Origin of the sequence: Qipengyuania sp. MTN3-11, from assembly GCF_042851825.1 — a bacterium.
GTDB lineage: Bacteria > Pseudomonadota > Alphaproteobacteria > Sphingomonadales > Sphingomonadaceae > Qipengyuania.
Window position 1 is genome coordinate 1 of the sequence record NZ_BTGM01000005.1, and the last position, 57039, is coordinate 57039.

At 61.6% G+C, this 57039-nt stretch carries 54 protein-coding genes and 1 pseudogene (1 of these 55 only partly in view); 26 read left to right on the forward strand and 29 right to left on the reverse strand.

Annotated elements, in window-relative coordinates; translation table 11 throughout:
- Positions 1 to 339: 339 nt before the first annotated feature.
- The gene (locus ACGHN1_RS14455; RefSeq protein ID WP_390551580.1) at positions 340 to 873 is read right to left on the reverse strand and encodes an MSMEG_1061 family FMN-dependent PPOX-type flavoprotein; all 534 of its coding nucleotides are present in this window, start codon (positions 871 to 873) and stop codon (positions 340 to 342) included.
- A gap of 489 nt (positions 874 to 1362) precedes the next feature.
- Between ACGHN1_RS14455 and ACGHN1_RS14460 the strand changes: the two genes are divergently transcribed.
- Positions 1363 to 3597, forward strand: a complete 2235-nt coding sequence (locus ACGHN1_RS14460; protein WP_390551581.1) for an ATP-binding protein — start codon at positions 1363 to 1365, stop codon at positions 3595 to 3597.
- 524 nt (positions 3598 to 4121) lie between these two features.
- On the opposite strand, the gene ACGHN1_RS14465 is transcribed toward ACGHN1_RS14460, so the two are convergent.
- Entirely contained in the window at positions 4122 to 8150 is a 4029-nt protein-coding gene (locus ACGHN1_RS14465; RefSeq protein ID WP_390551582.1) for a hypothetical protein, read from the reverse strand.
- A 93-nt stretch (positions 8151 to 8243) separates the two neighbouring features.
- On the opposite strand from ACGHN1_RS14465, the gene ACGHN1_RS14470 reads away from it, so the two are divergent.
- Positions 8244 to 9011: a hypothetical protein gene (locus ACGHN1_RS14470; protein WP_390551583.1), complete on the forward strand. Its 768-nt coding sequence runs from the start codon at positions 8244 to 8246 to the stop codon at positions 9009 to 9011.
- 235 nt (positions 9012 to 9246) lie between these two features.
- Entirely contained in the window at positions 9247 to 10224 is a 978-nt protein-coding gene (locus ACGHN1_RS14475) for a hypothetical protein (RefSeq protein WP_390551584.1), read from the forward strand.
- 154 nt (positions 10225 to 10378) lie between these two features.
- Here ACGHN1_RS14475 and ACGHN1_RS14480 read toward each other — a convergent pair whose 3' ends face one another.
- From ACGHN1_RS14480 to ACGHN1_RS14500, 5 genes are all read right to left on the reverse strand, one after another.
- Entirely contained in the window at positions 10379 to 11137 is a 759-nt protein-coding gene (locus ACGHN1_RS14480) for a hypothetical protein (RefSeq protein ID WP_390551585.1), read from the reverse strand.
- A 33-nt stretch (positions 11138 to 11170) separates the two neighbouring features.
- The gene (locus tag ACGHN1_RS14485) at positions 11171 to 11902 is read right to left on the reverse strand and encodes a class I SAM-dependent methyltransferase (protein ID WP_390551586.1); all 732 of its coding nucleotides are present in this window, start codon (positions 11900 to 11902) and stop codon (positions 11171 to 11173) included.
- Complete coding sequence (locus ACGHN1_RS14490) at positions 11899 to 12543, reverse strand: DUF998 domain-containing protein (protein WP_390551587.1); 645 nt, start codon at positions 12541 to 12543, stop codon at positions 11899 to 11901. The genes ACGHN1_RS14485 and ACGHN1_RS14490 overlap by 4 nt, the downstream gene beginning before the upstream one ends.
- A 72-nt stretch (positions 12544 to 12615) precedes the next feature.
- Positions 12616 to 13338 carry an ABC transporter permease gene (locus ACGHN1_RS14495; protein ID WP_390551588.1) on the reverse strand — a complete coding sequence of 241 codons (723 nt, stop codon included), beginning with the start codon at positions 13336 to 13338 and terminating at the stop codon, positions 12616 to 12618.
- Positions 13335 to 14279, reverse strand: a complete 945-nt coding sequence (locus ACGHN1_RS14500) for an ABC transporter ATP-binding protein (RefSeq protein ID WP_390551589.1) — start codon at positions 14277 to 14279, stop codon at positions 13335 to 13337. The genes ACGHN1_RS14495 and ACGHN1_RS14500 overlap by 4 nt, the downstream gene beginning before the upstream one ends.
- A 142-nt stretch (positions 14280 to 14421) precedes the next feature.
- Here ACGHN1_RS14500 and ACGHN1_RS14505 point away from each other — a divergent pair, with 142 nt between their 5' ends.
- Positions 14422 to 14835 carry a DUF2975 domain-containing protein gene (locus tag ACGHN1_RS14505; protein WP_390551590.1) on the forward strand — a complete coding sequence of 138 codons (414 nt, stop codon included), beginning with the start codon at positions 14422 to 14424 and terminating at the stop codon, positions 14833 to 14835.
- Positions 14835 to 15071 (forward strand): helix-turn-helix domain-containing protein, encoded by a 237-nt coding sequence (locus ACGHN1_RS14510; RefSeq protein ID WP_390551591.1) that lies wholly within the window; start codon positions 14835 to 14837, stop codon positions 15069 to 15071. The genes ACGHN1_RS14505 and ACGHN1_RS14510 overlap by 1 nt, the downstream gene beginning before the upstream one ends.
- A 98-nt stretch (positions 15072 to 15169) precedes the next feature.
- On the opposite strand, the gene ACGHN1_RS14515 is transcribed toward ACGHN1_RS14510, so the two are convergent.
- Together ACGHN1_RS14515 and ACGHN1_RS14520 are read right to left on the reverse strand one after the other, a co-directional pair.
- A complete protein-coding gene (locus ACGHN1_RS14515; protein ID WP_390551592.1) occupies positions 15170 to 15394 on the reverse strand; it encodes a helix-turn-helix domain-containing protein in 225 nt (74 codons plus the stop codon).
- The gene (locus tag ACGHN1_RS14520) at positions 15394 to 16023 is read right to left on the reverse strand and encodes a hypothetical protein (RefSeq protein ID WP_390551593.1); all 630 of its coding nucleotides are present in this window, start codon (positions 16021 to 16023) and stop codon (positions 15394 to 15396) included. Before ACGHN1_RS14520 ends, ACGHN1_RS14515 begins: the two co-directional genes overlap by 1 nt.
- 88 nt (positions 16024 to 16111) lie before the next feature.
- Between ACGHN1_RS14520 and ACGHN1_RS14525 the strand changes: the two genes are divergently transcribed.
- Complete coding sequence (locus ACGHN1_RS14525; RefSeq protein ID WP_390551594.1) at positions 16112 to 16708, forward strand: outer membrane protein; 597 nt, start codon at positions 16112 to 16114, stop codon at positions 16706 to 16708.
- Positions 16709 to 16718: 10 nt separating this feature from the next.
- A complete protein-coding gene (locus ACGHN1_RS14530; RefSeq protein ID WP_390551595.1) occupies positions 16719 to 17096 on the forward strand; it encodes a hypothetical protein in 378 nt (125 codons plus the stop codon).
- Between the two features lie 292 nt (positions 17097 to 17388).
- On the opposite strand, the gene ACGHN1_RS14535 is transcribed toward ACGHN1_RS14530, so the two are convergent.
- The 9 genes from ACGHN1_RS14535 to ACGHN1_RS14575 form a co-directional block, all read right to left on the reverse strand.
- Positions 17389 to 18222: a hypothetical protein gene (locus ACGHN1_RS14535; protein WP_390551596.1), complete on the reverse strand. Its 834-nt coding sequence runs from the start codon at positions 18220 to 18222 to the stop codon at positions 17389 to 17391.
- Positions 18219 to 19043 carry an META domain-containing protein gene (locus tag ACGHN1_RS14540; RefSeq protein ID WP_390551597.1) on the reverse strand — a complete coding sequence of 275 codons (825 nt, stop codon included), beginning with the start codon at positions 19041 to 19043 and terminating at the stop codon, positions 18219 to 18221. The genes ACGHN1_RS14535 and ACGHN1_RS14540 overlap by 4 nt, the downstream gene beginning before the upstream one ends.
- Positions 19040 to 20965: a hypothetical protein gene (locus ACGHN1_RS14545; RefSeq protein WP_390551598.1), complete on the reverse strand. Its 1926-nt coding sequence runs from the start codon at positions 20963 to 20965 to the stop codon at positions 19040 to 19042. The genes ACGHN1_RS14540 and ACGHN1_RS14545 overlap by 4 nt, the downstream gene beginning before the upstream one ends.
- A 1-nt stretch (position 20966) precedes the next feature.
- A complete protein-coding gene (locus ACGHN1_RS14550; protein WP_390551599.1) occupies positions 20967 to 21677 on the reverse strand; it encodes a hypothetical protein in 711 nt (236 codons plus the stop codon).
- The gene (locus ACGHN1_RS14555) at positions 21662 to 23164 is read right to left on the reverse strand and encodes a hypothetical protein (protein WP_390551600.1); all 1503 of its coding nucleotides are present in this window, start codon (positions 23162 to 23164) and stop codon (positions 21662 to 21664) included. The genes ACGHN1_RS14550 and ACGHN1_RS14555 overlap by 16 nt, the downstream gene beginning before the upstream one ends.
- Positions 23164 to 25533, reverse strand: coding sequence for a hypothetical protein (locus tag ACGHN1_RS14560; protein ID WP_390551601.1), 2370 nt, complete (start codon positions 25531 to 25533; stop codon positions 23164 to 23166). The genes ACGHN1_RS14555 and ACGHN1_RS14560 overlap by 1 nt, the downstream gene beginning before the upstream one ends.
- Positions 25530 to 26294 (reverse strand): hypothetical protein, encoded by a 765-nt coding sequence (locus ACGHN1_RS14565; RefSeq protein WP_390551602.1) that lies wholly within the window; start codon positions 26292 to 26294, stop codon positions 25530 to 25532. The genes ACGHN1_RS14560 and ACGHN1_RS14565 overlap by 4 nt, the downstream gene beginning before the upstream one ends.
- A gap of 90 nt (positions 26295 to 26384) precedes the next feature.
- A complete protein-coding gene (locus ACGHN1_RS14570) occupies positions 26385 to 26762 on the reverse strand; it encodes a hypothetical protein (RefSeq protein WP_390551603.1) in 378 nt (125 codons plus the stop codon).
- Positions 26763 to 26978: 216 nt separating this feature from the next.
- A complete protein-coding gene (locus ACGHN1_RS14575; RefSeq protein WP_390551604.1) occupies positions 26979 to 27554 on the reverse strand; it encodes a hypothetical protein in 576 nt (191 codons plus the stop codon).
- Positions 27555 to 27929: 375 nt separating this feature from the next.
- On the opposite strand from ACGHN1_RS14575, the gene ACGHN1_RS14580 reads away from it, so the two are divergent.
- The 6 genes from ACGHN1_RS14580 (at position 27930) to ACGHN1_RS14605 (ending at position 32432) form a co-directional block, all read left to right on the forward strand.
- Positions 27930 to 28193, forward strand: coding sequence for a LysR family transcriptional regulator (locus tag ACGHN1_RS14580; protein WP_390551605.1), 264 nt, complete (start codon positions 27930 to 27932; stop codon positions 28191 to 28193).
- 7 nt (positions 28194 to 28200) lie between these two features.
- A complete protein-coding gene (locus ACGHN1_RS14585) occupies positions 28201 to 28422 on the forward strand; it encodes a hypothetical protein (RefSeq protein WP_390551606.1) in 222 nt (73 codons plus the stop codon).
- An 839-nt stretch (positions 28423 to 29261) separates the two neighbouring features.
- Entirely contained in the window at positions 29262 to 30140 is an 879-nt protein-coding gene (locus tag ACGHN1_RS14590; protein ID WP_390551607.1) for a LysR family transcriptional regulator, read from the forward strand.
- An 11-nt stretch (positions 30141 to 30151) separates the two neighbouring features.
- The gene (locus tag ACGHN1_RS14595; RefSeq protein WP_390551608.1) at positions 30152 to 30805 is read left to right on the forward strand and encodes an HAD-IA family hydrolase; all 654 of its coding nucleotides are present in this window, start codon (positions 30152 to 30154) and stop codon (positions 30803 to 30805) included.
- A gap of 421 nt (positions 30806 to 31226) precedes the next feature.
- Entirely contained in the window at positions 31227 to 31622 is a 396-nt protein-coding gene (locus ACGHN1_RS14600; RefSeq protein ID WP_390551609.1) for a hypothetical protein, read from the forward strand.
- A gap of 57 nt (positions 31623 to 31679) precedes the next feature.
- On the forward strand, positions 31680 to 32432 hold the full coding sequence (locus tag ACGHN1_RS14605; protein WP_390551610.1) for an aldo/keto reductase: 753 nt from the start codon (positions 31680 to 31682) through the stop codon (positions 32430 to 32432).
- 105 nt (positions 32433 to 32537) lie between these two features.
- Here ACGHN1_RS14605 and ACGHN1_RS14610 read toward each other — a convergent pair whose 3' ends face one another.
- The 3 genes from ACGHN1_RS14610 to bla all read right to left on the reverse strand — a co-directional run bounded on the left by ACGHN1_RS14610 (position 32538) and on the right by bla (position 35115).
- Positions 32538 to 32741: a hypothetical protein gene (locus ACGHN1_RS14610; RefSeq protein ID WP_390551611.1), complete on the reverse strand. Its 204-nt coding sequence runs from the start codon at positions 32739 to 32741 to the stop codon at positions 32538 to 32540.
- A gap of 321 nt (positions 32742 to 33062) precedes the next feature.
- Complete coding sequence (locus tag ACGHN1_RS14615; RefSeq protein WP_390551612.1) at positions 33063 to 33959, reverse strand: FAD-dependent oxidoreductase; 897 nt, start codon at positions 33957 to 33959, stop codon at positions 33063 to 33065.
- Between the two features lie 190 nt (positions 33960 to 34149).
- Positions 34150 to 35115 (reverse strand): class A beta-lactamase, encoded by a 966-nt coding sequence (gene bla / locus ACGHN1_RS14620; RefSeq protein ID WP_390551613.1) that lies wholly within the window; start codon positions 35113 to 35115, stop codon positions 34150 to 34152.
- Between the two features lie 671 nt (positions 35116 to 35786).
- Here bla and ACGHN1_RS14625 point away from each other — a divergent pair.
- Positions 35787 to 36791: a hypothetical protein gene (locus ACGHN1_RS14625; protein ID WP_390551614.1), complete on the forward strand. Its 1005-nt coding sequence runs from the start codon at positions 35787 to 35789 to the stop codon at positions 36789 to 36791.
- Here the strand turns inward: ACGHN1_RS14625 and ACGHN1_RS14630 are convergent.
- Positions 36788 to 37882 carry a hypothetical protein gene (locus tag ACGHN1_RS14630; RefSeq protein ID WP_390551615.1) on the reverse strand — a complete coding sequence of 365 codons (1095 nt, stop codon included), beginning with the start codon at positions 37880 to 37882 and terminating at the stop codon, positions 36788 to 36790. The genes ACGHN1_RS14625 and ACGHN1_RS14630 overlap by 4 nt on opposite strands.
- Before the next feature lie 292 nt (positions 37883 to 38174).
- On the opposite strand from ACGHN1_RS14630, the gene ACGHN1_RS14635 reads away from it, so the two are divergent.
- Together ACGHN1_RS14635 and ACGHN1_RS14640 are read left to right on the forward strand one after the other, a co-directional pair.
- Complete coding sequence (locus tag ACGHN1_RS14635) at positions 38175 to 39917, forward strand: hypothetical protein (RefSeq protein ID WP_390551616.1); 1743 nt, start codon at positions 38175 to 38177, stop codon at positions 39915 to 39917.
- Positions 39918 to 40183: 266 nt separating this feature from the next.
- Positions 40184 to 40735, forward strand: a pseudogene (locus ACGHN1_RS14640) (DDE-type integrase/transposase/recombinase); the annotation flags it as partial.
- Positions 40736 to 41084: 349 nt separating this feature from the next.
- Here ACGHN1_RS14640 and panC read toward each other — a convergent pair.
- The gene (gene panC, locus ACGHN1_RS14645) at positions 41085 to 41933 is read right to left on the reverse strand and encodes a pantoate--beta-alanine ligase (protein WP_390551617.1); all 849 of its coding nucleotides are present in this window, start codon (positions 41931 to 41933) and stop codon (positions 41085 to 41087) included.
- Positions 41934 to 42016: 83 nt separating this feature from the next.
- Between panC and ACGHN1_RS14650 the strand changes: the two genes are divergently transcribed.
- Genes ACGHN1_RS14650 through ACGHN1_RS14670 form a run of 5 tightly spaced genes read left to right on the forward strand, consistent with a single transcriptional unit; the run spans position 42017 to position 47900 of the window.
- Positions 42017 to 42823 carry a division plane positioning ATPase MipZ gene (locus ACGHN1_RS14650; protein ID WP_390551618.1) on the forward strand — a complete coding sequence of 269 codons (807 nt, stop codon included), beginning with the start codon at positions 42017 to 42019 and terminating at the stop codon, positions 42821 to 42823.
- Positions 42820 to 43128, forward strand: a complete 309-nt coding sequence (locus tag ACGHN1_RS14655; RefSeq protein ID WP_390551619.1) for a J domain-containing protein — start codon at positions 42820 to 42822, stop codon at positions 43126 to 43128. The genes ACGHN1_RS14650 and ACGHN1_RS14655 overlap by 4 nt, the downstream gene beginning before the upstream one ends.
- Complete coding sequence (pgmG, locus tag ACGHN1_RS14660; RefSeq protein WP_390551620.1) at positions 43115 to 44521, forward strand: phosphoglucomutase/phosphomannomutase PgmG; 1407 nt, start codon at positions 43115 to 43117, stop codon at positions 44519 to 44521. Before ACGHN1_RS14655 ends, pgmG begins: the two co-directional genes overlap by 14 nt.
- A gap of 22 nt (positions 44522 to 44543) precedes the next feature.
- Positions 44544 to 45392 carry a hypothetical protein gene (locus ACGHN1_RS14665; protein WP_390551621.1) on the forward strand — a complete coding sequence of 283 codons (849 nt, stop codon included), beginning with the start codon at positions 44544 to 44546 and terminating at the stop codon, positions 45390 to 45392.
- Positions 45393 to 45437: 45 nt separating this feature from the next.
- Complete coding sequence (locus ACGHN1_RS14670; protein WP_390551622.1) at positions 45438 to 47900, forward strand: ligase-associated DNA damage response DEXH box helicase; 2463 nt, start codon at positions 45438 to 45440, stop codon at positions 47898 to 47900.
- 63 nt (positions 47901 to 47963) lie between these two features.
- On the opposite strand, the gene ACGHN1_RS14675 is transcribed toward ACGHN1_RS14670, so the two are convergent.
- The 4 genes from ACGHN1_RS14675 to ACGHN1_RS14690 all read right to left on the reverse strand — a co-directional run bounded on the left by ACGHN1_RS14675 (position 47964) and on the right by ACGHN1_RS14690 (position 50617).
- Positions 47964 to 48398, reverse strand: coding sequence for an ExbD/TolR family protein (locus ACGHN1_RS14675; RefSeq protein ID WP_390551623.1), 435 nt, complete (start codon positions 48396 to 48398; stop codon positions 47964 to 47966).
- 49 nt (positions 48399 to 48447) lie between these two features.
- Positions 48448 to 48978, reverse strand: coding sequence for an ExbD/TolR family protein (locus ACGHN1_RS14680; RefSeq protein WP_390551624.1), 531 nt, complete (start codon positions 48976 to 48978; stop codon positions 48448 to 48450).
- A 71-nt stretch (positions 48979 to 49049) separates the two neighbouring features.
- The gene (locus tag ACGHN1_RS14685; protein WP_390551625.1) at positions 49050 to 49883 is read right to left on the reverse strand and encodes a MotA/TolQ/ExbB proton channel family protein; all 834 of its coding nucleotides are present in this window, start codon (positions 49881 to 49883) and stop codon (positions 49050 to 49052) included.
- 50 nt (positions 49884 to 49933) lie between these two features.
- Positions 49934 to 50617, reverse strand: a complete 684-nt coding sequence (locus ACGHN1_RS14690; RefSeq protein WP_390551626.1) for an energy transducer TonB — start codon at positions 50615 to 50617, stop codon at positions 49934 to 49936.
- Between the two features lie 379 nt (positions 50618 to 50996).
- On the opposite strand from ACGHN1_RS14690, the gene ACGHN1_RS14695 reads away from it, so the two are divergent.
- Genes ACGHN1_RS14695 through ACGHN1_RS14705 form a run of 3 tightly spaced genes read left to right on the forward strand, consistent with a single transcriptional unit; the run spans position 50997 to position 53580 of the window.
- Positions 50997 to 51800 carry a hypothetical protein gene (locus ACGHN1_RS14695; RefSeq protein ID WP_390551627.1) on the forward strand — a complete coding sequence of 268 codons (804 nt, stop codon included), beginning with the start codon at positions 50997 to 50999 and terminating at the stop codon, positions 51798 to 51800.
- 51 nt (positions 51801 to 51851) lie between these two features.
- Complete coding sequence (locus ACGHN1_RS14700; protein WP_390551628.1) at positions 51852 to 52280, forward strand: acyl-CoA thioesterase; 429 nt, start codon at positions 51852 to 51854, stop codon at positions 52278 to 52280.
- Positions 52273 to 53580, forward strand: coding sequence for a homoserine dehydrogenase (locus ACGHN1_RS14705; RefSeq protein ID WP_390551629.1), 1308 nt, complete (start codon positions 52273 to 52275; stop codon positions 53578 to 53580). Before ACGHN1_RS14700 ends, ACGHN1_RS14705 begins: the two co-directional genes overlap by 8 nt.
- On the opposite strand, the gene ACGHN1_RS14710 is transcribed toward ACGHN1_RS14705, so the two are convergent.
- The gene (locus tag ACGHN1_RS14710) at positions 53540 to 54151 is read right to left on the reverse strand and encodes a hypothetical protein (protein ID WP_390551630.1); all 612 of its coding nucleotides are present in this window, start codon (positions 54149 to 54151) and stop codon (positions 53540 to 53542) included. The genes ACGHN1_RS14705 and ACGHN1_RS14710 overlap by 41 nt on opposite strands.
- An 82-nt stretch (positions 54152 to 54233) precedes the next feature.
- Here ACGHN1_RS14710 and glpX point away from each other — a divergent pair, with 82 nt between their 5' ends.
- Positions 54234 to 55223: a class II fructose-bisphosphatase gene (glpX, locus tag ACGHN1_RS14715; RefSeq protein WP_390551631.1), complete on the forward strand. Its 990-nt coding sequence runs from the start codon at positions 54234 to 54236 to the stop codon at positions 55221 to 55223.
- 180 nt (positions 55224 to 55403) lie between these two features.
- Positions 55404 to 56339, forward strand: coding sequence for a ribose-phosphate pyrophosphokinase (locus tag ACGHN1_RS14720; protein ID WP_390551632.1), 936 nt, complete (start codon positions 55404 to 55406; stop codon positions 56337 to 56339).
- Positions 56340 to 56345: 6 nt separating this feature from the next.
- Here ACGHN1_RS14720 and ACGHN1_RS14725 read toward each other — a convergent pair whose 3' ends face one another.
- Positions 56346 to 57039, reverse strand: partial view of a helix-turn-helix domain-containing protein gene (locus ACGHN1_RS14725; RefSeq protein WP_390551633.1) — the 3' portion only. It continues 239 nt past the right edge of the window; the window shows 694 of its 933 coding nt (coding positions 240–933); its start codon lies off the right edge, out of view; its stop codon occupies positions 56346 to 56348.

Consider the following 57039-nt stretch of genomic DNA (forward strand, 5'->3'; position numbering starts at 1 on the left):
CCACAGCGATGAGATTTCCCTCGACATCAACGGAGGCTGATTTGAGGTGCAAAGCCGTCTCACAGGTGTTTGAACAAAACGAAGGCTCCCGCACTCACACTCTTCACGAACATCCGCAAGGGGCGACTTCTTCAACAGAATAGTTAGGTCGGGCCCCGCGAGCTGACAGTCTCCTTACGGCTCAGGTTCCGCCCAAATTCAGCCAATTCCTGATGGGTCAGACGATCCCTTTCGAGCTGTCTTGAGTGTGAGGGTCAGTGTTGGCCAACATCACAACATACGGTTTTTCGCGTATTCGCCATAGCCACGGTCGTAGCTCTTGGCATCGAACGTCGCCTGCTATTCCCTAATAAATTCGCCGGCGGTGGGCACATCGTTACTCAAATCCTGACCGGACCATAACTTCGATCTCATCAGGGCTTTTGCGCATTGGAAATAAACTTCGCCGACTGACAGCGCAATTACGGTACAGGGAGCCTTGCCCGCCTTCTCGAATGTTCGGAGGAGATCTGTGTCGTTCGTAACAACAGCCGATCCGTTCACACGAACGACGTTCTCGCAACCGGGAATCATGAACATCAAACTAGCTCTCCCGTCGGAAACGATGTTCCGCAGCGTATCGAGCCGGTTGTTGCCCCGCCAATCCGGGATGAAAATAGTCTTTTCGTCGCCGATACGCGCAACAGGATCGACGTCCCCTCGTGGACTACCGTCGGTGCTCTCTGGGCCGACAGTCGATATCACTACGAACCGGGCGGCACCGATCCATCGGCGATAGAGCGGCGTGAGAACGTTAGACACCTCGGCGAGAGCAGCGGGTACCGGCGGATCGTATAGTCCGTCGAGCTCGGAGACGTCGGTAATCTTTCTCAACTCAACCTCCAAATCAGCGAACGAAGACTAACAAACACGCAATGCTGCTCGCTTTCAGCTTTTAAAAACGATCTGGATCGATTCCAACGGCTGCTCGGGTGCGAAAGTCGAATGTCCGCGTCGCCCGGTTTTTTGCCAGAACCGGACACGCAGGAACCGGTTAAAGTTTGAGACCGACAGCAAGGCGCCCCAAAATCGGTCGTTGGGCTGATACCTTTGGATTCCCGGAAGCTGCCGTAAAATTTGGACTTACCTAGTGAATGGCGTCCACGCCCAGCTAAAATCCCTCAAGCAACCGGTCGCCTGCACCGGCTGCAACCCCAGAAAAGGACCGAAGTCCACCAGACCGCAAATGGCCGCAGGCGCGCATTGGGAGCGATGCGATGGAATTGGGATTACTGCGATGACCTGTCCGCCAAGCCATCGGCGTGACAATCCGTCCGCCATATTCTAGCGTGGCGGCATGCCGCGACTTGGCCGATCCTTTCGATGAAGCGAGACGCGCTCACCCAGCCGCAACGCTTTGTCGCGTTCGCGATCAACACTGCCATCTTTTATTTCGCTTATATTTGGGCGACCGGCCGCTGGCATGTCACCGGCAATGGCGAAACGCTCTGGCTTGCTTCGGCGGTCGCCTGGTGGACGCTCGGACTGCTTTCGGCACCTTGGTACCGCCCGCCGCGCGATGCGCTGGGCGCAGCAGTTGCCGCGCTGGCCGCCTTGTTCACGCTCGACCTGAGCACGGCGCCCGGGGCGAGCTTCGAGCTCGAACTCGCCCGCGGCGCGTCTATTGGCTATGCAGGATTGGTCGGGGTCGCGGCTCTCGTCGCTGCGCTTGTCGAGCAGAACCAGCAATCGCCGCTGCGCCGGTTCAGCTATCTGCTCGCCGAACGCCTTTCGAGCGGGCCGTTCATCTTCGGCACCGCCGCGCTGATCAGCATCTTTGGCTTTTATACCGAACCGCGTCATCTGCTGATCCTCACCACCTTGTGGTTGCTGTTCGCGCTGATCCGGCCGATCGAGTTCCTACTGATATTGTGGAATGAATGGCGCGCCGAGCGGGCAATTGGCAATCTTAACAGTGCCGGGCGTATTGTCCGTGTCGACGACCCCGATATCGTTCGTGTTCAGGTCAACAGTGCCGAGGTGTGGGAAGCTGGGCTGCATGTTGCCGCTCTGGCCGGCGGCACACACCGCTATGTTATCCCGCTTTTCTCACACATCCAGGACGAGCTGATCATCGGCACCGGCCTAATCGTCGCCGAGACTCCGACAGGCCACCTGCCGCATCTTACCGGTGTAGTCTTCACTATCGACGATTTGACGACGCGTAAAAGGCTGATCGGCGATCTGTGTGGTCAGGGCGACGATGCCGAGTTAGTCGGGTTTGTCGTCGAAGGCTCGGATATCGCCAGTATCCACTTCGAAGTGTCCAAGCGCACCGGAATTCAGGAAGGCTCGGTCGTGTTCTGCTCGATCGACGGGAATTGCGTATTCTACCAAGTGATCAACGCCAGCACGACCGAAGAAAGCTTCCAGCAGAACCCACGCGGCACCCACATCGTTAACGCAGCGCAGTTGGGCACATGGGCACCCGACAAGGGTTTCCAGAAGTTCGCCTGGCTGCCGAGAATGAACCTGCCTGTATTTAAGCTCGCCGAAGGGGCGCAGCACGCGGTCGAAGTGCGTCCCGGCGAGTTCATTATCGGCGAAATCCCGGGTACTGCGATGCAAGTCAAAGCATCGCTACCGGAGATGATTGCTTATCATACTGCCATTCTCGGCGTGACCGGCACGGGTAAGACCGAACTTGTCCTCGACTTGATCCGCGAAGCCCATGTTCAGGGCACCAAGATCTTCTGCGTCGACCTGACCGGCGAGTACCGAAAGCGCCTTGCCGATCTCGCGCCTGCAGCGATCGGGCTGCGCAAGAACAAGGCCGACGAGCTCGAGGAGAAACTGTTTGCAGTGGAAACGGGCGCGTTCAAGGCGGGCGACGAGAAAAAGCTGCTGCGCGACTTCATGGAGTCCATCCGGGAAGATGCCCGCAAGCAGGTCGACATTTTCCTACGCGAAGCCGGTTCGGCGATCGGCTTGTTTGAAGTCGCCGAGGTGACGAATACCCGGGCAACTTTGTTGGCCACCGAGCTCTTCCTCTCGGAGATCATGCTCTGGGCCCGCGCGAACCGCAAAAGCCGCCGCATCTTGATCGTGTTGGAGGAAGCCCATACGATCATCCCAGAAACGGCAGGCGCTGGCTTCGACTACGACACCCAGCACGTCGTCAACAAAATCGGCCAGATCGCACTGCAGGGCCGCAAATACGGCGTCGGGCTGTTCATCGTTTCGCAGCGTACCGCTTTGGTAAGCAAGACCATCCTGTCCCAGTGCAATACCTTCCTAACCCATGCTCTGGTCGACCAAACCAGTCTGCAATTCCTCCTCAATATCTATGACAGCGCCTATGTTCGTAGCATTCCCAACCTGCGCTTTCTTAACTTCCTCGCTTTCGGCAAGGGCGTGCTGAGCGAGCGGCCTTTGTTGCTCAGCCGTCCACTCGACCCAACTAAAGCGGAGGCCAGCGCCGCGCTCGACGACTTCATCCCTATCGGGGAGGCGGTGCCCGTTCCCGGTGAGGGTCAGCCGTGGGCTAAAGCCGCCGGGGACGATGTCGGGTTGGCGGATGGAGCCGGCGGAAATGCTGCGGCGTCGTCGGCTGGCTAGGCGTAAACGGCGGACCTGACACAGCCTGACCTTCTGGCGCTCCATAATTCGGTCGATCAGCAGGCGATAGACTGGCCGCTTTCGTGTTAAAATTGATCCTAAGCAGTCAGACAAGCAAACGGCCGAGGTCGCGAGGCCGCTAGCGGCGTGAGTTGCCGGTCAGCCATGCGCCCTGATTTCCGACGTCCGTCGGATCATCAATTTGCCCGCAAGCCGCCAATAGTTCACCCAAGGGCGGAGCAATCGACGGTCAGCAATCGCTGAGGGTTATTGCTGCGGATGGCAGCCTTGAGCGTAAGGCGGCCAAGATTTGATCGACGCCGCCCAGATTGTCGGGGTAGTATCTCGCGCTTAATTTTCAGGCTTCGATTTTCCGGCACTGCATTGACATCAACCGCCGGAGCTCGCGTCGATCGATTCAAGCGGACGGGCTCGGAATCATTCCAACCGCAATTCGCAAGCGGCGCACCACCGCAACCGCATGTCTCAGCGGGGCTTAAGCATATGTCGTTCCTTGCAAGACATCAGTCTCCAACGGGCGTCGGCTGTGCGATACGAATTCCAAGTTTTGCTCTGACATGCTTGCGCAACATCGCTGGGCCTAGGTCGTCAAGAGCGTTTGGCGGCAACGGGGCCGCTGAGGAAAGCAATGTCGCGGCAGGATGATTGGGCCCGAGCAACTCGAGCACATGCGCTGCTGCTTGAAGATCTCGCGACTGAAGGCCGAGAGCGCCAATGAGAAGCAGCGCCCTGTGCCGATTGGCGCTGGCAATTCGTTCGAGCATCGACACAGCAGTGCCGACCGGCGCGTGAGAGGCTACGAGTGTGACGGCGGGGATGGCGACGATGTGCGGCAGCGCCATAACCAGTTCCGGAGTCACCTGTGCGACAATCGACGCTTCGACCAGGGGACTGTCGGCGAGCGCGTCGAGAGCGTCAAGACGCACCCATTTCGCCGCGGGTCGGCTCGCAATCGCCCAGATTTTCTCGCGCGTGCTAGCGCTGCCCTTCGCAGCGGCAATGATCAATGCGAAGGCGCTGAGGAGCCTGTCTCGGGTCTCTTCCGCAAGCGCGAGCAACCTGTCGCAGTCCGCATCCGATAGCGCCGAATAGGCGTCGAGCGCTTCGACCGCTTCGCGCGCGATCGGCAGGGATTCCGGTTCATCATAGCGCTGATCGGCATCTGACCAGCGATCATTGGTAAGGTCTAGCAGAAGTTTAAGGTGTTCTGGGTGTACGCGCGATGCGAGCACTTGCACCATTGCGCGACGCACCTTGCTTCCCGGGTCCCTCGCCAGAGCGAGCACGCCGTCGGGCAAATCTTCCGGAAGTCGGGGCGCGAGGGCTTGCAAGGCAGCGCGCCGGGCGTCCGCGCGCGGATGGCGCAAGGCACGCTCGAGGACCGTATCGTCCTTGATCGCTAACGCTGCTTCGACGGCCGATACCGCGAAATCCTTGTCCTGGGTCTCATCAAGCCAACGCGTGATGACGCCGCTGGGCTTGCTGCCGCTGGCGAGCATCACGGGCACAATCGTGGCAAGGATATCCGGTGGGGCCGAGGAGGCCGCCGTTTCGAGCAAAGCAAGTGTGGTCGGCCCCACACCGCGCGCCGATGTCCGTTTCCTCGGCAGGGCTTCAATGAGCTCTGCCAGCGTCGCGTCAAGCTTGGAGGCGAGCGCGCGGCGTCGCAGCGCGCGCCCCTTTGAATCCGTGCGGTCGATTGCCCGCAGCGTATCGACGACCAGGCTCACTCGATCGACCGGATCGTTGAGAGTAGACAACGCAGCGACAAGCGTGCTCTTCGATTTGAGAAGCGCGGTGTACGCAAGCTCGGAGCGCAATTGCGTATCGCGCGGGTGGGCGAGGAGCCGCTCCTCCAGCAGGTCCGCGAAACCCGGTCGCCATTGCTCACGCGCAGCCCACCAAGCCTGATGCTCGTCATTGGTATCACGCGCCAAGGCCAAGAGCGCGCGAACTTCGTCCTCCGCGGCCTCCTTGCGGGAACAGGCAATCGATCTTGACCAGTTCCAGACCAGTTTCGTGTTTCGGCGATGATCGCGGATATCACGCCAATCGCGCACCGTCCGCTTCGCCTCAATATAGGCATCGACGAACACGCCCGAGGCGTAGCCATCATCCTCGTGCGCGTCGCGATAATATTCCTCCGCACCAGCGTCGAGTTCGCCGTCCTCGATCGCTCGCCACTGCGACGCGCCCCGGGTTGCATGATCGAGCGATACAGCCGCAAGATCGTCCAGTGCTGCGGACAGTACCGCTTCGTAGGCCTGCAGATCGCGAGCTGCGCCGTTCGCGACCGCCTGGACATTGCTGTCGAAGCCGCCGCCCATCATGATATTGGCGGCGTCGACAAAGGCTGGCGTGAGATCGGTCGCAAGCCGGTCCAGCGCAAACGCAAACTGCGGTCCGTAAGTCGAGCGTTCAAATGGGAGCCCTTCGCGAACGAAGCGGGCGGCGATATCCTTGGTGCGCGGATCTGCCGCGATCCGCACGTACCAATCGTCCTCGAACACCGGCGGTTTCCAAGTGGTCAGGAACATTTCCCCGCCGCGCCGGACGCCGGTCAACAGCCATCGCGCGACTTCGCTGGGTACCGACTTGGCCGAACCGATGTCCGATGCCAGCTGCAACAGCGACGGAAAAACCGCTCCGGGCTCCAGCAATCCTGAATCGAGCCACGCATCGATCGCATCCTGTTCGCTTTCATCGATCTCGAATGCTTGATCGAGCCCTCCAACCTGGCGGCTTAGAGTTCGAGCCGCTTGGACCACTAGCGCGGCGGTCTCGAGGCCCCAGTCGCGAAAGCTCCCGGTTAGCTGCGTGAGCGCTTTGATCAGCGTCCTGATCGCATCTTCGCTGCGGAACCAGTTGCGCTTGATGAATGCTTCAAACCCTTGACGGACGCTTGGATGGGCAAAAGCCACCGTCTGGTCCGGCTGGCGGAGATGATTGGCCGCAACCAGACGGTCCACGACTCCTTCGAGGCCATCGCCTAGGGCCGGTTGCGCTCGACGGAGAAGCCGGCGCACGGCAACCAGCTGTTCGCGATCAAACTGCCCCCTCGCGACGATCAGCGCCCAGATGACCGAGGCGAGCCCCTCGCCATCAAGCTCCTTGAGATAGCGGTTCACCTCGCCGGCAACCGCCTCACGGTCCGAAAGCCTAAGAAGGCGGTGCAGGAAATCGGCATCGCTTTCGCCCGGTTCGGGGCCTTTCGCGAGCTGACCGAAATAGAGCGACACCTGAAGCGGGGTCGTTAACGTGTTGAGCGCGTTGCCGCGGAACGTCAGCGCCTTATCCTGCATATCGACCTGCAGGAGTTTCAGACGTTGATCGTAGATCCGGGCGAGCTGGCCTTCTTTATAGCGGTCGCTGTCCAGCTCGATCCACCAATGCTTGAGGTCGTCACCCGCTTGAGCGGCGGTGAGCATGTCGGTGCGCGTGGTGATGACGTACTGGTGGTCGGGGCGGGCATAGTCGAGCAGCAGCCGCGGCAACTGCTCGGTCCAGGCTTCCGAGCCTCCGAGCAGGCTGTACTGCCCCCACGGGTCCTCGATGTAGAAAAGGGTGGGACCGGTATCGACGAGCCTGCGCGTTGAGGCTGGCGCATCGGTCGGCTTGATGACCACCAGTTCAAGCGCGCCGTTGCGCTTGCGCGCATTCTCGCAAAGCTTGCGCGCTGCCTCGGTCTTGCCCGTGCCTGAGGGGCCTTTGATGATGATCGCGTTTCGCGCGGCGAGAAGCTCTTCCATCTGCTCGAAATTCGATGGAGGAACGAACGCTTCGAGGCTCGCGGAACTCGCCAGGTGTCCGCCATGTTGGCGAACGGTGGCGAGGAGATCTTCGCGGGTCCACGTGCCGGGAGTACCGAGCCGCATGCGGGCTTCCGCTTGCGCCCGCAGCGCGGCCAGCAGGTCGGGCTGGCGCATCGCGGGCACGTGAAGCAGATCGGTCATCACCTCGCGGAGCCTTAGCGCGAGCAAGTCTTCCGACAGCCCGGCCCAGATCGCGACGCGGCCCGCGGCGTCGGCCGACAGCGTGCCGATCAGCGAGGCGGGAAACTTGTCCTTGTCGGCCGGTTCCTCGAACCCATCCACCTCAAGATCCATCGCGACCCCCTTGGCGGCGGCGCTGGTGACGAGAAGATAGCGGACCTTCGGATCGGCGAGGTGGGTGCGAGCAGGCCGCCGCTTCTTGCCGTGGTTGAGCAGTGCGTCAAAGTCGGCGATCGACCAGGGCTCGCCCGACCGCCGCTTGACTTGGATTATCAGGCGATGGCCGTTCGTCAGCGTCGTCCGGGGTTCGACTCTACCCGGGCAGTCCGGCGCGAGGTCAGCTTCCAAGTCGTCCTGATTGGCAGGTTCCAGCGTGATGCGATTCGCGGACTTGCTGACCAGCATCAGCCTTATCGCCGCGAGTATCGAGACATCGACCTGATAGTCGTAGCCGGCCAGCGCGGCGGCCGCGCCGGTCAGGTCAGGCTTGGCGGGCGTGGTGGTCGCCGTTCCGCGTTGATTTCCTCCCGATTGTTTCATCTCTTCAACTTCAGTCCTGTGTCTGCCATCTTCAGCCTGCTGAGGGTGGGCCCATCCCGCTGCTGCGCGCAATATTTTCTTGGAATGGAAACGATGTTCGGACTGACCAATCGCGATTATGCCGTGCTTCTGCTCGAAGAAGTCGATTTGGAAGCGCAAATGCTCGCGGTGAGAGACATACTCCGTCGCAACAACGCCGCCGACGAAGCGCTCGATCGTGAAATCGACGCAATGCGGGAGCGTGCGACCAAGGCGTCCGGCGATTATGGCATGCATCTGGAGAACAGGTGGGTAGACCATCTCCACGGCTCGGTGTTTCAGGATGCTGCTCATAGTATGGCAGCGATCGGAATGCTCGCACCGATGCTGGAGTCGCTGTTCGTTGCGATTTTTCGCGGCATCGCAGGCTTCCGGCCGCCGATAGCGCCGGTTACGCCCACGGGCCCTCGCGCCGTCCATGTCGGCGATCCCGATTTTTGGGACCCGCATTTCGTCTACGGAGCGCGGGGCAAGAGTAAGGACATTTCGCGCGGTATCGTCCAGCTCGCGGAAAGCACCGGGCTCGCCTCCTACCTTCCTGCCGATTACGGGCGATCGCTCGACGCGCTATTCAAGTACCGCAACAAGATGTTCCACCATGGCTTCGAGTGGCCAAAGCCAGAGCGACAGAAGTTCGAGCAGCTTATCATCGACAAAGCTTGGCCAGCCGAGTGGTTCGACCGCTCGACCTCGGCTGGCGAGACCTGGATCATCTACATGTCCGACGTGCAGATCAAACATGCGATGACTGAGATCGACGCGATCCTCGAAGGGACTGGACGGTTTGTGCTGACCCATTACCCGGCACGCGACCCCGGGTGAGCAGCACCATACCCGATTTAGCGGCAGGGGTGGCCGCTGCGAATGAGCGCGTCGCGGTTCTGAGGGGGCGCATGGCGAAGGCGCTTCGTGGCTTCGCAAGCGGCCTGCCCGATAACGTGTCCTATTACGATCTGGCGCCGCATCAACCGGATCGCACACGCTTTCCCGTGCCGGAGCTCGTCCTATTCGGGCTGCGGACGATCATGGGCTATGCCTCGAGCGGTGCTGGCGAAAGGTGCGCTGGTCGATCTATGCCACGGTTGAGGCCGAGCCGTTCGTCTTCGAGCTGCAAAAATTCGGATGCCGGATTATGGCGCGGCGCGGCGTTTCGCTCAAGTTGCTTGACCGTGTCAGTGGGCAATTGTCAGCTTCGCTCAAGCTGCTCGAGCCTTTGCTCAAGCGCTATGCTGAGTCCCAGATCGCCGAGGGTAGGCTGACGCTCGAGAATCGAATGTCGCTTCACGACGGGCGATATTTCTACTTCCGTGGGCTCGCGGACGAAGCGTTCGCGTTCAGGCCCAGCCCTGCTGGCAAGCGCAGGCGAGCGACGAAAAAATCAGCCACCATGGGCATCTTGACGGAGGTGGTCGAGCAAATGAACCTGGCGGGGCACGCTGAGCAGAAGGGCTTCTTCGCGTCGGGCGCGATGGTCGACGCCTGGTTCAGCCGGCTCGAACATCGCATGCTGATCCTGCGGGCGTTTGTCGGGAAACCGATTGCAGCAGGCGGGTTCAACGCTTTCGTAGCCGCGCCATGGGACGATCGCCTGGTGGCGCTCTTCGACGGCAGCATGGACAGGGTCGCAGGTGATCTTCTTGGCAAACTACGGGAGGTGAAAGCGAAGATCCGCAATCCGTTGGCTCATGGCGGCATCGAGAGCGACGGCGGGGCGTTTTATTTCCACCTGCCCGGCGTGGGTGCGATACCTGCGAACCTGTCGCGTTACCGCGGACGCGTTCAGTTGAGCTTCGTTCCGATTCCGGCAGCGACCCACGCCGAGACTTGCGCGCTGTTTGATGCGGTGGATACGCTGCTGACCACCGGCCCTTTCCAGCTTCCCAACGAGTTCGTGCGCTGGGGCATCGACCCTCAATACGATGCCGAGAGCGTGGGACTCTATGGCGAGGCAATTCGGGAGGGCGCCGAAGCCGTGGAGGTGCTTGTTGATCAGCTTGGCCGCGAATGGGAACGCCACACCAACATGGATTACTAAGAGCGCAAGCTGCCGATGATTGAGCGCGGGAAAGTCCGCAAAGTCGTCGCTAGCCGAACGGCAGCTTTAGACCGTTCGTCTGCCAAAAGCGGACAGGCAGCTGACGGCCCAAGTCAGGTCTTTTCGCTACGCGATGATACATAGGGCCGCCAATTCACTCGCGCGTTTCCGCTTTCGTGGGCGAACCTTCGTGCAAAGAGGTTGGCTTTGTTCGCAGAGGTAGTGAACCATGGTGGATCGCGGTTCCAGCAAGCGTAGCGATAAGCCCAACGATGATGCTGTCGAATATCATCAGCGCCCAGACTAGCGCATCGGGCGCATCGAATGCCCAGTCGTGGTTCTTTCCGTGAAGATACTGAAGGGGGATCCAGACTAGCGCTGTAAAGACAACGACACGGACAGCGGCAAACCAGTCGTGACGAAAGACGCTTCGCAGGCTTGCAGCGCGGTTTCCCGACAATCCATGCACCAGGAGAACGATCAGTGGCAAAGTCGCGAGCCCCAGCGCTGTGTTGATCAGCCCCGTGGTTTGTTCACCGACTCTATCTTCCAAGAGGAGGCCGGGAAGGCCCGTCAACGCAATCAATCCGAAAGCGATCAGGATGTTCTTCCACGCGATCGAGCGCAGATCCCACCAATAACCCCCATTGCTGGTAGCTCCCCAAAATCGCACGGTGGCCAGGATTGCAAGAGCCAGTCCGGCGAGCTTGGCATAGCCGAACGCCCAGCGCACGGGATCGTTCGCCAGGGCCTGTCCAGCCTCGCGACTATTGAACATTCCGATCTGTATTTCTACGACATGCTGAGCGAATTCCGGCAATACGATCAGGGCGGGAATAACGGGTGCTAGCAGCCATATCCGAAAGCCATCGCGAAGCACGAACCCAAAACGAGTGGCTAAAAGCCTGAGCATGTTGTTTCCCCCTTTATGACAGATCAGCGAATATTAGAGTTCGGCAACGATCAGGCGATACCCCGCATCGTAGGTTTCCTGATCCAGCAGATCCGGATGGCTACGATGCCAATCGCCGGTCTTGAGATCGCTTTCGAGATCGCTGAGCCCCGCCGAGACATCGCCGATCTTCCAGAAGGATGAACTGCCTGATCGCAGAGCCTTGTCGAGATAGGCTTCGGGTCGACGCCAATATGCGTAAAGAAAGCCGTCTTGGCAGTCATGAGGGATTGGGACGATCCGAACCTCGCATTTGCCGAGGCGCCGCGTCAGACTGTCTATGCTCGGCATGGCTACAGCATCGAGTTCGGCGAGCTTCGGGAAGTAACGCGTCGGCCATGGGCGAGCGTCCGGGTCGAAGGTCAGCATGACGATACGCTTACTGGCCACGCGCCTGAGTTCGTGAAGGCCTTTGTCTTGATCGCTCCAATGATGAATTGTCAGGATCGCCATCGCGGCATCAAAACTGTCGTCATCGAACGGCAGGCTTTCGGCCGACGCACATATAACCGGAGCCGATGACGACGATCGCTGCGCGATCATTTTCTCGGAAGGCTCTACTGCGATGACGTCGCGATCGGTGGGCTCATAAGAACCCGTTCCTGCTCCGACGTTGATGACGGTCTTCGCATCTCCGAGAGCTGACGTAATCAACTGACCGATCCGCGGATCGGCCTTTCGGTTCCTGGAATAGGTTTCACCGATGCGGTTATACTGCGCGCTCATACGTCCATGCTCGCAGTTCGACGCTCGCCCGCAGCATGGCGCCATAAAAGCAACCCCGTCATAGCAAACCACAAAAAATACCCTAAAAAGGCAATGCGCTGACCCCACCCTGGCATAACGATACCGGTCATCCGAAATGCCACCTGCCAACCAACATTAGCCACGAGGAACAGACTGAACCAAGGTGTTACCCGCCCCCAGGTTTGTAGTCCGAACCGTTCGTGCAAAAGTGGCCCAACCCAAAACAGAGCAATTACCCAGAATACGCCCGACCCTATGGCCCCGACAGTATGCATTATCGTGGTGAGGGCTTCCTTATCGAGCATGTCAGCCGGCGCGAAACCCGCTATAGCTAGACAGGCTCCCGACATGGCGAGCAGCATCGGTCCGAGCTTGCGGTCACTTTTCTGCATGAAGCGAAACGCGAAAACCACAATCAGAAAGCCTGGCAGGATGAAGCCGACCACGTTGAATGCCAGTGCGAACGGAGCCCCGATTGCGCCCAGTTCACTCACTGCCTTGGTCGCGTGCGAATACCCATCCGCTCGCGCTACGGCGAAGCCGATCAAGCTTACAAAGAACAGGGCAGCTGCAGCCGGACCTGCTAGCCATAGGCGGTCCGCAGAGTTGGAAACGTTCATACCAGAACCTACATTTAAAATAACAAGATTAGCCTCGGCTAATTAGGTGAAGGACGTCCGGCCTAACGATTGTCATCGGACTTCTCGTTTCGAGAGATCCACAATCATGATAATGATGATGAATAGCCCGCCGACAGCACCGGCGACGGCGTAAGGGACGGGCTCGGGTTCGATCAGTGCCTTGTAGGGGAGGACCCACGGGAACCAGTCGGCCTGTTGTGTGCGTGTCATCATGACGGCCATGGCGACGAGCGTCCCACTGATCCCGAGAACAAGCGGGATGACGAAGTTCGCAAAACGCAGAGCGATCCAGGACTGCAGTGCGACCAAAGCGGCGGTGGAGGCGAAGATCAGCAGAGTCTGCCACGCGAGATTACGCCATGGGAATGGCTCCTGCGGCAGCGCGCTCCCAAATTCACCGCCGATAAGCGTGCCCAGCACAGTGAAGCCGATTACGAGCACGCTCATCATCGAGGCAGCAACAAAGATCACTGCGGTCTTGGCAGCGTAGATTTGCCAGCCAGGAATTGGCAGCGTGAGCAGATGATCCCAACCTCGCCCGCGATGTTCGATTTGAGCCGCAAGAGCTGTGAAGGCAGCAATGACCATAGGCGCCAGGAACAGGCACCATAGGGGTAAAGCAAAGCGGAAACTGTCTGACCACGATGCCGGCTCATCGTTCGTCAGCAAAGCCAACATTGCGAGAAAGCCTGGCAATGCTGGCGCAGCCACGGCCACCAGCAGCGCCAGAGAACCGTGCAGCTTCTGGAATTCCGCTCTCATCAAGGCGATCATGCGACGTGTTTTTCCTCTTCGTTCGAAATCTCGATCACTTCCGAAGAAAGCGCGTCATGATAAAGATCTTCCAGGCTTCGCTTGCGCGGCGAAATCACGCAAACCGCAACGCCGCCTTCGACCAGAAGGCGATTGGCTTGGACCACCTGCTCGCTACCCCCTTCGACCGCGTTGAGACGGAGAATGCGCTGCCCTAGCGACGCGGCATCCATTCCGGCGGCCGTCAGGATCGCAGCACCGGTCTCGGCACGGTCGACGCCGAAATCCCATTGCGCTTCGCAATTCAGCAAATCGTGCACCGATCCTTCCAGCACCATTCGTCCGGCGCGCAACAGGCAGACATCCTGTGCGATCTGCTCCACCTCGGTGAGCAAATGGCTCGAGACGAAGACAGTGCCGCCAATTCGGTCAGGTAACTCGCGGATGAGCTTTCGCATGGCGACGATACCTTCGGGATCGAGACCATTGGTCGGCTCGTCCAGCAGCAGGAGGCGGGGCGCCCCTAGCATCGCTCGGGCCAGCGCGAGCCGTTGCTTCATCCCCATCGAGTAGGCGCGCACCAGTTGATTCGCGGCTGGACCCATGTCCACCACATCCAGGACCCGCTCGATCTCACTTCGGGGCAGGCCCAGCAAACCACGTGTCAGTTCAAGGTTGGCGCGCCCACTCAGATGCTCGTAAAGCGACGCGCTTTCGATCAATGCTCCGACGCCCGTCAGCGCGACTTCGCGATGCTTGGCGAGATCGTGTCCCATTATTCGTATCGAGCCGTCGTCCGGTCGCAATAGCCCGAGCAGCATTCGCATGGTCGTTGTCTTTCCAGCGCCGTTGGGCCCGAGAAAGCCGAACACGCTGCCGGTCGGAACACGAAGGTCCAGGTTTTCAACCGCCCACCTGCGAACGAACCGCTTGGTGACACCCCTCGTTTCGATTGCAAACACCGAGCCGCTCCCTTGCGATTCTTTAACTTAGAGCTAAAGATATCTCGGCCGCTGCAATTTAAGTCAAGGTTAAATTATGGATCGAGAACGCACATCCATTCGACGTCGCTGTGCTTGGCTCCGAACGCTGGCGACCGTCCTGATGCTTAGCTTCGTGCTGGTGCTCGCGATCGACGTGACGCTTTCCGCGCAATCGGACGACTTCGCGCGGTATCTCGCTTTTGCTATCCCGTATCGCCTTCCGGTTCTGTTCTATCTGGCGGGCGTATGGACGATACGAATGGCGTTCGCTCGACTGGCTGCCGGCGAGATTTTTGGTCGAGTGCTGCCTTTGCTGCTTCACCGCCTTGGATTGGCGCTCGCCTGCGGTGGTTTTGCAAGCGTATTTCTCACGCCATGGTTCTGGCGCTTATTCCTCGGACCGGCGAAGGGCGCGCTGGCCGCGTTCGATCCGCCGGCGATTACAGTGGGTCTCGTCGGACTGCTTATGGTAGTGCTCGCGAACCTCATGGGACAAGCTGAAGATATGCGCCAGGAACTGGATGAGTTCTTCTGATGCCGGTCCGTATTACGCTCGATCATCTTCTTTCAGAACGCGGGATGACAGGAAAGGAGCTGGCGATGCGGATAGGTATAAGCGAGACCCAATTGTCGCTGTTCCGTTCCGGCAAGGTTCGCGGCATAAGGTTCGCGACGCTGGCCCGAATGTGTGCGGTGTTGGAGTGCCGCCCAGGCGATCTTCTCGACTACGCGTTCAATGCAAGTGATCTGGACAGCGCCAAAGACGGATAGTCGCCTACCGTTCCAGATCCAGGCGCTTTCGATCCAGTGTGCCGGAGCGGAATCGGACCAGTCATTCCAAAGCCTATCTCTCGACACTCGCGATGCGATCACGCAGACACGTCATCATCCGATAGTTCGTAGTCGAGAATGTCGCCTGGTTTGCATTCGAGATACCGGCAAATGGCCGCCAAGGTGCCGAACCGGACCCCCTTCACCTTGCCGGACTTCAATAGCGAAAGATTGCTTTCCGTGATGCCGATCGCGGCCGCCAGTTCGTTCGATCGTACCTTCCGCTTCGCGAGCATGACATCAAGATTCACGATGATCGGCATCAGACGATCTCGGCCAGATCGCGCTGCGCTCTAAGGCCGGCATCGAGTGCCCAGACGACTGCGAAAGATGCGAAAGCGAGCAGGAGGTGCAACATCAGTGGTCCGCTGTCGATTTCGATACGGAAGCCTGGCCCATGAGGGGTGCCAGGCAGGAGTAGGACGCTCCACAGGAGGCCAATGAGAGGAGACGCAAGCGCCGCACCGATCGCTGCCCAGCCAGCCAGGCGCATCCATCGTATACCACTCGCGATCCCTCTTGCTGTCCCGAAGGCACGCAGCGCCATCGCTACCGCGAACATGAGCAGAGCGAACGGGAATGTCGAAAGAATGGACAAGACCGCTCCGCCGATCTTGATCGGCCACCGCGCGACGTAGTCTGCAAAACGGTTGGCGGCGGCCGGAGATCTCGACATCGCTTGCCACTCTTCTGCGTCCAGAAATGCCTGCGAACCATCGACGAAGCCGCAATCTCTCGTGGTGTTGCAAACCCATTTCGCCATCGGATCTCCGGTTATTGCGATCATTGCGATCAGCGTGGCGAAGGTAATGATTGCGATCAGAGCGAAGAATGCTGAGGCCCAGCAACAAGCCATTGCTTTGCGTGGCGGGAGATCGTAGCTGTCCTGCATAATGATCTTTTCGTTTTACAGAAAGAAATGTCCGTGCGATGGAAACCATACGCCTGGGATGTTCCGGGCGCAAGGAAAGGTCGAGTTCATGATCTCTTTTCGCTTAGCGGGAGCAGTTGCCGCGATGGCTGCGGCTCTGACGGCTTCTGGTGCACAAGCACAGGCGGCGCCATTCGAAGGACCATACGCCGGACCATTCGTAGGAGCGCTCGAGCATCACTTCTATCTCGAGACGACCGACCTTCGGTCTGGCGACACCGACGGTCGCTATTTTCGCGACTGGCAGATCGGTGGCGGCGGGATGGCCGGTTACGACCTTGCGGTGTCCGAGCGGCTCCGTGTCGGTGTTGAAGGTGCTCTCCAAGTAGGAGGAGGCTCACCCGAAGCGTTCGTCAACGGCGCTCGATATCAGCAGAACTCGCGGTTTGGTTATCGACTGACAGGCAAGGTCGGACTTTTGGCCGCAGAGCGTGTCATGTTCTTCGTCAAGGGCGGCTATGGAGGGGATCGATTCGAGATCGACAACCAAGCAAATGTGGCGGATGCTACGAATTGGCAGCACAGTTTCGTGATCGGAACGGGCGCTCAAATCCGGCTCGATCCTCGTATCGAACTGCGCGTCGAATACGAGCACCTTGATACGTCCTCGCATGCTTTCTTCATCGGCCTGCCGATCCGCTTCTAAGGAAACCGCGATGTCCTTTCTCTTGGCTTTCGCCGCACTTTCGACAGTCCAAAGCCCCGTGCAAGCCGAGCCGCCTGGTGTCGAGAATCACGCCGAAACGGAGGAAATCGTGGTGACTGCGGAGCGGCTCAAGAATTTCCGTGCCAGCGTCAAGACGCGCAAGAAGACGGGACAAGCCTATTGCCGGGTCAAAAAATCGAGCGGGAACCGCGCTTTCGATGACGGGATGTGCACGGCGATGATCGACTGTCATGGCAAAGTGAACAGGTCCGAAGCCGTCATACGAGCGCAAAACGCTAAAGCGCCGAAGGAGAGGATCGAACGCATCGTGGCCGAGTCAGCGACAATCTGCATGAGACCATTCTTCGAGGGTTCCGGCCTCGATTGAACAAGCTTTCGTCGAGGCTCGCTAAGCCAACCTGGGGCATAGAGAAACATCAAGTCCAAGGCTGAGATCTATATCACAATCGCCAGTCGGTGGCCTTCCCTCGCGAACAGCGGACTAGCCATTGACGGCCCAGGTTCGGTCGTTCCGCTATGCTTCCCAATCCCGGCCATTCGAAGCCTTTTCGCTATCGCTCTGAAGCTGACATCAAATCTGGTCCATGCAGACTGACGAGAATGTTGGCAGGCGGGAGATGTAGTGTCGTTCTCTTTGATATCAGGCCGACCCTACTGCCTCAGAATGCCCAGAACCGGTTGCAGTCGATCGGGTCGAGGTCTGGATCGCGCAGCCGGCGGTCTGCTTCGCGCTGCGCTTGCTCGACTGCACATTTGTTGGCGCGTTTCACGATCTGTTTCTCGGTCGCGCCGCTGCGTTCGCCATAGCGACCCAAGGCAGGATTGAAGCGTTCGGGCGAGGCGAATGGATTGCTGACAGTCGTCACGCTCACGACTTTGTGGTTTCCGCAGGCTTCAGCCAATGCCGGATCGGGATCGGAAGGTTCGCCATACCAACCTGTTTGTGCGGTCAGTCCCACACGCACGTTGCCCATCGTATTGAGTTCGTAGCGCGATTCGAACGCAAGGTATCCTTCCTCATCTACGACAAGCGCGGTGGAGTAGGGAAACAGCACCAGCGGATCGTCTGTCCCCGCACGGTCGAGGAAAAAGCAGCCATTACGCAACACGATCGTGTGCTCGCTGCCCATGCTGAGTACATCACCTGCGGGCTCTGCTGGCTGCGGGAATGCGCGGACATAATAGGACAGTTCGGGCGGAACGGCGGGTCGGGTAAATACTGGTTTATCATTGACCGGATCGGGCGGCCATTGCCCGGTGAGGCCCGAAAACGGCGGTGGCAAAGGTGCTTCGATGATCGTGAGGCGGCCGCTCTGCTCTTGTTTGGCACCTGCCGGGATCGGTGCAGGTTCGACACACGCAGCCTCGGCATTGCCAGATTGCATGACGATGCGCCCGTTCCCGTCAAAGGCGCAAAGCGGTTGTTCCAGCTCGGATTTCGAGCAGGCGGCGGCCAGCGCGACGAGAGGCAGCAAGAGAGAAATCCGCATCATCGCGCCCTGTCTCCCGTCAGAACATGGCCTCCCCCTGCGATGATAAGTTCTCCGTTCGGACCGACGAGGTAACGTGGCCCGGATCGCATGAGGTCGGCGAACGCATCGTCGAGGGCGATATAGTCGCCCGGGCAATTCTGTTCGGTGATGGTAATTTCATCATCGACGATCAGGCGTCCATCGCCAGTTTCGTATGTGCCAAACAGCGTGGCGCATGATGCAAGCCCCTGCCATGTGTCCGAGGCAAAACGCAGATGCCGTTCGTCAGGACTGGAACTGGCGGTTTCGCCGTCGATCGCGCGGATTACCCAATCCGTGTCGGCCAGCGCCTGGCCCGGCGGATTTGCGACGGGAATACGCATCGGGTCTGGCGAGCGGCTTTGGCCGGTTTCACTTTCCATGCGGGTGAGTTCGACAACATGACCGCGCGAGCGCAGGCTTAGTGTGTCCCCGGACACGCGAACCTGTGGATAGGCACGGAAAAGCTCGCCAATCACTGCCTCCCAGTCGCCTACGCGGCCGAGACAGGCCATCGCAGTGCCGCCCCAGCTATGCACGGCGATTCGCCCTTCGGTGTAGAGGGCCGTGCCGCCAAAGGCGTTGCAGCCGACAGAGCCGCCCGCCGCATCCGCCGAAAAGGCCAGATATGGCACCGGCTTCGACACCGGCAGCGGTTCACCGTCGATCCGCACGATCCGCCAGCTTCCCTCGATCACTGCCAGGTCAGGGACATTAGTGGCCGATCGACTATCCGCCGGATCGTCGGATGCCGGATGGCAGGCGCAAAGGGCTGCCATCAGGAGGAGCGCAAAACGTCTCATCGCAGCATCGGCTTCAGGATGACGTCGCCGCCGGGCAGCGGGACGGTGTAATCGGGATTGATCGGGCAGGTGCTCACGCAGATGACGTTGGGGAAGTTGTTCTCGTTTATCCAGCGCACCACCTCGGCCACGACGGGTTCGGAAATCGGTGTGCCGTCTGGCTGGTTCCCCGGACAGGCGATTGCACTTGCTCCCCAGATATTGTCACCCATTTGGTGTTGGCGCGATACGGGCGTGCAGCCGTCGAAATAGGCTGTGACCCCGCCATAACCGTTGGGATTGCCGAAATTCGTGCTGCTGTCGTATGCGATCCAGAGACGGGTCGGATCGGCCAGTTCGCGCTCCCCGATACGGGTGATGAAATAGCGACGAACGTCAGGCTGCCGACGAAGATCGAAAGGACGCCACTGGCCCAACTCCAGCATGCGCTGGTCCACCTGCACCGCCAAAGCGCGCGCTTCTTCCACCGACCTCCCGGCAAAGCTTGCGGAGCCCAGCACGTTCGCGCCTGCCACCGCTTCGGCCAGCCTGTCATCGACGATTCGCATCAATGGTAGCGTCATCTGCACCACGCGCGTGTCCAACGATGGCGACGCGCCTTCTGCCAGACGACCGGCAAGATAGCCTGTGCGACTCGCCAGTAGCAGCACCTCCTCGCCCGGTTCGGGCGTGATGACCGGAGAGCGGCTTTTGCCCTCCAGCGGCGGCATCCGCACGATCAGCAGGTCGCCATTAAGTTTTTCGCCCCGCCAGCCCTCACGTACACGGTAGAGGTAATCGAGCGCGAGGCCATCGGCGCGATCGACCGGGCGAATGCCTTCCAGCACGGCGCGCACGACGATGGGCGCGATAGCAAGGTGCTCGCCGAGGGAGTGCGACTTTGAGCCCGCCTTGGGCACCAGCCCCGCCTGTTGAGCCTGCGCGTAATGCCATGATGTCATACCCGCAAAGGCAAGACCGCGCGGATCGACGGGCTGTTCGACCCCGGGCATCCCCTCTCCGCCAAATCCGATGGCCCTCAACGCCAGCTCGACGCGCTGTTCGGGAGGCATCGCTGCGGCCTTTTCGGCGAGTTCGACCGCCCAAGGGTGGGGCGGGACGCTTCCGGCATCGGCGGCCAATTCCGGATAGCGCGCTGCGGGAACGAGAGTTGCCCGCTCTCTCCCGATCCTTACCGTCATCCGGGTTTCGATCGGTTCGGCGCGGTAGCCGACTTCGCTTCCAAGGTTCGCCAACTCATCGCCCAGAGTCTGGACGCGGCAGGGTTCAGTCATTCGGTCATATGAGCCGCCCGTACGCACTTCTCCATCGCGGTCAGTGTGCCATCCATTAGACGCAAAATCGCAGTTTTCGGCATCAACGCTGTATTCTGGACCGAAGGTGACGCGGGTCAGCTCCTCGCCGCGATAGGGTCTGCCGCGTCGGTCGGCCAGAAGCCATTCACCACGTACGAAATCTTCGCGCGGGACGGTCGCAGCCACATCGACCTTGTCGAACACCCACGTTTCGCCGCCGCGCTCGATTCGGATGGTGTCGCTATCGACCGGAACGATGTGCACTTCATCTGCATCGAACGGGGCGAGCCGGGCCTGCGGTTGGCAATGCGAAGCAAGGCGGGTGTAATCGTCTAGCGTGTATCGGCCATCACCCAGAACGCGGAGCTGGCCCTGCGTCAGCTCACAACCGCTGCCGAAGGAGAACATCGGGCTCCAGATAGTAAGCCTGTCTTCCGCCGAGACACCCGGCCCGGACACCGGCTGCCATTCGCCATAGAGTGCCTTCATCGCGTCGGTCATCGGCGCGAGTGTTCCTGGCTCTGACGACTGCGGCGCAGGCGGCAGCGGCATGGCTGACGGCTCGCGGGACGGGCCAAAAGTGGCACACCCTGAAAGCGCGAATGGACCAACGATAGCAACAAGCAATCTAAGGGACATCGACGTAATCCTTGCAAAGATTTTCCGCGTCGCGCGGGCGGGGAGCGGGTGGCGGGGGCGGAGCGGGTGGTTCCGGATCCCTTAACGGGGCGACCGGCGGCGGGATAACGGACGGGCCTTCGTGATAGCCGGGCGGCGGCACAAATTCGGGCGGTGGCTGCGGGAACATCAGTCTGCATTCCTGCTCTGCCTTGCGCATCGTCACACTGGCCAGCGTCTGCAGCACCGCATCGCAATCGGCATCATTATGGCACGTGCCCCAGAAGATAGGTTCCTCTTCCTCATTCCAGATAGCTACTGCCGCGCTTTGGGGACCGTCATAATAATTTGTGATCAGATAGCGCGTGCCGTCACCTGCGAGATGTTTGCGGTAGGCGGGCCTGCCATTGATGGTGATCGCGTCGCCCCATTGGTCATCCTCCATTGCCCTGCCGAACGGATCGAGGACATAATCGAACCGCAGGTCGCCCGAACGCCAGACCAGTTGCACACTGTCATCGCCCAGCGGACATTCGCTTGCACCGTTCGCGCAGGTTTCTGTCGCGGCATCGAAGGTGAGGCCGACGGGAAAGAAAAAACTCATGGTGCCGAGCGATATGCCGGTCGACGAACGCACTTCCGGTTCGGGCACGACAATATCGGTCGGCTCACTGCAAGCCGTGAGCCCCGCAATCAGCGCGACGATCAGCCGCCGCCACATTGCAGGCCATCCGCATTAGCCGTCAGTGTGACGCCGCGCGGATTGACGCGGAAGCCGCCTTCCCACCCTGCCCACAGGACGCGCACCGTTGTGCTCGGCGCCAGCTTGCAGCTGAGCGTACCGTTCTCGGTGGTGCATTGGGCCGCCTTGGGGTCTGCGAACACCTGCAGATCTTCCAGCTGCCCCACTTCGGGCAGGTGGGACAGGAGGGTCGCTTCCTCGCGCCCGAAACGGATGCAATCCATGTAGGAGAAAGGATCGGGTTCGGGTTCCGTCGGTTTGTCTATCGCGTCGGGGATCGGGCGGTCTTCGGCCACGGCGGCTAGTCGCGCCAAGAGACTGTCGGTCGTTTCCTGCCAAGAGGCATCGGCCTGCGCCTGCATCCGCGCCGCGTCGGATAAATCGATCGTGACCACACCCGTAACTGGAGAACCGTCAATCACCGTCACATTGCCCGGGTTGTTCCGCAAACGCGCGATGGCTTCGGGCGATCCGGTGAGATCGAAGCCTGCCACTAGCGCATCGCTGCCAGCGGTCGGCGATCGTTTTGCTGCTTCTACCACCAACCATCCATGGCGTCGCAACAGCCCGTCGCGGTCGAGCGTTTCGGCGGCGAGTGTCGCCAGCATATCGCGGGCGAGAGCGCGCAGCGATCTGCTCGATGCATTTTGTCGCGCGTCAGTCAGTGCCCGCTCCACAAGATCGAGCGAGGCCTGTTCGAGAGGAATGCGCGTCTCGTCCAGCAACTCGCCATTCGCTACCCTCACGGCATAGGGGCGCAAGTCTCTTTCACGCAGCCAGCGCTGGGCCGCTTGCGGGGACAGGGTTGTCGGGAAGTACACGCGGGTCCGGTCTGCCCAAACGGGATAGGGGCCGTCGCGATTAGTTGCGGTTCCCGGGGGAATTAAGGCTGCAATCGCTGCCCAGCCTTCGCGCGTACCGAAGCCCGCCGGAACTAGCGGAAAGGCAGTGGTTTTCAAATCGGTATATAGCGCAAAGCGACCAAGCAAGCGGCCTTCGCCATCGCGATAGACCAGATAGGATTCGCCGCGGCGTACTGCTAGCGTGCCGGGATGGCAGCTGTTGAGATTGCGTACCCCGCCGATCGCGTATTCGGCTTCGACCGGATAGGGGAACGGTGCGACCCGGCCCTGCTCGTCCACCCAGTGCATCGGCTCTAACTCCCGGCTATCCGCCGCTGCCTGACCCACAAGCAGGGTGAAGCGGTCGGGCGAATGGCCCTTGATCCGGTCGATCACATGGAAAGTGGTGGCCGGAACCCCCCAGCGCGGATCGCTTCCGAATGCTGTGCGAGTTTCGCTCGCCACTGCGATATCGACCGTCGCGGCGGCCTGCATCATCTTGCCGGCAAAGAACGGCGTGGATGCGGTGCCAACTGGCTCGGGCGCCTGCGTGTACTGGCACGCCCAAGCAGGGCTGGCGGTTAACAGGGCGGTTGCCGCGAGTGCCGGCATCACGATCCGCATTATTGATCTTCCCCGGCAAGACCTGCCTCAACCAGAGCCGCTTGGATCGGCGCAATGGCCGCGCGCAGTTCGTCCAACGGCATGGGTTCCGGATAGAGCGCGACCGGGCGCACCATGCCATCGGCATCGATCCGGGCAGGGGGCATTGCGGCAGTCACGACCCAATTGCCTTCGGTGCGCGCCGTGCCTTCGCCACCCTGGACATAGGCGGCATGGCGATAGAGCCGGTTGCTGAGGTGCAGTACCCAGCGCGATCCCGGCTCCAGCGAATCCGGCAGGCCCGGCAGCAGCACCGGCTCTTCCATCGTTTGTCCGTAACGGGTCATGCCCGCCTCGTCGGTGCGCACGCCCGAAGCGAGGCGCTGGCGCAGCTCATCGCCCACATCAGCAGAGCCCTTCAGCACCTCGATCACCCGCCAGCGGACCGATGACGAATAACCATCAGGCCCACTGTCGGCGATGTCGATCCCGACCGGCTCGGCGATCACGATGTCGCTGGCGACCAGCGCCCGCGCCTTCACCGTCTGGCAGCCGTTCATGTCTTCCTGCGCTGCAATCGGATCGAAACCGGCGGCCCGCAAAGCCTGTATTTCGCGCAAGGTCCGACCGAAAGCGATCAGGAAGTGCGCCTGCTGCAGGGAGCCTGCTTTCGAGGGCTTCTGCGCGACCCAGATGCTTTCGTTGTGGTTTGTGGGCGAAGGCTCTGACCGCATGATAGGCGTTTCCGCCACCAGCGCGCGGATCGCGGCGAAGTCGGGATGCGCCTCGAGTGGATACCAGATCGCGTCGGGATCGCTGCGGATCGGTAGATCCTGCCGGTAGATCGCACTCTGGTTGTCCATTTCCAGGCGAACCAGCGGAGGCACAGTCAAATTGCCCGCGACGGCCGCTTGCGAGAACGGCTCCAGCGCGCGCACCCTCACCCCGACATAGCCGCCGATCGGCTCGATATAGATCTCGCCCTGCAAGCCCGCCTGTTCCATCTGCGCGGCGATAGCGTCGCGCGCCTCCGACAGCGCATTGCCGCCCTGCGGCACAATCTGCGCGGTCACGTAGGGTTGCAGCGCCGCGGGCACCAGTTGCTCTCGCGTCGCCCCACCGGTGTGGTACAAATGCGCGGTGCCCTGATTTTCATCGACCCAGATTTGCGCTACGATGTCGCCACGCTCCAGCATCATGCCATCGCGCCATGCGCGCAGTTCCTCGACCCGCGCCATGTCGGCGGCATAGTCCGCTTCGGCGGCGGCGCGGCTGCCTAGTTCCTGCTGGCGGCCCGCAATCCCCGCCTCACGCCGCTGGGCGTCCCACACCTCGCGCGGCATGAATCCGCGCACCACCCGATATGGGCCGGGACAGGCCTCGGTGCCGACCAGCTCCTTTGGCGGGTTTACCTCGCCCGGTTGCAGGCCCATCAGAACGATCTCGCTATTGGCGAACACGCGCGCGCCGCCCAAACGATTGAGCACTGAGACACGTGCCGGGTCGGATAGGTCGAGCGCGTCGCTCGCCTGCCACATCGCCATGCGCGGCTCCTCGCCTTGCGGATAGAGCATCAGGCAGCCATCCTCCAGCGCCAGACGCGCAGGGACATCGGGCACGCCCACAAGCGTGCTGGGGTACATATCGGTACGGAAAGCGAATTGCGGGAAGCTTTTCACCCGCGTGTCGCCTGCGGCGGGCGCAGGGGGCGCGGCTATGGGCAGCGGGCGTGCTTCCACCAGATTGATGTAATCGGGCAATTCCAGTTCGCCGCGCGCTGCAGCGGCACGGATCGGCGCGGCATCCTGCGCCAGTTCCACCTCGACAACGCCGAAATTTTCGCGCGACCCGATGGTGGCCCAGCGGAACCCCAACCGGTCGAAATCCGCGATCAGCCGCTCCTGCGCCGCGCGCAATTCGATCAGCGTCGGGCCAGGCCGGTTGAGCGGGATAAACAACGGATCATCGGTATATTTCGCCAGCGTCTGCGCGGCATTGCGGGTGAAGGCGACGACCACGCCGTAGGTCGGCTGATGCTGGATCCACAGGCCAGCGAAGGTATCGGCCTCATTCTCGCGCAAGGTAGCTTGCAATGTGCCGATATCGGCATCGGGTGTAGGCGGCACTGGTGCTAGCCCGGGCTCGGTACGCGGGCTGACGGCGGAGCGCAGCTGAATTTCCATGCGCCGCTCGGCCTCTTCCACTCTGACGCAATAGGCACGGGCGTAAAGCGCGTTTTCCGAAAACTCACCCTCGTAGTTCTCGATGCTATCGATCTCTTCCGCCGTGAGATTTGGACAGGTTTCGGACAGCGCCTTCTCATCTTGGGCGATGGCGCGCGACGTGTGGGTCAGCGCGATCAGGCTGGCCGCGACAAGCAGGCGGTTCATTCGGCTTTCTCCACCGGGGTCGGATCGGCGATGCGTCCGATGTTGATCGCATTGAGCGCGCCCGCCGGCCGGTCATGGCGCGGAAAGATTCGGATATGCGGCGCCACGGCGGCGGGCACGGCGTCGTCGCGCTCAGCCGTACGCGGCGGATTGCTGATGGGCACCACGCGGGCGGCATTAAAGACCAGCTTCACGGGTTCGGGCAAGGTCACGCCCTTGCGCCGCACCAGATCGCGAAACTGACTCTCGGAGACGCTTAGTTCGACGGTTACCTCTTGCGTACCGATGCCCCTGGCCTGCAGCACCCGATCCTCGCGAAAAGTCTCCCACATGAAGTCGGCGGCGGCCATCAGCTCTTCCTGCGACCAGCGCACCGTTTCGCCGCGGAAGGTGGGGTTCCCGCTATATTTACGCAGCGTGGCAGGGCCCTGACGTAAGAATTCGAAGACGACACCGAGTTCGCCTTCATTGTCGTAATGCAGGGTCTGGAAATTTCCACGCTCTTCCCGGCGCAGTCGTTCGGCAAGCGCCTGAACCTCGTCGCTTACGCTGTTCTGATACTCGGCGACGCGCATGAATTCCGCATCGGCAGCATTCTGCTCTGCCGAGCGCGGTGCGAACGGCGGTGGCTCGACGGGATCGAACGCCGCAGGCGGTGCTGACAGGATAGTCGCAAAGCCGTCTGCGTTGAAGTCTGCCCGGAACGGCTGCGAAGTTTCCGAGATGTTCCTTTCCGGGCTGCTCGCGGTGCAGGCCGCCATCCCCATGGACGCCATTAAGATTACCAGCCAAGCAGGGGCCCCTCGGAATTTCATTCGGCAACCTCCTCCATTTTGTTCAGGCGCATCACATCAGCCTTCGGGGCATCCGTGTGGAATACTAACCCCATAGAAACGCTCGATATCGGTAATCGGCAATCCCTTATCGTTCTCGCGCAGATTACCGCCGGCGCCCTGTATCCTGCGGCCAAGGCGAATAATGTTGCCGGTTCGCGGTTCGTAGAGCCCGTCGCTGCTCGCAGTCAGGACCACGCCGGGATCGAACAGCACCGCAAAATTGCGCCCAGAGACCGACAATACGATGCATCCGTCGCGGATTTCGAGCGTGCCGCGATAGAGCGCTTCGCCAGCAAAAGCGTCGCGCGCGATGGAGAGGGGTGTTGGTTGGGAAACACTTTCCACCGCTCCCTTGGCGCAGCATGAAGAGCCGAGTAAAATGTAAACGGTCAAAGTGTTTGCCCGACCATGCATCACTGACCTCTTCGACCGGCAACTCGTAGTAGAAACTGTGTGATCAGCGTAGCTTCTTCACAATTCGAAGGCTTAATCTTGCTACACGCTGCAACTGACCGCTTGCTCAGACCTTGCTACAGTTCGTAAATTAATCGCAACGATTTTTCCAAGCTTGATCCACGACGATGAAAATTGGCCGCTGCAGACGAGATTTTATTCGGAATTGACAGCCACTCTTTTAATTTCAATTCCGCAACGACTTTTTCTCCTACTTCGCTGAAATTGTATCCAAAGATTTGAGCCAGCCTGAACAGATTGAACCTTCGTATCATGATCAAAGACTAATGTTGCAGCAAATTCGAGAGTTCGCATCGCCTCGGGTTTTGCGTCTGAGATGCGGATTACCGCTTGCAGTGCACGCTTTCTTCCATCCGCCCAACAGTTCAGATCGCTGAGGACGATCCGATTGATTGAACGACCGTCATCTCGATGCACGATAACCAACCGCTCCTCGTCGAACTGGTAAGGCATAAATTCGGCAGAACGAGGACGGGGAAAATCGGCAGGGATCGGCCGTGTACTCCACGGAGCGCCTAGTTCAGCGACCGCTTCGAAAACCTCTTCTTCGGACCCGAAAAGTGCGTCGGAACTCGACACCGCGGCGACTAGACATGCTCCGGCCACGAGCGCGAACAGAGCCCTGCCGAAAAAACCGAGCGGTTTCACGCCGCCTCGCGATCCGCCTAGCTCTCGTTCGAAATGCAGTTCTTCCAGTTGAGCCCTATTCATACTCTATCTTCCTACAACCGCACACTACGAATGCGACCTCGTACGTTTTCTTTATAAACGACGCGGACGCGATGTTCCGGCATGGCGCGCTTAAGAAGTCGGCATCAAACGATGACGAACTGTTCGCGATCGGAATTGCCTCTCAGCTAACTCGTCTCGAAACTGAATCGAATGTCATAAAAAAATGCGTCAAGTCGTAAATCGATATCGATCAAGCTTCCAATGGAGCGATACCTCCGTTCAAACATCAATCCATCCTGCGAAGACACGGAGGCCGCAAGCGAAATTTCTTTATGCGAGCTTCTATCTTTGCTGTGGTAGACGTGCGCCTTCCCGCACCCCAAGTTAACCAAAAGCATCTTCCAGGTAGGCCTTGTGATCCGACCTTATCTTCCTCTGAACGGTTTACGTGCATTCGAGGCGGTCGCGCGCCACTCGAGCTTCACGCATGCCGCAACCGAACTGCATGTCACGCCGGCGGCGTTGAATCATCGACTAAGGGGACTCGCGGGCCGACGCTTCAGCAACTCGGCTTGCTCCTGCTCGAATGCCGGGCGTACAGGCGTACGATTTCGCGCGCGACGAACTGATTCACATCCTGCGCTAGTCAGCCGGCAATGCGGCGCTCGTCAACGATGATTGCGACGTGTTCCGCTTCGGCATCAATGCCACGCCCGTTCCGCGCACCGATTTCACGATCAGCACCGATTCTTTGGCCTCCGCGATAGACGATCCAATCGCGATCTTTCCGATCGCATTACCGGACATCGAAGATGCTTTCCCTGTTCGTTTTCTTCGCGAGGATGATGGGCGGCTTGCGCGGAACGACGCGCGACCGGTGAATTCGCGCGGTCAGGACCGGCTTTGACGAGCGTGGTGTACGTGCAAGCGCAATGCTCAAGCAGGGGCCAAGTTTAATAAGTAGTTAGCGAAGATTAAGTGAAAGAAACTATCTGGTAAACTGTAGGTCACCGGTGTACAAATAGGGATGATCATTGATGCAGTTGTGCGACGATGTAACGCTTATCGACGCGATTCTTATAGTCAAATTGTCAAACCTAGCGATGAATTCATTGTTGTCCTTCCTTGTGATGTATGCGTTATTTCGATAGATCTTATGCTTCGGAACGTTAGGAGAACCCTCGAGTAACCAGTCATTGGTCCAACTGAATCTTTTGGTCGAAATCACCGGGAACAGGTCTGTGGTGTCCCTTTTGGGCCGGTTCACAGTTGGTTTGCTGGTCCCTAATTCATGTTCGCGCTCTTGCAGATACAGCTGCCATTGCTCTGCATCCTTAACCTCGACACGCGCGATCGATTGACATTCTTGCGCAAAATCTTCGAGGGTCGGGCTACAAGCGGTCAATGGCACCAGCCATGGAATCAGAGAAAGCGTGATCAACCTCATTCTGCCACAATAGCGAAGGACTTACGATGTGCAAATTGGCCGACGCCCGCAATCTTCGAGTGACGGCTATTTAAGCTGTTGAATGAAAAATTCGTCAGGTGACTCGGACTTCTTACCGATAGACTAATTTATCATTTCTAATCCAAATCTTACGAAGGTATTTCTTGGATGTTATAGATTTTCATAAAATGGAGGCTGCGCGCACAAAATTTTCTTTTCGAAGCTTTTATCTTTACTGATGTAGACGTGCGTCTATCAAACTCCCACGTTGATAAAAAAGGGCGTCTTAGGTAGTCCAAGTGATCCGACCTTATCTGCCGCTGAACGGTTTGCGTGCTTTCGAGGCCGTTGCGCGCCACCTGAGCTTCACACATGCCGCAACCGAGCTGCACGTGACACCGGCGGCGCTGAGCCATCAGGTCAGGGGACTGGAGGAACGGCTGGGAGTTCAGCTGTTTCGAAGGCTCCCACGTGGTCTTTCGCTGACGGATGAGGGCGTCGCGCTCCTTCCGGTGCTAAGCGAAGGGTTTGATCGCATCGCGGTGTTAATCGAGCATTTGACTGGCGAGCGTGCTGGCGAAGTCGTCACCGTGGGTGTGGTCGGCACCTTCGCCGTGGCATGGTTGTTCCCGCGACTAGATGCCTTTGCCAGAACCCATCCGGGCATCGAACTTCGTATTTCCACCAACAACAACCGCGTTGACCTTGCCGAGGAAGGTCTCGATTGTGCCATACGCTTCGGAAGTGGCGCGTGGAATTCGACCAATGCCGTGCATCTACTCGCGCCTCCGTTTACGCCTCTCTGCGCGCCAGCGGTCGCCGAGCGACTCCATGCACCCGTCGACGTTTTGTCGGAGCGTTTGCTTCGTTCCTATCGGGTCGCCGATTGGAGCATCTGGTTCGAAAGCGTGGGGATCGAAGCTCCGACTATTGGGGGCCCCATGTTCGATTCCGCTCGTCTCATGGTCGACGCCGCGGTCGCAGGATTCGGCGTCGCCCTGGCGCCCGCGGCCATGTTTCGCGAGCAGCTTTCGTCCGGGATACTAGTGCAACCGTATGATGAGACCGTTATGCTGGGCGCGTACTACATCACTTGGCTAAAATCGCAGCCGCTAACCGGCGCAACCAAAACCTTTGCAGACTGGCTGGTGCGCGAGACGAGCGCGTCCGAAGCGTGATGAGGCCAAGCGTGGATATCGTGGTGTTCGATCTCGACGGGACGCTGGTCGATACCTCCCCCGACCTTGTCGCAGCATTGAACGTTACGCTCGAGCATCTTGGAAGATCAACCGTCACATCCGAAATGGTGGCGCATCTGGCCGGCGAGGGCGCGCGCGCCCTCCTGCGTCGCGGCCTCGAACTCACCGGTGGCGTTCACGACGATCTCATTGAAAATGGGGTGCCGATCTTTCTCTCTCACTACGAGAACCATATCAGCGACCTGTCGGTTGTTCCAATGGGGTGTGAGGACGCGTTAACTGAACTCGACGGGAACGGCGTCCGCCTGGGGGTATGCACGAATAAGCCTGAACAGCTGGCGAGGAAGCTGCTTGAAGAACTCGGCTGGATCGAACGCTTCGCGAGCATTGTGGGTGGGGACACATTAGCCGTTCGCAAGCCCGATCCGGCTCCGCTGCTTCGCTGCGTCGCCGAGTGCGGTGACGGCCGAGCCGCATTCGTCGGGGACTCGTCTGTCGATCTCCAAACAGCGGAGGCGGTAGACCTTCCCTTCTGGTTCCTTTCTGCAACCGGGGCCGATTCGCCGGTAGGGGTACCTCCAGAAAGAAGAATCAGCGGTTTCGATAGGTTGCTCCCTGCGCTCCACATTCAGGACTTTCGATAGCTGACGAAATCGAAGCCGGCACCGATCAGAAATAATGTCACAGAGGGTTCATAGGATTCAAAGGCAAACCGGCTTTATCTGTGCCTGAGGAATTATAAGAGCAGCAGTGATGAAACCTCCTTTGCCAGACCCTTAGAGAATTGCGAAGTTCCATCACAAGGAGTGCGTAGGTGCGGACATCTTCTCGTTATCGAACTGTTCGCGGGGGAACGTCAGTTGAGGGTAAGAGCCTCGCGGCAGTGTCCAGAACAAGAGGGGGGCGGGTGACAGACAAACCCTTTGCCCCGCCGACCATGTCCCTCCGAGGCCGCTGCCACTGCTCTAAGATTCATGCGGGCTCGCTCGAAGACCGGTTGGGCAATTACCGCGCAAGGACCTCTGCACATCTCGTGCTAACTGGAACGATCAATGGGAGGGCACTTTGACCAGCGCCATGCAAAGCTTTGCAGCAGTCATTGGATCCTGCTGGTCGGCGGAGACTGCTACGACCTATAGCGCCGCTAATCCGGCCAGGGGCCAGTGCAGCGTCACCGCGCTGCTCGCGTTGGAGGTTGTCGGCGGCAGCCTCGCGAAGACAAGGGTTGAAGGTGCTTGGCACTTCTACAACGTGATCGAAGGTGAGCGGGTGGATCTGACGGTAGGACAGTTCGAGCGTCCGATCAGTTACCGCGATCTTCCGGCGACCGTGGATGAAGCGCTTGCGGATTGCAGTCCACAGCAGCTTGCGGCTTTGCGGGCGGCGTGGGTTGCGAGAAGTGCCACGGCGTGCGGCGTAAGCGTCGGTGCGAACATCAGTAGCGTCCAAGACCATCGATAATGAAATTGTTTGGAGCAATGCCGTTAGGTCGTGCTCCGAGATTGCGGAGGTCTGAGCATGCAATTGGTGGAACTGCGTGATGGGACATTAGTGTCCGCCATCGGTCAAGGGACGTGGAGCATGGCGGAGGATCGATCCCGCCGGTCCGACGAGATAGCGGCTCTTCGCGAGGGCATAGAGCTCGGCATGACCGTGATCGACACGGCTGAGAAGTATGCAGGCGGCGCGGTCGAGGAGTTGGTAGCGGACGCGATCGAAGGGAGGCGCGACCGGGTGTTCCTTGTCAGCAAGGTCCTGCCCGAGAATGCATCGCGCGAGCGGCTTCCGTTAGCCTGTCACGGCAGCCTCAGGCGGCTCGGCACCGACCGCCTGGACCTTTACCTCCTTCATTGGCGAGGGGGCGTGCCGTTGGAAGAGACTGTTGAAGCGCTCGAGGAACTCAAACGCGAAGGCAAGATCTTGCGCTGGGGCGTGAGCAACTTCGACACTGGCGACATGGAAGAGCTGACAAGCTTTAGCGGGCACAGGTGTGCGACCAATCAGATCCTCTATAATCTATCTCGGCGCGGTCCCGAACTTGGAGTTCTTCCGTGGCTCGCTGAGCACCGCATGCCTGTTATGGCTTACAGTCCAGTAGAACAGGGCCGTTTGCTCAAAAACGCAGCTTTGGAAAGTGTCGCCCAAAGTTTGGGGTCTTCGCCTGCTCAGGTCGCGTTGGCTTGGCTTCTTCGTCGGCCGAGTTTGATTGCAGTTCCGAAAACGGCAGCGAAGGGCATCAAAACGGCCCAAGGCTCTACTCGTAGATGGTAGAAACTTCGGGCTCAAACCAAGCGTTTTCGACAATTGAGCTTTTCAAATAGCTGACAGTCGCAAAACTACGCCTTTCAGTCGTAGCGAGAACTGACGCGCGTCCGGCTAAAAGTTTTCCGGCTGTCGGCATTCAAAGATGTCCGGCCCGGAAAAGAGATAGATCGGCCCGTCGCGGTTGGGATAAATCCATAGGTCGGGCAAACCGTCGCGCGCGGCGACGATGCGAAAACCCGTTACAACCATTCCTTCGTCGATTAAGCCGTTCGGGTGATCCCACAGATAGGCACCTTTATCTGCCCAGAAGATCATGTTTGAAGCGTGGTTGGTGCGGATTAAGTCGCTTGGACGCTCCGACGGGTCGTGTTCTTCGAACCTGCATACGCCGTTAAGTGTCGGCTGCAGCTGTTTGCTTGTGGGCGATGGTCGGAGAGGCCTCTTAGAGGATGAAGGGGTTGCTTCGAGCTCAGCATCGTATGCGTCACTATCCGCCTTAGGCAATTTATCGCAACCAGTGGTTAGTAAACCGAAAAGTACGAGGAACAGAGCGCGTATCATCTCGCTAGTCCAACCCCGTTGCAGTTGGGCCTGAGAAGCCTGAAGGCTCTCTTCCGTCCTGTGTCCTAAGGAATTTCATGGACACCTTGAGGCGAAAAGCGCTGCGTTTCGACCGAGTATGGAAGAGATTGCGTCGGGTGTTGTTTCTTCGTCCCAGATACCGCTCTCATAGGTTCCGCCTAGAACAATACCATCGGGACGGGGAAACATATACGACGATCCGAAAGTGTAGGCGTATCGGATCTCAGGTTGCGGAAGCAGCACCGCTAACTGTCCTCGCCGAGGGGACATGCCTTCGTCGCCGAACAACATCTTGGCTCCGAGCCCTGTGCAATTGAACACCGTGTCGTGCTCGAGAGATATGACCTCTGAGAGATTTCGGAAAACGCGCGTCTCGATCTTGCCACCCCTGAGTAAGAAGTCGTCGCTCAGTTTGCGAAGATAGCGGCCGGTTTCGACGTACATCGTATCGTAGCATCTAACGCGGTCCACATCGAATGGATGCTCATTGGCGTTTAGAACACGGGCTGCAGGCTGTACCATGGGTAGTGGCGCACCGTTCGCGCCTTCAAAGGTCGTAAGCCAACGGATCCCGTAGTCCTCGCCAACCAGCAATTGAAACCGGCGCCAGCTGTAGTCCAAAGCGGACCGATATTGGCGCAACCATGCTTCATCGACGGCGGTCCTATCGTAATGGCTGGCGGGATGGATCTGGCCGCCAGCGATATTAGAGGTCGTATGCGGCGGCGATTGTGCAGCGTAAATCACGACCTCATGACCGCGCTCTTGCAGCAGCCTTGCGGTAGAGAGGCCCATGATACCCGCTCCAATTACGGCCATCGACTTGTTCTGCGGCTGTTGAAGAAGTTCGACCGCGAGGCGCGAAGAACCCCAGCTCAGCGTTATCCCCGCACCCCCATGACCATAATTGTGGATCAGCACCTTGCCGCCTGGCAGCATTTCCTTCCGCACGACGAAACCCGAGGCACGGTAGGGTCTGAGGCCGGCAACGCTTCGGATCAGCCTTTCTGAAGAGATCAGTACGCGGGGAACGCAGCCTAGCTCGGGTGAGGGCCCATGAGACGGCATCCCGGTCCGAGCACACGCTCCGAGCATCAACGCCGATCCGGAGGTTGCGATGAACTGCCTCCTCTTCACGAGCCTACATCCCGGTCCCTCGAGATGAAATGCTCCGAAAGGCGAGACGACCGACATCTGATAAAGCCCTTACCGAGACGGGGTCCATCGGCTCCACGAGATTTGCTGGCTCGAAGTAGGCGGTAACAATCAGGGGCAATCGGCCTTCTGGCGCGCCGAATGCGATGTCGACATAGGTGTGCACATCATCACCGATTCCAGTACCGGTCTTGTCGCCAGCGACCCAGTCGTCGGGAAATCCGGCCCGAATGCGATCCATTCCGGTTCGTACCTGCGCCATCCAATCGCTAAGCGTCGCCGTATTCTCTACGGACAGAACTTTTCCGGTCATCAACCGTGCCAAGGTGTTACCCATTGCCATGGGCGTGGTACTATTGAGGGTCGTGCCGGGTGGGACCACGTTGAGTTCCGGCTCGTACATGTCGAGCCTGCTAATCTCATCGCCGGTCGATCGCCAAAACGCAGTGAGCGTCTCTGGCCCGCCTAAGCGACGAAGAAGAACGTTGGCGGCGGTGTTGTCGCTGGTGACGAGGGTGGCCCATGCGAGCTCACGCATGGAGAGTCCAGTCGCGATATTCGCGCGTGTGACCGGACTGACCCACATCATGTCCGATTCGGTCCAGTGGAGGATTTCGCCAAGATCGATTGTTCCACGCTCATCGAGGGCTAGAACCATCGCAGCGAGTGACAGCTTGAAGGAACTGGCATGCGCGAAGCGCTCATTCTCACGCCAACCGAAGCTGCGTCCATTTGAAGTATCCAAAACGTATGCTCCGAGACGACCTCCCGCGCTGCGTTCTATCCCGCGAAGCCTTTCGCGATAGTTCGTAGTCATATCTTTCGTGCCGATGGTGTCTGATTCCCGTCCAGAAGTACAGCCGTTGAGAGCACAGACCAACGCACCGGTAAGAACTGTGCGTCGCGTCGGATGGGTCAGCTTGACAAAATCGCGCGATCCGTACGCCATCATCTCTCCTTTAAACCGTCTTAAGTTAGGTTATTCTATCGATTTGACACTTCCGTTCTAAGCCCCAAGAAAGGGCTTAGATGTCCAACTTGGCAGGCCCATCGTACTCTTGTGAACCGTGCTTATAGGTATCCCAAACAAAATGTGCTGATGAGAGAAGCTAGAAAATTTTGACTCTCTTGATTTCACTGTAACTCTCTCTTCCCCAACATGCTCCGCGCTTTGAAAGGTCTTCCGGGCTTTCATAAAATCTGGAATCCTGCTGCTGAACGAGCAGCGGCAAAGTTTTTCGTATGTCGAAACCTCGGCTTTGGAAAAGCTGGTGCGATCTCACTTTGATTGGAAAGAGCGGTCGTGAGAAATCGCGATGCCTGCGTTCGACGTCAGCGACCATCTTCGCCGCTGTGGTTCGGACGTGGTCTCGAATCGGAGCCTCAGACCCCTATCGTTCGCCGGCTTTTCAAAACCTCAGCCATTCATGGACGGAATGGCAATTCGTCTTTCCGCGAACTGAAAGCGAATTATCGGAACGATGCCGAATAAACGCTCGGTCGTCGTCTGCGGAGCAGCGCTCCCAGCAGAATTCGCAAAGGTCCGAACTGAACTTCATCCCGTTCGGTCATGTAAGAAGGATTCGGTCAACTCCCTGTTTTGAATGAAATAGGGAGAAAAAAATGTCTACCGACATCGAGCGGAAGATCGCGATCATCGCCCCTCATCGACAAGCGCTCGTTCGACGCCGCATCCGGGTTCTCGACAGATACGGCGCGCTCGCGAACCCCTCGCCACAGGACCGTGAAGAGGCGGCGGCGGAATTGGGACTGAAACCGGCGGGGTTCCTTAGGCTGCACAGGGTCTGGCAGGGCATGCGCAATCCGCTTGATCTGGCCTCCGTCGGCGGCCCCCGAGGTCCAGTCGGGCGTCGCCCGCACGAAGGTGATGATTTCGTGCGTAAGAACATCGCTCTCATAGCGGATTCGCAGCCAATGTCGTCTCAGATCGCAAGCATCCGCGCGCTGGCCGAAGAGGCTGGCGTTAAGGTGAGATCCCACGTCTCTCTGGCGAAACTGATTGAGGAACTCCGCACTAAGGGCGGATCCCCGTCACAAGACCGCTCCGGCCTGTTCCTGGATCATGTCGCCCTCGACATCCCTGTCTTGATCGAAGGTAGATCGGGCGAGGCTGCCATGCCGATCGCTTCCGTTCTCGGGGACGCAAGCCGAAATTGCATCGTGCACGTCATGCTTTCGATGGAGGCGGTAGACGCCGATCGAGTCGTTTCGATCCTCGAAGAAGCGAACCGGAGAGGGCGGATCATATCAAGTCCGGCCGCGCCGCGCGACCTTCACATGGACGTGGGCCTTGGCTCGAGCTGGATGAAACTCGATGCTCGTCTGCAGTTCGCGGGGACGGTGCGGGAGGGACGGTCGATGCGCGTGCTGAGAGGAGGAGGGCAGGGAGGCCGGTTGGTGCACCCTCAGCTTCTAGAATTCCGGGCCCGTCCAAACGCAATCGGAAAACCCGTCGAACAGAGACTGGTCCAAGTGAGGAAGTCCGTGGACGAGGCGGTTCCCCTGGCAAGCGCTCGAACCGTCGTCGAAGCGAGACTTCTGAAGGTCCTTCCACGTAAGCCCGCCGAGACCGCGATCGGGATCGAGCGTCTCATGGCAGGCTGTTAAGCGCCCTCTTGATCCCGGAGTTTCGTCAAGTCCGTCATCAGCTCGTCGAGAGAAACGTGGATCACGGACGGGACCGGTCCGCTCCGTTCCCTCAGGATCACGAGTTCGTCGCGAAGACGGTCGTCGAACTCCTCGCTGTCGCGGTCCTCGTCATCTCCGTAGGTCAGGTCGGCACGCGGCTCCAACCGAAGAGTGCCGAGGTTTCCCGCGAATAACTCGAGCAGACGGTTGGTCTGCGCGCGGGCACCCTCGGTAACGACGCGGACGCTCTCGGAAGTCTTGGCCAAGCGACGGATCTCGCCCATCATGTAGACCGGATCGGGATCAGCGACCCGGACTTCGATCTCGAAGTCCTTCCAGCGCTTCTCACCCTGTCGGACGGACGACAATCGCGTCAGCGCCGCCGAGACCGCCCCGTCCCTAGCGCTTCTGTAGGTATGGGCGCCGGCAGCGCCCATCACCCGCCCCGTCGCGGCGTCGACAACTACGCATAGTATACGCACGATACGATACGCTTCGGCCTCTCTCCTGTGTGAACCGTCAGCTACAGGTCGCGATGTCTCGAGCACGGCGGGGCACACTGCGACCACGATGCGCCTCCCGAAACCCCTTTCCCCATCCAGAAGAGAACGTTCCGCGTCGACCCGCGCTTCGTCGACGAGGGGCCGGATCTCCCGCGCAACCGGTGCACCTTGCACCGTGCGGCGGACTTGTTGAACGATCATGCCTTTGGTCCAGTCCGGATGCGCTTGAACGAGATCGCGGACCTGCCGCCGCAATTCGAACTTCAACTCGCCCTGAACCCGTGCCTGTTTCCCGCGACGCTTCGGAATGACGGAAGCCATCGACCGATCCTCCGCCCACTTTTTGGCCATCGAGAAGAACGCGCTTCGTCCGAGTTGCGCGGTGGCCGCGGCAAATCTCCAATCGTCGTCCCGTTCGTAGGCTAGGAGAGCCGAGATCCGTTTCACTGCCAAACGGCGTTCGTCGAGATCGAGAGACTGCCAGAGTTCATACTCGGCATCCGGCATTCCCGATGTCCAGGCGCCGCATTTCGCAAAAAGAATTGCGTCAGCCCCGTCTTTATCCATTGAATCTACCCTCGTGACGACTAAATAAACGGACTCGTGACTTGGCGGCACTAATGTTGGCCAGCCGCCGCTGCGAGCAAGGAGAAGCGTTCATGACTTCCAGATCCACCTCCCCGCCCGCCGAGGCAAGCCTCTTTGACATCCATCGAAGCCGAGCGGGGTAGGCGGCCGATTCACTAACCATCCGATCAATCCTGATCGAGCGTCCTTCAAAGGGGAGATGGGCGACCGACCAAAGTCCTCCGTGGGGGAGGGGGCCAGCCACGCTGGATATCTGGCCCGTCGCGCGGAGATGGAAGCCTACGACAATGTCGAGGAGATGCTGCGGGACTTCGGAAGCATCAGGAGCAGAGTCTTCCGGGCGGTAACCCTCGACTGCGACGAACTCGCCGCTGTCGCCGCCGGTCTACGGGTGGACCCCGCTCGGTTGAAAAGGATCCAATTCGCGGTTCCCTCCGATCCACGTCTGCGGCGTCTCCATCACTGCTTGCTGCCGATGTGCCATTTGGAACGCGCTAGCCGACGGTTCGCGCCGGCTTCGTTGCGGATTTCGCCGCATATTCGTGCCCGCTGGCACCTAAAGGATCTCCCCTTCTGTCCGGAGACCGGGCAAATACTGACCGATACGTGCAGCGCGTGCGGCCATCGGCAAGGCTGGTATCACACGGTGGGGATCGATCGTTGCGATCGGTGTATGGCCGATCTTTCCAAGAGCGAAGCGCCCTTCGTGGCCCCCGGCGACAGGGAGGCGCTGGACGAGGTGGCCGCGATCTTCCACCCCGACCAGCATGTGGCGGAGGGCGCCTTGGCCGTGCTTCCTATCGATCTCTCACCTGCGGCAGTCTTGGAGCTCCTGATCCGCACCATGAGATTGATCGATCCTCCTCTTGGCGAGCGCTGGACCAACGGAATGGAACGACCCAGCGGATCCAGATGCGCAGCTGCGATGGCGGAAGCCTGGCGATTGATGAGGCGCTGGCCGGAGGGGCCGCTCGAACTGATGGGTGACAGGCTAGCCCGCGCAGAGGACAGCTTGCAGGACGGCAACGATGGCGCTTCGATGCGCTTCCTCTTTGTCCGCAAGGCATACGGTCTTTCGTCGGAACTGCGGCCCGTGATTGAGGCGTTAAACGAACATTGTCGTCAAATCGGTGATCCGAAGGGAGCGCAGCGCGAGGGTCTGATTGCCCCGAAAGATGCCGAGCGTGCGCTCCGAGTTGTCGGAACGGGCGTGGCGGCGGCGAGGAGGAAAGGAGCACTCAAAACGATTTTCGCCATCGGTCCGATGCATGCGCGCCCGATGCATCGGGCCGACGAGATCGAAGAAATACGGCGCCAGATGGACAAAGGTAGATTCCCGGAAAGCGTCTCCGAGGAACTGGGCGTTCCGAAATACGCAATTTCCCAGCTAGTCGCCGCCGGAATCATGGAAAACGTCCCCCACCCTTTCGTAACTGCATTCCTGGGGGAACCGCAGATCTGGGCGCCTTCATTCCAGCGCTTCAAACAACGCATTTTGGACGCATCCCAAGAGAACGTCCGCGGAGTTTCCTTGACCGTCGCCATGCGAGTGTTCGGAGGCGGTCCCAAACCTTGGGCCGCGATCGTCTCAGCACTGTTGGACGGACGTATACCGTTCAGCCTTCCGACCGCCCGACCGAGATTGGACGGTATAGAAGTCTGCAATTGCGGTTTTGCGGAGTTCCACTCTCGTTTGAGGAGCATGGCAGTGCCGCTGGCCGAACTGCCTGACCTCCTGAGCAAGCGGGACGCTGGCGAGATATTGAATCTCTCCCCTCAGAAATACGGCCCGCTTCTCACAGGTCTTCGTCTCAAGAATACGGTGAAACGAGCGAGTGTCCCGACTTCCGCAGTTCTGAAGATGGCATCGGCCTACATCTCCAGCGTCGAAATCGCGCGACGGGTAGGGAAATCCCCACGATGGGTTAAGTTCGAACTCCTGCGCCTCGGGCTGGAACAGACCTCGTTGGCTGGATACGAACGAGCCGAAGTGGAGAATCTTCTCAATATCTGATTCGCAACGAGCGAGGTTCCGCATGGCCCAAGCGTCGGTAATAGGCGATGATCGACCGATCGAAAACTTCGGTCGTCTCGCACCCGGTCGGAATCTTAGCGCATCCTGCTGCGGTTTATAGCTCGGATCGCGGGAACCGTCGTCAATCGCGTTCTCGCGATCCCTTACTAAGGCCACGGCTAAAGCCAGGACAGCGCGCAACTGCACCACCTTAGGTTTGCCGGAGGCCCCCACTCCTGAGAGGATGGGACCATGACGAACAAGACGCCCGCTGCACGGTGGATAGGCTGAAACGCGATCTCAACTCTCAAAGCGTAGTCCGCGGCAAGCCGGTGAAGACGATTTTGAGCAACAAGGCAGCGCCCTGTCCGCTCGATCAGCTGAACCGGCAGTTCCATGCTCCGGCGCCGAACATGCTTATTGGATTTCACCTATGGGAAGACCTAAGGCGGGCTTCCTCAATGTCGCGTTCGTGATCGACTTCTATGTCCGCTACATCGTGGGTTGGCAGGTCCACCGGACGGCAGATGCCGGGATTGTTGTCGCTGCGCTCAAACTGGCGACTCGCGGCCGCTTACCGGTCCATCGCGGAGGCGTAACCCATCACAGTGACCGCAGCAGCCAATACGTCTCGATCAATGTTCCCAACGCCTGACGCGAGCCAAGACCGAACCATTGGTCGGAAGCGTCGACGACAGCTTTGACACAATGCTTTGGCCGAGACCATCAACGGACTCTACAAGGCCGAGGTCATCCAACGATGAGCGCCACGCCGGTCCTTCGATGAGGACGAATAAGCGGCATTCGAATTGGCCGCCTGATTCAACAACCGCCGGCTTCTCGAGCCGATCGGCAAAATCCCGCCCGCAAGATCCGAAACGATACTGACGTCTTGCTGGACGATCAGCCCATCGCAGAACAGACCAAACCAAATTGCCTGCGGCAAACCGGCGGTGGATCATACTCGTCCAACTTCTTCATGACACCCGACCGACAAATGCGGGTCCTTGTCCGCCCCCGTAACTCATTGATTTCGCAATGTCGGTGCAACCTTTGAATGCGCTGCTGTGACTTAGGAGCAGGCTTTGACCTACCTCCGGATCATCAATTGACGTTTACGGATGGACTCCGGAGCAGGCATAGTGAAAGGGGACACCGCTCCCGCCGCTACACCGCCATGTTGTCGATGAGGCGCGTTCCGCCGATCCGCGCAGCGACGAACAGACGGGCGTTGCCGTTGTCGCTATCGAGCGGCGCCAGCGTGTCGGCATCGCGTATCTCGGCATAATCGACGCGGTCGAACCCGGCGACGGACAGGGCCGCGCGCAAGTTTCCCAGCGTCCGTTCCGCATCGGCCCTGTCGCTGAGCAGCGCGATCGCATCCCGCATCGCCCGCGGAAGGGCCGCTGCCGCTTCGCGCTGTTCAGCAGACAGATAGGCATTGCGGCTGCTCATCGCGAGGCCATCCGCCTCGCGGACGATGGGGACGCCGTGGATATTTCCGGCCTCCGGCTGCGACAGATCGAGATCGCGCGCCATCCGGCGAATCACCGCAAGCTGCTGCCAGTCCTTTTCGCCGAAGAAGGCGATATCCGGGCGAACCTGGTTGAAAAGCTTGCACACCACGGTTGCGACCCCGTCGAAATGGCCGGGACGGTCGGCGCCGCACAGTCCTTCGCTCACTCCGGCGACGGTGACGTTGGTGGCATAGCCCTCAGGATACATGACGTCGGCAGGCGGCGCCCACAGCAGCTCGACCCCTTCGGCCTCCAGCAGATCGCTGTCGTGCTGCAACTGGCGCGGATAGGCGTCGAGATCCTCGTTGGCCCCGAACTGTCGCGGATTGACAAAGATCGAGGCCGCGACGTGCTCCGCGCGCTTCGCAGCTTCGCGGACCAGCGTCAGATGACCCTCGTGAAGGGCACCCATCGTGGGGACCAGTGCGATGGTTCCGCCCCCGGCGCGCAGCGCATCGACGGCGCTTCTCAACATGTCGAGGCGAGAGACGGTTTGCACGCGCGATTCCCCTTGGATAGAGCGGTTCGACGCCGTCCTAGCCCTCTGCCTGACGGCGGCAAGACCTTCACCGGGACCAAGCTTTGACCGCCAGCCGACCACACCGCATCACCTTCGCCAACGAGAAAGGCGGGACCGGCAAATCGACCACCGCGGTCCATGTCGCCGTGGCGCTCGCTTACAACGGAAAGCGCGTGGTCGCTTTCGATCTCGACCATCGCCAGCGGACCATGGATCGCTACCTCGAAAACCGGGCCGATACCGCCGCGCGGCGCGGCGTCGCGCTGCCCACTGCCGACTGCCATGTGGTCGAGGATCTCGATCCGGGTGAGTTCGAGGCCATGGTGGCCGAGAAGGCCGAAGGGGCCGACTTCGTGCTGGTCGACACCCCGGGCCGCGACGACGAATTGTCGCGCCATTGCGCTTCACAGGCCGATACGCTGGTCACGCCGATGAACGACAGCTTCGTCGATTTCGATCTCATCGGCCAGGTCGAGGGAGAGAGCTTCAAGGTCAAGAAGCTCAGCTTCTATGCCGAGCTCATCTGGGAAGCGCGGATCAAGCGCGGGCGGGCGCAGCTGGAAGAAAACCGGCGTCAGATGGACTGGGTCGTGGTGCGCAACCGCACCGGTTACACCGAGGCGCGCAACATGGCGCGGATCGAGAAGGCGCTGGAGGAAATGGCGCGGCGGGTCGGGTTCCGCACCGCCAAGGGGCTGTCGGAGCGTGTCGTTTACCGCGAACTCTTTCCCTCCGGCCTGACCCTGCTCGACAAGGGCCAGCTGGGCGAACTCGGCACCAGCCATCTCGTCGCGCGGCAGGAGCTGCGCGAACTGGTGGCGAAGCTTCGCCTGCCGGGAATGATGCAGGCCGAGGACAAGGCGGCGTGATCAAGATCGCCGCCATCGTCCTGTTGGCGGCATTGGCTTGTCGCTGGCTGTTCGGCAAATGGCCCTGGGATTATCTCCGCCCGGCACCCGGCCGCGTCAGCGACCAAGCGCGTGCCCGCCGGCTGCTCGGGGTGTCCGACGATGCCGACCCTGCCCAGATTCGCGAGGCACACCGGCGCATGGCCGCGCGGCTTCATCCCGACCGGGGCGGCAGCGACGCGCGGCTCGCCGAGATCAACTCCGCGCGGGACCTCCTTCTCGCCGACCATTCCATCGAGGATACGAAGCCCCATGACGAAGCATGAATTCCATCCCACCGTACTGCGGGAATACGATATCCGCGGCATCATCGGCGAGACGCTGGGCCCCGACGATGCCCGGGGAATCGGCCGCAGCTTCGGTTCGATGTTGCGCGAGGCCGGCGGGTCGAAGGTCGCCATCGGCTACGATGGCCGGGTCAGCTCGCCGACGCTGGAGCATGCCCTTGCCGAAGGGCTCACCGCCAGCGGTTGCGACGTCGTGCGGATCGGGCTCGGCCCGACGCCGATGCTCTATTTCGCCGAAGCCTCAGCCCAGGATGTGGATGGCGGCATTCAGATAACCGGCAGCCACAACCCCGCCAATTACAACGGCTTCAAGATGGTGTTTCAGGGCCGGCCGTTCTTCGGGGCGGATATCCTCAAGCTCGGCGAACGGGCGGCGGCCGGCGAATGGCTGGACGGGGCGGGAGCGATCGAGGACCGCGACGTCTTCGGCGACTACATCGAGCGCTTGCTGACCGGCCTGGGCGGCATCGATCCGGCTGCGCTCGACGGGCTTCGGATCGGCTGGGACGCGGGCAACGGCGCTGCCGGTCCGGCGCTCGAGGCGCTCGCCGCGCGGCTGCCGGGTGAGCACCACCTGCTGTTCACCGAGGTCGACGGCAATTTTCCCAATCATCATCCCGATCCGACGGTCGAGGCGAATCTTGCCGATCTGCGTGCGCTCGTCGCGGAGAAGAAGCTCGATTTCGGCGTGGCATTCGACGGCGATGGCGATCGGATCGGCGCGATCGACGGCGAGGGCCGGGTGATCTGGGGCGACCAGCTGCTGATGATCTATGCCGAGGACTGCCTCGCCCGGCATCCCGAGGCCACGGTAATCGCCGACGTGAAGGCCAGCCGCGCGCTCTTCGACCGGGTGGCGGAATGCGGCGGCCGGCCGCTGATGTGGAAGACGGGCCATTCGCTCATCAAATCCAAAATGAAGGAAACGGGCAGTCCGCTCGCCGGCGAGATGAGCGGCCACGTCTTCTTCGCCGACGATTACTACGGCTACGACGATGCTCTGTATGCCGGTGTGCGGCTGATCGCCGCCGCCGCGCGGCTGGGCAAATCGGTCACCGAGCTACGCTCCGAAATGCCGGCCATGGTCAACACGCCCGAGATGCGCTTTCAGGTCGACGAGACCCGCAAGTTCGCCGCGATAGACGAGGTCAAGGCGCGTCTCGCCGACAGCCCCGACGAGGTCGACGGCACCGACGGCGTGCGCGTGACCAATGCCGATGGCTGGTGGCTGCTCCGCGCCTCCAACACCCAGGACGTGCTGGTCGCGCGCGCGGAGAGCGAAAACCAGGATGGGCTGGACAGGCTGGTTGCGCAGATCGACGAGCAGCTGAAACTCAGCGGGCTGGCGCGCGGCGAGAATGTCGGGCACTGAATCTTGTGAAGGGGGACATCGCGTGAAACGGACCTTGCTTGCTGGTCTTTCCGTGCTGGCGCTGATGACGAGCGCTCCGGCGATCGCTCAGAACGAGTCCAGCGGGGATGGTGTCGAGGACGCAGCGAGCGAGGAGGAGGTCTTCGCCGCGCTCGGAGAGATGTTCGCCGTCGAACCGCTGACGGCCGAACAGGAGGCGCGCCTGCCGCAGGCGCGCGCGATCGTCGAGAAGATCGTCCCGCCCGGTTCGATGGGCGAGATGATGGGATCGATGTTCGACGGCATGCTCGGGCCGATCTTCGAGATGGCCGGGGAAATCTCGACCGGGGACGCCGCGCGATTGCTCGGTCGGGAAGCGGGCGAGCTTGAACTGGACGAAGCGCAGGCGCGCGAAGTCGCGCTGCTGATCGACCCGGCCCTGGACGAGCGCAACGCGCGCATGAAGGAAGCCCTCCCGCGCATCATCGGCCAGGTGATGACGGCGCTGGAGCCGGCGATGAAGACCGCGCTGACCGAGGTCTATGCGGTCTATTTCGACCAGACCGAACTCACCGACATCGACGCGTTCTTCTCGACACCGTCGGGCGCCAGTTACGCCCGCCAGTCGATGAAGATGGCCACCGACCCGAGATACCTCTCTTCGATGATGCAGGCGATGCCGAGCATGATGGGCTCCTTCACCCAGATGGAAGCCGAGATGGAGGCGCTGACGGCCGATCTTCCCGAACAGCGCGCCTACGCCGATCTCGACCCCGCGGAGCGCCAGAGGCTGGAAGCCCTCACCGGTCTTAGCCAGGAGGAAATCGAGGAAGGGATGGCGTCGGCGCGTGCGGCGAGGGATGCGGACGAGGGCCATCGGTCCGAGGAATAGCGGACAGCGCGGATCGCTCCCACGAATGGCTCGTTTCAATCGCCGGTGACCGATCCGACCATCCCTTCCGAAATCGCCGCGTGGTTTGCCGGGCGCGGCTGGCGCGTCCGGCGCCACCAGAGCGAGATGCTGGCGGCGAGCGATGGCGGCCGTCACGCGCTGCTGGTCGCGGACACCGGCGCCGGCAAGACCCTGGCCGGGTTCCTGCCGACGCTGGCGGCGTTCGCCCCGTCGCGACTGGCCGGTCAGGCACCGCCCGAGGGGCTGCATACGCTCTACGTCTCGCCGCTGAAGGCGCTGGCCCACGACGTGCAGCGCAATCTCATCGCCCCGATCGAGGAAATGGGCCTGCCGATCCGGGTCGAGACGCGCAGCGGGGATACGCCCTCGGACCGCAAGAAGCGCCAACGCTCGAAGCCACCGCACGTCCTGTTGACGACGCCGGAAAGCCTGTCGCTGCTGTTGTCCTATCCCGACAGTCTCGAACTGTTCCGTGGCCTCAAGCGGATCGTCATCGACGAAATCCACGCCTTTGCCACCGGCAAGCGCGGCGATCTGCTGGCGCTGGCGCTCAGCCGCCTTCAGGCGATCGCACCGGACATGCAGAGAGCCGCCCTGTCGGCGACCCTTGCCGATCCCGAGGCGTTTCGCGAATGGCTGGCACCCTGGGGCGAGATCGACACCGTCACGCTGGTAGAGGGCGAGCCCGGCGCGCCTGCCGAGGTCGAGATCCTTCTGCCGGTCGAGGAGCGCGTGCCCTGGGGTGGGCATGCGGCGACCTGGTCGATCCCGCAGCTCTACGAGATGATCCGGCAGAACCGCACCACGTTGGTCTTCACCAACACGCGCTTTCTCGCCGAATACATCTTCCAGAACCTGTGGGATGTGAACGAGGACAATCTGCCGATCGGCGTGCACCACGGCTCGCTGTCGAAGGAGGCGCGGCGCAAGGTCGAAGGGGCGATGGCGCGCGGCGCGCTGCGCGCTCTGGTGGCCACTGCCAGCCTCGATCTCGGGGTCGACTGGGGTGATATCGACCTCGTCGTGCAGATGGGCGCGCCCAAGGGTTCCTCGCGCCTGCTCCAGCGGATCGGCCGCGCCAATCACCGGCTCGATCAGCCCAGCCGCGCGCTGCTCGTGCCCGGCAACCGCTTCGAATTTCTCGAGGCCACGGCGGCGAAGGAGGCGGTCGACGAAGGGCAGCGCGATGGGGAGGATTTCCGACCCGGCGGCCTCGACGTGCTCGCCCAGCACGTCATGGCCTGCGCCTGCGCCGCGCCTTTCGAGGAAAAGGCGCTGCTGGCCGAAATCCGCTCCAGCCTGGCCTATGCCTGGGTCGACGAGGAAGTGTGGCAGCGCGTGCTCTCCTTCGTCGAGAACGGCGGCTATTCGCTGAAAGCCTACGACAAGTTCAAGCGGATCGCGCGTGACGGGAACGGCGTCTGGCGGCTCGCCCACCCCGACCAGGCTGCCCGACACCGGATGAACGCGGGGATCATCATCGACAGCGAGATGCTCGACGTGCGGATCGTGGCGGGGCGCAGCAGGGGCGGGCGTTCGCTCGGCAAGGTGGAGGAGCGCTTCGCCGCCTCGCTCAGTCCCGGAGACACCTTCGCCTTCGCCGGTATGAGCCTGGAAGTGGTCAAGCTCCAGGAGATGGAGGTCCTTGTCCGCGCCGCGAAGAAGGCGGCGATGATCCCCTCTTACGGCGGCCAGCGACTGCCGCTCACCACCCATCTGGCCCATCGGGTGCGCGAGATGCTGGTCGACCGCGCCGGCTGGTCGCGCTTCCCCGACGATGTGCGCGAATGGCTGGAAGTGCAGGACTGGCGCTCGAAGATGCCGGGGCCCGACAGCCTGCTGGTCGAGAGCTTCCCGCACGCGAAGCGAGAATACACCGTCTATTACACCTTCATCGGCTGGAACGCGAACCAGTCGCTGGGCATGCTGATAACCAAGCGGATGGAGGATCGCGGGCTTATGCCCGGCGGCTTCGTTGCCAACGACTATTCGCTGGCCGTGTGGGGCCTGAAGCCGGTTGCCGATCCCGCACCCCTGCTGTCGCCCGATATCCTGACCGAGGAATTCATCGACTGGGTCCAGGATTCGCACCTGTTGCGCCGCGCCTTCCGCGAAGTCGCGGTGATCGGCGGACTGGTCGAGCGCCAGCATCCCGGCAAGCGCAAGACCGGCAAGCAGGTCACTTTCTCGACCGACCTGATCTACGAGGTACTGCGCAAATACGAGCCCGACCACCTGCTGATCGAGGCGGCCTGGGCCGATGCACGCACGCGGATGACCGATGTCGGGCGGCTGGGCGACCTGCTGGACCGTGCCTCCGGCGAACTCGTCCATGTCGAGCTCGACCGGGTCAGCCCGCTGGCGGTTCCCGTGATGGTGATGATCGGCCGCGAGGCGACGCCGCAGGGCCAGGCCGACGACGAACTGCTGCTCGAAGCGGAGAGTCTGGCGGGCGAGGCGATGCGGGTCGAGGGCCTGCCCGGCTAGCGGGCAACGAAAAAGGGGCGGATCGCTCCGCCCCTTTTCGTGTTCGCCTTGATCGGGATGCGGTTACTGACCCGCGAAGGTCCGGTAGCGCTCGTTGCCCACGAAGCCGAAGGCGGTGACGCCGCTCGCCTTGATGATGTTGAGTACCCGGGCCGAGGTTTCGTAGCTCGCCAGCGCCTCGGGCTCGAACTGCAGTTCGGGCTCGGGGCTGATCGTCAGCGATTGCTGGAGCAGGGTGACCAGCTGCCCCTCGTTGATCGGGTTGCCGTTCCACAGGATTTCGTCGGTCTGCGTGATGATCAGCTTGTTCTTCTCCGGTTCGACGATCACGTCGGGCGGATTGGGCTGGGGCTGGGGCAGATCGATGTTGACCGCGTGGGTCGCCACCGGGATGGTGATGATGAACATGATGAGGAGAACGAGCAGGACGTCGATAAGCGGCGTCATGTTCATTTCGATCATCGGTTCGCCGTCGTCGCTACCGCCTGACATTGCCATGGTGGGTTACTCCTGACTTTCTTCGCTGCGCGCTGTCCCCCTTGGGAGATCAGGCGTTAGGATCGACCGGGTTCGAGATGAAGCCGACGGTGGGATAGCCCGCCGCCTGGACGTTGTAGATCGCCCCGGCGACGCAAGACCACGGCGCGTTGACGTCGCCACGGATGTGTACCTGCGGGATCATCTCGGGGTCCTCCATGATCGCCTCGGGTCCGCCGGCGCGCTGGACGATCGCGTCGAGCCGCTCGAAGGACTGGTCGTAGAGCTCTTCGGAGCTCACCGGGGTGATGTTGTTGAAGTAAACCCGGCACTGCCCGTTGCGGGCCGCGCCTTCATAACCCGGTTCGCCGGCGCTGCGACCGGCCGCGTCCGTGGTGCTGACCGTCAGCAACAGGTTCTCGACCTTGTCTTCCGATTCGACCGATTCGAAAACCGGGATACGCAGCTTCTCGATCGTCTGGATCGCGACCGGAACCGCGATGAGGAAGATGATGAGGAGCACCAGCATCACGTCCACGAGGGGCGTGGTGTTGATGTCCGACATCGGGGTCTCCGCGCCGCCGCCTACTGAAACCGCCATGGTTTATCCTATCCGTAACGTCTTGGTTCGCACGATGCAGCGGGGCCGGCGGAACCGGCCCCGCATGCCCATCAGCGCTTGGTCGTGGTGGTGGTGGTCGTAGCCGTGCCGGCGGTGGTCGGACGCGTTCCGGCGGCCGAAGTGCCGGTTGCCGGGGTCTTGCTGGCCTTGGCCGCCTGGCCGGTCGAGGTCGCCGTCATCGGCTCGGGCTTCACGGCGCCGTTCGAGCTGATGTTGGCGAGCAGCGCGGTCGAGAAGCCCGAGAGCTGCTCGGCAATGCGCTTGTTACGGTTCTGCAGGTAGTTGTAGGCGAACACCGCGGGAACCGCGACCAACAGGCCGATGGCGGTCATGATCAGCGCTTCGCCGACGGGACCCGCGACCTTGTCGATCGAGGCCGACCCAGCAAGGCCGATGTTGATCAGCGCGCGGTAGATGCCGATAACGGTGCCGAGCAGGCCGACGAAGGGCGCCGTCGCGCCGACGGTGGCGAGGAACGGCAGACCGCCTGCGAGGCGGGCGTTGATCGACGCCTCGGAGCGCGCGAGCGAACCGTGAAGCCAGTCGTGGGCTTCAAGATTGTCACCCATCTTGGTGTGGGTCTCGCGCGCCAGGACGGCGTCGTCGACGAGCTGGCGCCAGGCGCTGTTCTTGTCGAGCTTCTTCGAACCCTCGTCCAGCGTGCTCGCACGCCAGAAGCTGCTCTGTACGCCCTTGTACTGACGCATGATCTTGTTCTGCTCGAAGATCTTGGTGAACAGGATGTAGAACGAGCCGATCGACATGATGACGAGCACGCCGAAAATGGACCAGGCGATGATGCCGCCCTGTTCCATCGCTTCCATGAAGCCGAAGGAGTTCTGCGGGGCCGCTTCGCCGGCTGCTGCAAGAATGTTGGTAATCATAGCGAATGTTCCTCTTGAGAAATCTTACCTGTTGAACCGGTTTGCCGTGATCAGTCCGGCAGGACGTAGCGAATCGACTGGGACAGCGTATCCGAGATCGGATTGCCCGCCGCATTGAGTGCGGGATTGTAGCGAGCGTAGCGCTGCATACCCCGACATGCGGCATCGTCGAGCGAACTGGACCCCGAACTGCCGGTCACCGAGCAGGCCTCGACCCGACCGTTCGCACCCACGGTGATCCGCATGGTGACCGTGCCTTGCTCCTCGCGACGGAACGCGGCGGAGGGGTAGTCGGCCTGGATCTGGCCGGCCCAGCGACCCTGGTTCTGCGGCGAAGCTCCACGCGCCTGCGAAGGCGGCGGCGGTGGCGGCGGAGGAGCCGGCGGCGCGATCGGCGCGGGCGGCGGAATCCGGATCGCCGGCGGAGCGGGTGGCGGAATCGTCGTCTGCGTGCGGATCGGCGGCGGCCGTGTCGCGATGTTCATCGGCGGCGGCGGAGCGACCGGCGGGGGCGGCGCGGTTTCCTGCTGCGGTTCGGGGGGCGGTGGCTCCTCCTCGGGTTCGGGGGGCGGCGGCTCCTCGATATCCACCGTCGTCACGCGCTCCAGCACCTTTGTCGCCGCCTCGTAGGCGAGACCGGTGATGAGAGCATAGCCGAGGGCGATATGAATGAGGCCTACGATGATGATCGCGATAACGCGATTGCCGCTCATCTGTTGGTCAGCATAAGCCATTCGGTCGCATCACTCCATCCGCGCCGGGTTGATCCCGGCTCCTTGACCCGAACGTCGCCCGAAAGGGCGACGCCTGAACTTGCGATGCCACGGCAAGGTTCCGCATCAAGGTAAACAGACGGTTTTCCACCGTGCTTCGTTCCCCGATCGGTCCCCACCGAACATCCCGGCGCAATTTCGTATCAATTGCCCCGGTTCCCGCGGTCCTTAGCCATCAAATCGCGCATTACGCAAACCCTTTGTGGGTTAAGCCCGGATTCAGTGGCGGCGTTCGAAAAACCTATTGGACAGCGGAGGGCCGAGAGGCTCTAGCTGGTCCGAACCGACACGATTCCAGGGGCATGGACGTCCGATGACGAGATTGCGATACACCGCTGTAATGGCTTCGCTGCTGCTTGGCGGCGCCACGGTCGCCGCGACCGCTCAGCCGTCCGTTTCGCCGGCTCCGACCTACGCCGATCTCGTAAGTCTGTCCGAATCGGCGCCTTTGGTGCTGCGCGCCGAAGTGACCGATCAAGCGACGGTCAAGCCGGAGCGCGCGCCCGGCCTCGCACCCGGCCATGCCCGGCTCTACATCGAGGCCGAGACGCAGGCTCTGCTGACCGGGACCATGCCCGTCGGCGAATCGCTGCGCTATCTGGTCGACGTGCCGCTCGATGCGAAGGGCAAGCCGCCCAAGCTGAAAAAGCGGCAGTTCCTGTTGTTCGCCCGCCCCGGCCAGCGCGCGGCCGAGATCCAGCTGGTCGGCCCGCGGGCGCAGATCGCCTACACGCCGGAACTCGAGGCGCGGCTGCGGCCGGTCCTCGTCCAGCTCGCCGCTGCCGACCGCCCGCCCGTCGTCACCGGAATCCGCGATGCGTTGTCGGTCGGTGGCAATCTCGCCGGCGAATCGGAAACGCAGCTGTTTCTCGACACCGCTGCGGGCGATCCGGTCTCGCTGACGGTCGTGCGGCGACCGGGGCAGGCCCCGCGCTGGGGGGTATCCTGGAGCGAGCTGGTGGACCAGGCGGCGCGCCCGCCGCGGACCGAAACATTGGAATGGTATCGCCTCGCTTGCACCCTGCCGCCACGCCTGCCCGACGAGGCCAACCTCACCCGCGATTCGGCAAGCCGGGCTCGCGCGGCCGAGGATTACGCCTTCGTCCTCCAGCAATTGGGCCCGTGCCAGCGCAATCGCGGCTGATCCGCGACAAACGGCTTTCCCCGTCGACGGAGGCTGGCTAGGCGCGGACGCATGTCCGAGCCTTTCAAGCACCGTTTCCGCGTCCGCTATGCCGAGGTCGATCCGCAGGCCGTCGTCTTCAATTCGCGTTATCTCGAATATGCCGACGTCATGGTCAGCGAGCATTTCCGCGATCGGCGTGCCCACGGTCTGCCGCGCGACATCGAGTTCCACATCCGCCGGGCGGAGGTCGACTACATCGCTCCGATCCGACTGGAGGAAATGATCGAAGGCCGCCTGACCGTGGAGCGGATCGGAAATTCGAGCATGAGCACCCGGATCGAGCTGCACGGCACGGGTAGCGGGGAAGTGGACGATCTTCGCGCCGAAATCGCGCTCGTCTCGGTGCATGTCGATCTTCCCGAAGGCCGGCCCGAACACATTCCCGACGGCGTGCGCGAAGCCTTCGGCTTTCCCGTGGGGGAGAAGCTTGATGGCTGAACCGCTGCGTATCGGCATCGCCGGGCTCGGGACCGTGGGCACGGGCGTCCTGCACCTGCTCGAGACCAATCGCGCGCTCGTCCGCGCCCGCGCCGGCAGGCCGATCGAGGCGGTCGCCGTCTCGGCCCGCGACCGCAACAAGGATCGCGGCGTCGATCTTTCCGGCCTGCGCTGGGCGGACAGCCTGCACGATCTCGCTGCGGATAAGGATTGCGACGTCGTCGTCGAGCTCGTCGGCGGGTCGGAAGGCGATGCGCTCGACCTCGCCCGGTCGGCGTTGAGCGCCGGCAAGGGGCTGGTCACCGCGAACAAGGCGCTGATCGCCCATCACGGTCTGGAGCTTGCGGGCCTCGCCGAACGGCATTCGGCTCCGCTCAAGTTCGAAGCTGCGGTGGCCGGGGGCATCCCCGTGGTCGCGGGCTTGCGCGAAGGGGCCGCGGCCAACGCCATCGAACGCATCTACGGCATCCTCAACGGCACCAGCAATTACGTCCTGTCCGAAATGGAAGCGAGCGGAGCCGACTTCGCGGACGTCCTCGCCGAGGCACAGGCAAAGGGTTATGCCGAGGCCGATCCGGCTTTCGACGTCGACGGCACCGATGCCGCGCACAAGCTCGCCATCCTCGCCGCGATCGGCTTCGGCGCGCGGATCGATTTCGACGGCGTCGCTGTCTCCGGCATCGCCGAGGTGCGCGCCTCCGACATCGCACATGCCCGCACGCTGGGCTTCGTCATTCGCCTCGTCGGTGTCGCCGATTGCGAGGCCGGGCCTTCTGGCAGCCGCCTGCTCCAGCGGGTGCGGCCCTGTCTGGTTCCGGACCATCACCCGCTGGCCCATGTGACCGGGGCGACCAATGCGGTCGTCGCCGAAGGCGATTTTGCCGGCAGGCTGCTGTTCCAGGGTGCGGGTGCCGGAGCCGGGCCCACCGCGAGTGCGGTGGTTGCCGACCTGATCGACCTCGCGCGCGGGCGCACCGGTCATCCCTTCTCACTCCCGGTCGGCGAACTTGCGGCGATGGAACGCGCCGATCCGGGGCACCGGGTGGGTCGCGACTACATCCGCTTCACCGTTGCCGACCGACCCGGCGTCCTCGCCGAAATCACCGCGGCGATGCGCGATGCGGGGGTCTCGATCGAGAGTCTGATCCAGCACGGCCGCGCGCAGGACGGTGGCGAGGTGCTGGTGGCGATGGTCACCCACGAGGGCGAGGAACGCTGCGTTACCCGAGCGCTCGAACTGCTCTCGGGCGCGTCGAGCCTCACTGCGGCGCCGCTGGTCCTCCCGATTCTGCGGGACTGACAGCTTCTCGCTCGCTTCCGGCAAAATCCGGCGGCGGGGGCAGGCCGAGCGAATCCGTTTCTCCGGTCGCTGGCGCGGGTTCGGGGGAGGGGCCCGAATTGCCAAGCGGCAGCAGCCCGCGCGCAATCCGGTCTGCGTCCGACCCCGGGGGCGCTTCGGGCAGAGTACTGAAATCGACGATCAGCGCTGGGGGCGGAGGGCATTTCTGCAGGCCCGGAATGCACAGTCCCCCGATCGTCGGCTCGCCCTTGAAGATGCCGCAGTTGGGGCCGCAAGGGTCGACCGGATCGCGTCCGCGGGTCTCGGCGGCGTAGCGATTCTCCCAGTCCTCCTGGTCCCAGCCCGCGCTCGCCGCATCGTCCTCGATTTGCGCGCAGACGACGATTTCCTCGGAAACCTGCGCCGCCTCCTGTTTTTCCTCGCATTCGCGGCGTAGCGCCGCGATGCGCTCGCTGTCCTGGTCGATGGTGAGGTCGATTCGTTCGGGCGGACCGGACGTTTGCGCAGCCAGGCTCGCGGGTGCCGCCATCGCCAGGAAGGCGGCGTGCAGGGCGACCATACGTCTCGACAAGTTCGTCCCCCCGCGTCTATCGGCCCCCCATCATGGCCTGGGCCGATCCCGCGCCAGACACGCTCCGGGGACTGAACTCGCCATGAACTCGCCTGCCCAATCCGAACCCAACGGCAATCCGCTCGACCGCGTGCTGGTGCTGGAACTGGTCCGCGTGACCGAGGCCGCCGCGGTCGCCGCTTCCAAGCTCATCGGGCGCGGCGACGAGAAGGCCGCCGACGCCGCCGCGGTGGAGGCGATGCGCAAGGCCTTCGACACGCTCGAGATCGACGGCACCGTGGTGATCGGCGAAGGCGAGCGCGACGAGGCGCCGATGCTCTATATCGGCGAGAAGGTCGGCGGCGCGCCGGGTACCGGGCCCAAGATCGACATCGCGCTCGATCCGCTCGAAGGCACCACGATCACCGCAAAGGCGGGGCCGAACTCGCTGGCGGTGCTCGCCGCCTCGGCCCAGGGCTGCCTGCTCAACGCGCCCGACGTCTACATGGACAAGCTCGCGGTCGGCCCCGGGTATCCGGACGGCATCATCGATCTTGCCAAGTCTCCCAGCGAAAACGTGCGCGCGGTGGCCGATGCCAAGGGCGTCGATCCCTCGCAGATCATCGTCTGCGTGCTCGACCGTCCGCGCCACGCCGATCTGATCGCCGAGCTTAGGGCGCTGGGGTGCGGCGTCGTGCTGATCGGCGACGGGGATGTCGCCGGGGTCATCGCGGTCACCGACGAGGATACCACGATCGACATGTACATGGGGCAGGGCGGCGCACCCGAAGGCGTACTCGCCGCGGCGGCACTGCGCTGCGTCGGCGGACAGTTCAACGCTCGCCTCGTCTTCCGCAACGAGGACGAACGCGAACGCGCCCGCAAATGGGGGATCGAGGATTTCGATCGCATCTACACCCGCGACGATCTGGTTAAGGGCGATTGCATCTTCGCGGCCACCGGCGTCACCTCGGGCTCGCTGCTCGAAGGCGTCAAATACCGCCGCGACGGCCGGATGACGACCGAAAGCGTGGTCATGCGCGCCTCGAGCAGGACCGTGCGCTGGATCAAGGGCGAGCATCAGGCCAAGTAGCGGGCGGGAAAGGACGAGCGATCGGCCATCGCGGCGGTTCTGCGCAACGCAAGGCAAGAGTCCGCGCTGGATCGAAAGCGGGCAACCGGCGAAGTAGGGGAAGCCCGCCGGCCGCATGTTGCAATCGCGTGACGCACCCCTAGGAGCGGGGCGAAGCGCTCTTACCGGGATTCGCCGAAGATGAAGATCATGGCCGCCAATTCGAACCTGCCGCTCGCCCGGGCGATCGCGGGTTATCTCGAAATGCCGCTGACCGATGCCAGCGTGCGGCGTTTCGCCGACGAGGAGATCTTCGTCGAGATCCACGAGAACGTGCGCGGTGAGGACCTCTTCATCGTCCAGTCGACCAGCTATCCCGCCAACGACAATCTGATGGAGCTGCTGATCTGCATCGATGCGCTGAAGCGCGCGTCGGCGCGGCGGATCACGGCGGTGGTTCCCTATTTCGGCTATGCGCGGCAGGATCGCAAACCCGGTCCGCGCACGCCGATCTCGGCCAAGCTGGTGGCCAATCTGATCACCCAGGCAGGTGCCGACCGGGTGCTGGCGGTCGATCTTCACGCGGGACAGATCCAGGGTTTCTTCGATATCCCGACCGACAATCTCTACGCCGCCCCGGTCATGGCGGCGGACATCCAGGCGCGCTACGGCGAGCAGGACCTGATGGTCGTCAGTCCCGACGTCGGCGGCGTGGTCCGCGCCCGCGCGCTGGCAAAGCGGCTCGACAACGCCCCGCTCGCGATCGTCGACAAGCGCCGCGACCGCCCGGGCGAATCGGAAGTGATGAACATCATCGGCGACGTCCAGGGACGGCACTGCATCCTCATCGACGATATCATCGATTCGGGCGGCACGCTGTGCAACGCCGCGCAGGCATTGCTCGACGACGGGGCAAAGTCGGTCACGGCCTACATCACCCACGGCGTGCTGTCGGGCAGTGCGGTGGCGCGCGTCGATGCCTCGGCGCTGGAGGAGCTGGTGATCACCGACACCATCCGACCGACCGACGATGCGCTGGATTCGACGCGCATCCGCATCCTGCCGATCGCCCCGCTGATCGGCGAGGCGGTCCGCCGGATCGCCGACGAGAGTTCGGTCTCCAGCCTGTTCGATTGAGGCGCGTCAGCCCGGCGGGGTTCGCCAGGGCAGCCCGGCGCCGGCATCGACCCGGCCGAGCAGTTCGAGCCGGCGGGCCTGGCGCGGGTCGAGGCCCAGCGAGAGGATGGGGCGCGGTCGGCTGATGAGCTGGCGTGGTGTGCATCCGAGCAGCAGCTTGAAGTCGCGGATCAGGTGGCTCTGGTCGTAGAAGCGCAGCGCGTGCTCGGCCGCTTCCGAATCGTCCGCCAGCCCGAGCAGCTGGCTGGCCATGTCGAGGACGCGCGCGCGGCGCATGACGGCGCGCGGGGTCATCCCGAAGGCGCGGCCCGCCATCCGCTCGACCCGGCGAGCGGTCACGCCGTAACGCCGCGCGAAGGAGCGGATCGGCTCGCCGGGATCGGCAAAGGCGGCAAGGTCGAACGCCGCCGCCAGGGGATCGGGTGGAGGCGCGTCGGCGGCGAAGATATGCGCGCGCAGATCGGCTTCTATCGTGTTCAGCAGGACTTCCGGGGATGCGCCGCTCTCGGCCAGTTCGAGCCAGCCGCCCCCGGGCGTGCCCTCAGGCGCAAGCGCGATGCAATCGGTGTCGACCTTGCCCCAAGGGTGGCCCAGCGCGGTCAGCGCTCCGGGGTTCAGCGCGAAGCCGAAGGTGTAGAAGGGACCGCGCACGCCGATCGGCATGCGCCTGGAGTGAGGGCCGAACATCAAGGTGCCGCGC

Coding starts and splice junctions, on each gene's coding strand:
- bla (WP_390551613.1), bottom strand. CDS start 35,115: ATGATGGCGTACGGATCGCGCGATTTTGTCAAGCTGACCCATCCGACG.
- ACGHN1_RS14485 (WP_390551586.1), bottom strand. CDS start 11,902: ATGAGCGCGCAGTATAACCGCATCGGTGAAACCTATTCCAGGAACCGA.
- ACGHN1_RS14625 (WP_390551614.1), top strand. CDS start 35,787: ATGTCTACCGACATCGAGCGGAAGATCGCGATCATCGCCCCTCATCGA.
- ACGHN1_RS14480 (WP_390551585.1), bottom strand. CDS start 11,137: ATGCTCAGGCTTTTAGCCACTCGTTTTGGGTTCGTGCTTCGCGATGGC.
- ACGHN1_RS14565 (WP_390551602.1), bottom strand. CDS start 26,294: ATGGCGGCCTGCACCGCGAGCAGCCCGGAAAGGAACATCTCGGAAACT.
- ACGHN1_RS14685 (WP_390551625.1), bottom strand. CDS start 49,883: ATGATTACCAACATTCTTGCAGCAGCCGGCGAAGCGGCCCCGCAGAAC.
- pgmG (WP_390551620.1), top strand. CDS start 43,115: ATGACGAAGCATGAATTCCATCCCACCGTACTGCGGGAATACGATATC.
- ACGHN1_RS14720 (WP_390551632.1), top strand. CDS start 55,404: ATGAAGATCATGGCCGCCAATTCGAACCTGCCGCTCGCCCGGGCGATC.
- ACGHN1_RS14630 (WP_390551615.1), bottom strand. CDS start 37,882: ATGGATAAAGACGGGGCTGACGCAATTCTTTTTGCGAAATGCGGCGCC.
- ACGHN1_RS14505 (WP_390551590.1), top strand. CDS start 14,422: ATGCTTAGCTTCGTGCTGGTGCTCGCGATCGACGTGACGCTTTCCGCG.
- ACGHN1_RS14680 (WP_390551624.1), bottom strand. CDS start 48,978: ATGGCGGTTTCAGTAGGCGGCGGCGCGGAGACCCCGATGTCGGACATC.
- ACGHN1_RS14515 (WP_390551592.1), bottom strand. CDS start 15,394: ATGCCGATCATCGTGAATCTTGATGTCATGCTCGCGAAGCGGAAGGTA.
- ACGHN1_RS14540 (WP_390551597.1), bottom strand. CDS start 19,043: ATGAGACGTTTTGCGCTCCTCCTGATGGCAGCCCTTTGCGCCTGCCAT.
- ACGHN1_RS14495 (WP_390551588.1), bottom strand. CDS start 13,338: ATGATCGCCTTGATGAGAGCGGAATTCCAGAAGCTGCACGGTTCTCTG.
- ACGHN1_RS14560 (WP_390551601.1), bottom strand. CDS start 25,533: ATGAACCGCCTGCTTGTCGCGGCCAGCCTGATCGCGCTGACCCACACG.
- ACGHN1_RS14525 (WP_390551594.1), top strand. CDS start 16,112: ATGATCTCTTTTCGCTTAGCGGGAGCAGTTGCCGCGATGGCTGCGGCT.
- ACGHN1_RS14510 (WP_390551591.1), top strand. CDS start 14,835: ATGCCGGTCCGTATTACGCTCGATCATCTTCTTTCAGAACGCGGGATG.
- ACGHN1_RS14535 (WP_390551596.1), bottom strand. CDS start 18,222: ATGATGCGGATTTCTCTCTTGCTGCCTCTCGTCGCGCTGGCCGCCGCC.
- ACGHN1_RS14610 (WP_390551611.1), bottom strand. CDS start 32,741: ATGATCTTCTGGGCAGATAAAGGTGCCTATCTGTGGGATCACCCGAAC.
- ACGHN1_RS14635 (WP_390551616.1), top strand. CDS start 38,175: ATGGAAGCCTACGACAATGTCGAGGAGATGCTGCGGGACTTCGGAAGC.
- ACGHN1_RS14470 (WP_390551583.1), top strand. CDS start 8,244: ATGTTCGGACTGACCAATCGCGATTATGCCGTGCTTCTGCTCGAAGAA.
- ACGHN1_RS14695 (WP_390551627.1), top strand. CDS start 50,997: ATGGCTTCGCTGCTGCTTGGCGGCGCCACGGTCGCCGCGACCGCTCAG.
- ACGHN1_RS14465 (WP_390551582.1), bottom strand. CDS start 8,150: ATGAAACAATCGGGAGGAAATCAACGCGGAACGGCGACCACCACGCCC.
- ACGHN1_RS14555 (WP_390551600.1), bottom strand. CDS start 23,164: ATGCGGATCGTGATGCCGGCACTCGCGGCAACCGCCCTGTTAACCGCC.
- ACGHN1_RS14675 (WP_390551623.1), bottom strand. CDS start 48,398: ATGGCAATGTCAGGCGGTAGCGACGACGGCGAACCGATGATCGAAATG.
- ACGHN1_RS14460 (WP_390551581.1), top strand. CDS start 1,363: ATGAAGCGAGACGCGCTCACCCAGCCGCAACGCTTTGTCGCGTTCGCG.
- ACGHN1_RS14700 (WP_390551628.1), top strand. CDS start 51,852: ATGTCCGAGCCTTTCAAGCACCGTTTCCGCGTCCGCTATGCCGAGGTC.
- ACGHN1_RS14605 (WP_390551610.1), top strand. CDS start 31,680: ATGCAATTGGTGGAACTGCGTGATGGGACATTAGTGTCCGCCATCGGT.
- ACGHN1_RS14490 (WP_390551587.1), bottom strand. CDS start 12,543: ATGAACGTTTCCAACTCTGCGGACCGCCTATGGCTAGCAGGTCCGGCT.
- ACGHN1_RS14690 (WP_390551626.1), bottom strand. CDS start 50,617: ATGGCTTATGCTGACCAACAGATGAGCGGCAATCGCGTTATCGCGATC.
- ACGHN1_RS14705 (WP_390551629.1), top strand. CDS start 52,273: ATGGCTGAACCGCTGCGTATCGGCATCGCCGGGCTCGGGACCGTGGGC.
- ACGHN1_RS14550 (WP_390551599.1), bottom strand. CDS start 21,677: ATGTGGCGGCGGCTGATCGTCGCGCTGATTGCGGGGCTCACGGCTTGC.
- ACGHN1_RS14575 (WP_390551604.1), bottom strand. CDS start 27,554: ATGAATAGGGCTCAACTGGAAGAACTGCATTTCGAACGAGAGCTAGGC.
- ACGHN1_RS14520 (WP_390551593.1), bottom strand. CDS start 16,023: ATGCAGGACAGCTACGATCTCCCGCCACGCAAAGCAATGGCTTGTTGC.
- ACGHN1_RS14530 (WP_390551595.1), top strand. CDS start 16,719: ATGTCCTTTCTCTTGGCTTTCGCCGCACTTTCGACAGTCCAAAGCCCC.
- glpX (WP_390551631.1), top strand. CDS start 54,234: ATGAACTCGCCTGCCCAATCCGAACCCAACGGCAATCCGCTCGACCGC.